Genomic DNA, 56,431 nt, shown 5'->3' with positions numbered 1-56,431 from the left:
CGGCATAATCGGCGTTCCGCAGCTTCTCACCCGTCACGTCGGAGGCGAACTTCACCACCTTGAAAGGCTCTCCCTCAGCGGTCAGCACCGGACTGTACGTCGCCCGGATCCACAGCTCACGCCCGTTCTTACCCACCCGCAGGTACTCTCCGGATTCGTGCTCGCCCCGGGACAGCTTGTCCCAGAACTTCTGGTACCCGGTGCTGCTCGCCTCCTCCGGCTTCACGAGCAACCGGTGGTGGCGCCCGACGATCTCTTCCCGCTGGTACCCGAGCAGGTTGCAGAAGATCGCGTTGGCGTCGAGCACCACACCCTCGAGGTCGAACTCGACGACGGCCTCGGACCGGCCGATCGCGTCGATCTTGCTCGCGGAGTCGGCATTGCGGGCGTTGGCCGCCGTGATGTCGACGGCAAACTTGACGATCTTCCAGGGCTTTCCGTCAAGGTCGAGGATCGGGCTGTACACGGCCTGCAGCCACACGTCCCGACCGCCCCGGGCCACCCGGTGGAACTCCCCGGAGCTGAACTCCCCCTCCCGCAGGTGCCGCCAGAAATTCTGGTACTCCTCAGACTTCTCCTTGCCCGGGAGAACGAACATGCTGTGGTGCCTGCCGACCACCTCACTGCGGTCGTAACCCATCGTCTGGAGAAAGTTGTCGTTCGCGACCCGGACGATGCCGTTCAGGTCGAACTCGATGACCGCCTGCGAGCGGTCGATCGCGGCCACCCTGCCCTCGAAGTCGGCGTTGCGGAGCTTGGCCTCGGTCACGTCAACAGCAAAAGAAACTACCTTGCAAGGTTTTCCGTCAATATCGAGAATCGGATTGTATACGGCCTGCAACCAGACCCCGCGACCGCCCTTGCCCACCCGGTGGAACTCCCCGGCGACGAACTCGCCCTCTCCGAGCCGCAGCCAGAACTGCCGGTAGGCAGCTGACCGCGCCTCGTCGGGCAGCACGAACAGACTGTGGTGCCGGCCTACCACCTCCTCGCGGGCGTAACCCATCACCTTGAGGAAGTTCTCGTTGACCGCGATCGCCACGCCACTCAGGTCGAACTCGATCACGGCCTGGGATCGACTGATCGCAGCGATCTTTCCCGCGGCATCGGCCGCAACCCGCTTGGCCGCGGTGATGTCGAGCGCGTACTCGATCACCTTGACCACCTCGCCGGCCGCATTGACCACCGGGGTCCAGGTCGACCGGATCCACAGGTCCCGCTTACCCTGCCAGACCCGGCGGAACTCACCGTAGGGGTTCCCACCGGCCCGCAGCTCTGCCCACAACTGCTCGTACTCCGGCGACGCCACCACTTCGGCCGGCACCAGTGAACTGTGGTGACGCCCGACCAGATCGCCCGCCGCATACCCGGCCAGTTCGGCGAACTGCTCGTTCACCGTGAGCACCATGCCGTCGAGGTCGTACTCGGCCCGGGCCTGCCCCCGCCCGAAGGCCTCCACCTGGCTCCGCAGTTCCGCGAGTTCCGCCAGTGCCTCCTGGTCGACCTCACTGGTGTTCGACACCGTGCCTCCTCCGTCGTGCCTGCCTGTGCCGGAACGGTCGACGTCAGGCGGACGGTGCTTGAGCCGGGTCGGTGATCATCTACCTTCCCGGCTCTTCACCTCAGGCCGGTCCGGCCCCATAGAGTTGGCCGGTGCTGCGCGGCCTCATTCCCCATTCGACCGGTTTCATGGCCCTGATCACGCTGATCGTCCTGGTCGCGGTCGCCTGCCTGCTCCGCCACTGGCACGTCACCCGCGCCGGCCGGGGCCCGGTGATCCTGCTGGCGCTCGTCGTGCTGGGCGACCTGGCCCTCACGGTGCCGGGCACCGATCCCCAGATCGCCCCTTACTGGGACCGGGCACCGTTCAGCACCTTCGGCGGGCATGCCCGCACCGATACCGAGATCCTGGGCAACCTGCTGATGTTCGTCCCGGTCGGGGCGCTGGTGTACCTGCTGTCACGCCGTCTGTTCCCGGCCCTCGCGCTCTCCGGCGGATTCTCCTTCGCCATCGAGCTCTATCAGTACGTCGATCGTCAGGGCCGGGTCGCGTCCACCGACGACGTCCTGCTCAATCTCGGCGGCGCGGTGATCGGTGTGCTCATGACGCTGTCAGCCACACGCTGGGCCGGGCCACCAGACGGTCGATGACGGTGTGGGCCGCCCCGGTCATGGCCGCGTAATCCCCGGCCCGGGCCCGGGTCACGGCGACCGGCACCCAGTCGCTGAACACCACCAACTCGGCCAGCGCCGCCTCGACCGGCCCGGCGACGGTGTCGAAGAGGGCTGCGAACGTGCCGCCCAGCACCGCCTCGTCGATGTCGGAGATGTGGGCCACGGCGGCCAGCGCGATACCGAGAGCCCGGCCCGCCTGCCGCACCGCGGCCACCGCCGCCGGGGAACCCTGCGCGACCGCCTCCAGCAGATCGCTGAAGGGCGCGTCTTCCGGCAGCTGTGCGTTCCGGATCAGGGCCCGCTGGCCGGCCACGTCTTCCAGACGGGTCAGCACGCTCGGTGCGGTCGGCGAGGAACCGACCACCACGTGCCCCACCTCACCGGCCCAGCCGTGGCTCCCGGCGCTCAGGGCACCGCCCAGCACCCGCGCCCCACCGATCCCGATCTCCCCGGAAACGTAGAAGAAGCTCGGCCTTCCGTCTTCCGACCGACGGGCCCGGATCTCCGCCCGGGCCGCCAGGTCGGCCTCGTTGGCCACAGTGAAACCGACTGCACCACCGACGAGTTCGGCGGGGAGCAGCCCGATCGCGTCCAGATCGCGCCAACCCAGGTTGGGCGCGGTCCGCAGCACCGACGAGGAGTCGAGCAGACCCGGCAGCGCGAGCGTCGAACCGGCGATCCGCGCCCCCAGAGCGACCGCCCGGGAGCGCACCTCCCCCGTCACCCGTCCCAGCCGGGCGGCGACCACGGCCGGCTCCGAGCCGCGCAGGTCGGCGTGCAGCACCTGCTCGGCGATCACCTCACCGGTCAGGTCGACGGCCCGCACCCCCAGGTAGTCGACGTTGACCTCGAGACCGAGCGCCGCGACGGTGCGGGCGACGGGCACCAGGGGAACCGACGGACGGCCACGCTGGAGCGCCACCGGTGCGAGTTCACGCACCAGGCCGGCCTCCACCAGACGGTCGACGAGGTTGGTCACCGCGGCCCGGGAGAGACCGGTGCGGGCGGCGACCTGGGCCCGCGACACCGGCTCGGAGGCATCCAGCACGGCGGAAAGGGTGAGAGAGAGGTTGTGCTCGCGCATCCAGTCTTGCCTGACCGGCGCAACCGGAGGTGACATGTCTTGACCCTACCGCCATCTATGGATAAATTCACGGCGTAGATTAAATGCTTCCGCGAAGCGAACTGGAGTGATCCGCGATGACGCGTACCCCTACCCCCGCAGACCGTTTCTCCTTCGGACTCTGGACCGTCGGATGGCGCGCGCAGGACCAGTTCGGCAGCGCCAGCCGCCCGTGGCTCGACCCGGTCGAGTCAGTGACGAAGCTGGCCGAACTCGGTGCCGCCCACGTCACGTTCCACGATGACGACGTGGTGCCGTTCGGCAGCAGCGCCTCCGACCGGGAGAAGATCCTGGAGCGTTTCAAGGGCGCCCTGGCCGACACCGGCATCACCGTCGAGATGGTCACCACCGACACCTTCAGCCACCCGATCTTCAAGGACGGCGCGTTCACGTCCAACGACCGCCGGGTGCGGCGTTACGGCCTGCGCAAGGTCGTGCGCAACGTTGACCTGGCCGCCGAGCTGGGCGCCACCACGTTCGTGATGTGGGGCGGCCGCGAGGGCGCCGAGTACGACAGCGCCAAGGACCTCAACGCGGCCCACGCCCGCTACGCCGAGGGCATCGACACGGTCGCCGCCTACATCAAGGAAAAGGGCTACGACCTCCGCATCGCGATCGAGCCCAAGCCGAACGAGCCGCGGGGCGACATCCTGCTGCCGACCCTGGGCCACGCGCTGGGTTTCATCGCCCAGCTGGAGCACGGCGACATCGTGGGCCTCAACCCCGAGGTCGGCCACGAGCAGATGGCCGGACTGAACTACACCACCGGCATCGCGCAGGCGCTGTGGGCGGGCAAGCTCTTCCACATCGACCTGAACGGCCAGCGCACCATCAAGTTCGACCAGGACCTGGTGTTCGGCCACGGTGACCTGTTCTCCGCGTTCGCCACGGTCGACCTGCTGGAGAACGGTTTTCCCGGTGGCGGCCCGACCTACGACGGCCCCCGGCACTTCGACTACAAGCCCTCACGCACCGAGGACAGGCAGGGCGTGTGGGACTCGGCCGCCGCGAACATGTCCAGCTACCTCCTGCTCGCCGAGCGGGCCAAGGCGTTCCGCGCCGACCCCGAGGTGCAGGAGGCCCTGGAGTACTCCGGCGTACTGGAGCTCTCGCAGCCGACCCTGTCGCCCGGTGAGACCTTGGCCGACCTGCTCGCCGACACCTCGGCCTACGAGGACGTCGACGTGGACGCGGTCGCCGAGCGCGGTTTCGGGTTCGTGCGGCTGAACCAGCTGGCGATGGAGCACGCGATCGGCGCCCGTTCCTAATCCTCCCGCGATCGCTGGGGTGGTGCGGTCTCGAAGGTCTCCAGGAACTCGCTGCCCTCGTCACTGATGCGGCGGCTGTTCCGGGCGTCTCGTCGGTACAGGCTGATCACGGTTCCCACGGCTACGGCCGTGACGAACAGGCACACGATGATGAAGATCACTGGCACCTCCTTCACGCGGATCCCCCGGTGAAGGCCCCAGGCTAGGAGAAGAGCTCCGGGCAAAGGCCACGTCAACGGATATGCCGGGCGCGGGTTCACCCCGCCCCGGTAATCCGTTCGGCGGCCCGGTCGCACCACCAGAAGGCTGCCTCACGACGAACGGCCGCACCCCGGACAGTGGGTGCGGCCGTTCGCGTGATGCTGGCGGTTTGCTGGTGGTTACGGAGTTCCGGTCGCCTCCGCCGGTTCCTCGGAGTCGGCCGCCGCGATCAGGGTCTGATACGTGCCCGCCGCTTTCGGGTTCTGCGTGGGCTGGAAGATGGCACCGGCGTAGTAACTGGCATTCTCGTTGAAGTACGCCTCGTAGGCCAGGTCCGAGCCCATGCTGGTGAAGAACTCCACCATCTTGTCGATGTAGAGCGCGTTGTCACCACCGTTGTGGCCGGCATGCGCCGAACCCGGGTACACACCCCACTCCGGAACCGTGAGCTTCTTGCCGTGCTTCTTGGCGAAGTCCGCCCAGAACTTCAGGCCGAAGTTGCCGTTGAGGTGTTCCTCCCACGTCTGGTCGTTGTTGGCACCCGGCCACATGTCGTAGGAGTCGACACCGACGTAGTCGACGTACTCGTCACCCGGGTAGGCCTGAGTGGCATCGGCCAGACCCGCACTGACACCGCGGTTCACGGTCCAGTCCCACTTCAGGTCAGGAGCCGTGGTGCGTGCCGAGGTGACGATCTGACGCCAGCACTCGGCGAACTGCCCCGGGTTGCTGGCGCTCCACTTGTACCAGTTGCCGTTGAACTCCCAGCCGAGCCGGATGATCGAATCACCCATGCCGTTGTCGGTGAAGTTCTTGCCGAACTGGACCCACTTGTCGTTGTACTGCCCGGCCGCACAGCCCGCCATGGTGGCGCTGCCGTCGCCCTCCGGGATCGGCGCGACGCCCAGCGCCTTCATGTACGGCGTGTCCTTCCAGGCGTCGAAGATCCAGGTCGGGTTGATGACGTCGTCCCAGGTCTGGCGTGCGGGCCAGTCCACGACCACGTCGACCGGAGCACCCCGCCAGGCCGCGAAGGCCTCGGCGTTGGCGGCACTGCTGCCCGCCATGTAGAGGCCACTGGCACCCCACGGCAGACCCGAGCGGTTCGTCGTCGAGCACGGGTTCATGGCGCTGCCGCCATCCGGGCCCGTGGTCTCGGTGCTGGTGGACGTCGTGGTCGCCTCGGTGGAACCCTCAGCCGATGCGGTGGTTTCGGTGGTCTCGGTGGCCGTCGGCTCGGTCGCCGTCGCGGTGGTGGTTCCGGTCGCGGTGGTGGTTCCGGTCGCGGTGGACGTCGAGCACGTCGCGGGAACGGATGCTGTCGCGCTCGAGGTCGGTGTCCCCGTGGTCGCCGTGCCCGTCGCCGTGCCCGTCGCCGTACCGGTGGCCGTACCCGTCGCGGTTCCGGCGGTGACCGTCACGATCGGGGCTGCGGTCGTCGGGGTAGTGCCCGTGGTGCTGGAGGTGGTGCCGGGCGAGGTCGAATTCCCTTCCGTATAGCCCGATCCCGTGGTGCTGGAGGCACCGCTCGGGGCGGGGGTGACCGACTCGGAGGTCGCGGTGCTGGGGCCGGTCTGCCCCGGCGCGATCTGTTCCGGATCGACCTCGTCCTGCCAGCGGCCGGGCCAGTTGCCTGTGCTGTGCCGGTGCTCCCGGCGCCACTTCTTGCTCTTGGGCATGTCCGAGTAGTCAGAGATGTAAGCGGCGCCGTCCGTACTCGTCCAGGAGACGGCCGGCCCGACCGCAGTTCTTTCCGGTTTCGGATCCTGGCCGGCGATCGCCGGCACGGTCCCGATTGCAGCAGCAACAACCACCAGTGCGGTCGCCGCCACAACCCGCTTCTTGGTCAGCACGCCTTGCCACTCCCCTGTCATATGGCTCGTCCGGACCGTCCACGCCTAGTTGGCGCAGGTAACAGGGTGCAGTCACGCAATTGTCTGAATCTTAAAGAGACGTCAAGTTCAAACAGTTTCACCACTCAGTGTCACTGTTCATGACGGATAGGGAGAGTCTGCTGTTCAGGGTGGGATTGAGGTGATGTCACCACCCCGTCACCGTGTCCTTTTTGTGACCCACCCTCCGGGGGTACATCGGTCCAGCACAGGGGGGTTTCAGCAGGTCAGGCGGGAGATTTGATGACCACGGAGCGTGTCCGGGCAGACAAAGTGCACCAAGAGGGCAGTCTCTGGCCACCACCCATCAATGATCAAGAATGTTAGGCCGGTGACGCAGGCAAATCCGCTCCGTGATCATGAGGCTCCCGCTCCCTGGCGATCAGGCATTCCCCCGACCTGCGACCGGACCAGATAGCGAACGATGTCGACCTGACCGGCTCCTCCGGCCCTGAGACCCGCAACACCGGCACTCTCGGCGAACGGGCGCACCCCGGAAGACCGTGTTAGACCTGCCCCATGGCCGGTGATCCACTGAACGACTCCCTTCCCGCCGGTGCTGACCAGGTACCCGAACCGGCGATCGTGCGCGCCCCGCTGGAACGCACCGGTGACGACGCCGGCAACGAGAGCACCCTCACCATCGCCATCGCCTTCACCGCGAATCTGGTGATCGCGGTGGCGAAATCCATCGCGGCGGTACTCACCGGATCGGCGTCGATGGTGGCCGAGGCGGCGCACTCCTGGGCCGACACCGGCAACGAGATCTTCCTGGTGATCGCGAACCGGCGGGCCGGGCGGGCCCCCGACGCGACGCATCCGCACGGTTTCGGCCGCGAGGCCTACGTCTGGTCGATGTTCGCGGCGCTGGGCCTCTTCGTCGCCGGGGCCGCCGTCTCCGTGACGCACGGCGTGCAGGAGCTCTTCACCCAGGAGGAGGCCGGTGACTTCGTCATCGGCTACATCGTGCTGGGCGTCTCGTTCCTGCTGGAGGGCACCTCGTTCCTGCAGTCGCTGCGCCAGGCCCGGCCAGAGGCCGCCTCGATGCAGCGCGACGTGTTCCAGCACGTACTGGAGACGTCCGACCCCACGCTGCGCGCCGTGTTCTTCGAGGACTCGGCCGCGCTGATCGGCATCGTCATCGCGGCCGGGGCGCTGGGCCTGCACCAGATCACCGGGTCACCGATCCCCGACGCGATCGGGTCGATCCTGGTCGGGCTGGTGCTGGGGGTGGTCGCGATCGTGCTGATCCAGCGCAACCGCAGTTTCCTCATCGGCCAGGAGGCCGATCCCCGGGTGCGCTCCCAGGTGATCGGCGCCCTGCTGGAACTGCCCGAGGTCAGCCGCATCACCTACCTGCGCATCGAGATCATCGGGCCGCGCATGGTCACCCTGGTCGGCGACGTGGACCTGGCCGGGAACGACGTGGAGTCGCACGTGGCGGTGCGGCTGCGGGCGCTGGAGGCGAAGATCGCCGCCTCTCCCGCCGTGGCCGGCGTGGTGCTCAGCCTCTCCTCCCCCGACGAGAAGTCGCTGGCGCCCTGACCTCCCCAGGGCACCAGCAGCACCCTCAGAGCTTCAGCAACGCGGCCGCGACCTCGTCGGGGTGGGTCAGCATCGACTGGTGCCCGCCGGAGAGCATCACCGGTGTGAGCCCCAGACGGGCCGCGAACTCGGTGCCCGGCCGGGCCAGCGCCTGATCGTTCTCACTGAGCAGATAGTGGACGTCGGTGCCCACCTCGGTCAGCAGCGGCGCCTCGAGAGCGTCGGTGAAGTAGGCACCCGGCTGAGGCGCGAGCAGATCGAAGAACAGGTCACTCAGATCCGGCGTGGCCTCGGGCAGGAACATCGGCACCTGCTCGGAGATGACCGAGATGGTGCCGTCGGGTGCGGCGTCGATCGCGGCCCGGATCATGTCCGCATAGGCCTGGTTCTCGTCGATCATGGCCGTCCCGGGTTCCGGCACCACGGCGTTGTAGTAGACGACCCGGTCGACCTTCTCCCGGCCGAGCCGGTGCGCGGCGCCGGTGACGACGTAGCCGCCCCAGCTGTGGCCGACCAGGGTGACCGGCCGACCCAATTCCGTCAGTTGCGACACGGTGCCGACCACGTGATCGATCGCGTCGACCAGTCGCAGCCCGGTGCGGTCGTCACCGTCGCCCAGCCCGGGCAGGGTCACCGTGACGGCTCGGGCACCGGCCGCCCGCAGCCGCCGGGCGACCGGGGTCCAGGCCCAGCCGCCCTGCCAGGCGCCGGGGATCAGAACGTACGTGGTGTCGCTGACTGACATCGCTGTGTAGCCTTCCGCATCTTCAGGAACGGGGGATCACCCACACGATGCGGAGAGCGCCGGAAAGTTCGCTCACCGGCCGAACTTTTTTCAGGCCGTCCTCGCGCGCGGCTCGTGGAACAGCCGGAGCTGATCGGCCCGCCCGTTCTCCAGACGCAGCAGCCACGCGACGCCCGGCGGACAGTGGTCCGGGTTCTCCGCCGGGTTCAGCGTCTGGGTCTCGCAGACCACGATGTCCCGGCCGGCCACCAGGTTGACCACACGCAGCCCGACCCCGGCACCGGCACTGCGGTCGAGCAGTCCCACCACCGGTTCCAGACCGACCGTGCGCCGGGTGGAGTCCCAGACCGTCTCCATCCGCGGGTGGAGTTCCTGATGCAGCCCGGCCATCGAGCGGGTGCCGCCGGCCAGGTCGGAGAACAGCTCCCGGTACCGCTGCCACATCTCCAGATCGGGCCCCGGATAACGCGACTCGCCCGTCGCCATCAGCAGCCCGGCCAGCGTCGCCCGGGCCTTGCTCAGCCGGCTGCGCACAGTACCGACCGGCACCCCGCACAACGCCGCAATCTGCTCGTAGCCGGTGGTGCGCGTGAAGTACCTCAGCAGCACCACCATTCTCAGCGGAGGGGAGAGCTGGTCCAGCGCGTGCCAGATCCAGTCCCGGGCCACGTGCCGCTCGATCAGCAGGGCCGGATCACTCTCGGGATCCGCCACCAGGTCAGGCATCCCGCCCACCGGAGGCCGGGCCCGCAGGCGCATGCGGCAGCCGTTGCGCACCATCATCTTCAGCCAGGGTCCGACGGCCCGGGGGTCCCGGAGGTCACCGATCCGGGTCAGCGCGACCAGGGCGGCATCCTGCACGGCGTCCTCGGCGTCGGCCGGCTCGGGCAGGAAGCTCAGCGCCACCGCCAGCATGGCCGGTCGGTGCTCGGCCAGCAGCGTGCCCAGCGCCGCCACGTCTCCGGCCTGAGCGGCCCGCACCAGCTCAGAGGTGTCCCGAACCACCGCCCCACCAGCCGGAACACTCATACCCAGCAGTTTCGCACGCCACTACGAACCCTCGTAGCGGCCGCCCCGTGAATCCCCGCCGGAAGCAGCCGGAAGCAGCCGGAAGCAGTCATACGCGGCCAGACGGCCCACCAGGCGCTTCCTCAGGAGACGACGGCCACGGGACGCGCCCCAGGACGGCGACCGCGAAAGGTTCGCCGGCTTCGAACAGACCGGTGATGCCCGACGCGCGAGGCAGCGGGTATCCGTTGTGTACACCTGGTACATCCGGTACCGCGTGTACCAGGTGTACACAACGCATCCGCCGTCCTGCCCTGGATCTTCGAGCAGAGCCCTGAGCCGCACCGGGTGAAACCACACCGAGCGAAGCCACACCGAGCGAAGCCACACCGAGCGAACCGGACCGCCTCTGAGTGCCCACCCGACTCCCGATCCCGTCCCTTTCGTCCCCACCGGCCACTCTGCGGTGGCGGATCCGTCACCGCGGGCTTACTACTGGTTCACGCGTCCCTAGAACTAAATTCTGAAACCCGGTCACGGGCGGGGGGACGCCGCGGAGGGCGCCCGGCCGCGCCCTGGCCCCGGCTGGAAGAGGTGCCCTGATGGCCCTGCCCCCACGCCTGACCGCTCTCGTCGACAGCACCCGGGCGCCCGTCGCCCACATGACCAGGCGCCGTTCCCTCGAGAATCTGGTCGCAGAAACGGAATCCGGTGACGGCCAGCTGAAACGGGCGGTCGGCGCCACCCAGCTGACCGCGCTCGGCATCGGCGGCACCATCGGCACCGGCATCTTCGTGGTGATCGGCGAGGGCGTCGGCAAGGCCGGCCCCGCGGTCGTGCTCTCGTTCGTGCTGGCCGCCGTGGCCTGCATGTTCTCCGCCCTGTCCTACGCCGAACTGGCCTCCAGCATCCCGGTCTCCGGCAGTGCCTACACCTACTCCTACGCCACCCTCGGCGAGCTGGTGGCGTGGATCATCGGGTGGGACCTGATCCTGGAGTACGGAGTCTCGGTCGCGGGTATCGCGGTCGGCTGGGGCGGGAACTGGAACGAGTTCCTGGACAGTACCTTCGGCTGGCAGATGCCCGACGCGATCGCTAAATCGCCCGAAGACGGCGGCATCCTGAACCTTCCCGCGGTCTTCATCGTGCTCGCCATCACCCTGGTGCTGGTGCTCGGCGTGCGCGAGAGCGCCCGGGTGAATCTGGTGATGGTGGGCATCAAGCTGGCGATCCTGGTCTTCTTCATCATCGTCGCCTTCGCCAACTTCACGTCCGGCAACCTGCACCCGTTCGCCCCCGAGGGCCGCGACGGGGTGGTCGGCGCCGCCTCGCTGATCTTCTTCGCCTTCATCGGGTTCGACGCGATCTCCACCGGCAGCGAGGAAGCACGGAACCCGAAGCGCGACCTGCCCATCGCCATCCTCGCCTCGCTGGCCATCGTCACGGTGTTCTACGTGCTGGTCTCGCTCGGCGCGGTCGGCCTGGCCAGTGCCGACCAGCTCAGCGGGAGCGACGCTCCGCTGGCCGCCGCCCTCGACGACGGCGCGGGCATCTCCTGGGCCGCGTCGCTGCTCTCGTTCGGGGCCCTGGTCGCCATCACCAGCGTCTGCCTGGTGATCCTGTTCGGCCAGACCCGCATCTTCTACTCGATGTGCCGCGACGGTCTGCTGCCGAAGAACCTGGCCCGGATCAGCCCGCGCTTCGGCACCCCGGCCCTCCTGACGGTCATGCTCGGTGTGCTGGTCGCCGTCCTGGCCGCGCTGGTGCCGTTGAGCGAGATCGTCAAGCTGGTCAACATTGGCACCCTATTTGCATTCGTCCTGGTCAACGCGGGGGTGATCATCCTGAAGTACAAGCAGCCCGACTTTCCCCGCGCCTACCGGGTGCCCCTCAACCCGTTGCTGCCGCTGCTCGGCATCGGCTTCGCGATCTACCTGATGACCACGCTGGAGGCCCAGACCTGGATCCGGTTCATCGTCTGGCTGCTCGTCGGCATCGTCATCTACGCCGTCTACGGATACCGGCACTCGCGCCTGCGCAGCGAGCCGGATCGCGCCGCGGGTCCGATCACTGAATAAGACCACCCCCCGAATTGAGGACGCGTGTGCGCACCGGTGCGCATACTCGTCCTCAATGTGCTGGTCACCGGTGTCGAGAACCCGGATACGGCTCCGACCAGGGGGTGAGAACGGCAAGATGGCCGTTCTCCGAACCTGGCGAAGGGGATCGACATGGCGAAGTACCTGTTGCTCAAGCACTACGGTCACGGGCCCGAGCGGATGCCCAGCCACGTCCCGATGACCGAGTGGTCGCCGGAAGACGTGGACGCGCACATCGCCTTCCAGATCCGGCTCGTCGACGAGCTGCGCGAGAGTGGCGAGTTCGTCGACGCGCAGGGCATCGGGCCGGAGGTCTCGTACGTGCGCTTCGGCGGCCCGGACCAGGCCCCGGTGGTCACCGACGGCCCGTACCCGGAGTCCGGTGAACTGGTGGCCGGCTGGTTCCTCGTCGATGTCGCGTCGCGGGAGCGGGCCGTCGAGATCGCCGCCCGCGCCTCCTCCGCCCCGGCCAAGGGCGGGGAGCCGTTGTTCGAGTGGATCGAGGTGCGGCAGATTCTCGAGATGGATCCGCCCTCGGCCGACGCCTGATCCGACGACCGATCCGACGACCGATCGTGGAACACCTGCTGCGGGACCTCTCCCCGCAGGTGCTGGCCGTGCTCGTCCGCCGTGGCACCCCGTTCGCGGCGGCCGAGGACGCCCTGCAGGAAGCGTTGCTACAGGCCTGGTCCCAGTGGCCGGACACCGGCACACCGGACAACCCCCGGGCCTGGCTCATCACCGTGGCCTCCCGGAGACTGGTCGACAGCACCCGCTCGGAGGTGTCGCGGCGGCAGCGTGAGGATCGCGTGGCCCTGGAACCCGAACCGGGTCCGACCGAGCAGAGCGACGACACCCTGCGCCTGCTGTTTCTCTGCTGCCACGAGTCGCTGAGCCCGCCCTCGGCCGTGGCCCTCACCCTGCGCGCCGTCGGCGGGCTCACCACCCAGCAGATCGCAACAGCCTTCTTGGTGCCCGAAGCCACTATGGCGCAGCGCATCTCACGGGCGAAGAAGACCCTGACCGGTGTGCGACTCGACGCGCCCGGCGACCTGACCCTGGTGCTGCGGGTGCTGTACCTGATCTTCAACGAGGGCCACCGCGGGTCGGTCGACCTGGCGGCCGAGGCCATTCGCCTGACCCGGATGCTGGTCCGCCCGTCACGTTCCGAACCGGAGGTGCTCGGGCTGCTGGCCCTGATGCTGCTGCACGACGCCCGGCGCCCGGCGCGGTATCTCGCGAACGGCTCGCTGGTACCCCTCGATCAGCAGGACCGTTCGCTCTGGAACACCGCCCGCATCGAAGAGGGCGTACTGGCCCTGCAGACCGCCCTGGCCGCCGACCGGCTGGGCGAGTACCAGGCACAGGCCGCGATCGCAGCTCTCCACGACGACGCCGCCACCCCGGAGGAGACCGACTGGCCGCAGATCCTCTCCTGGTACGACGAACTCCTGGCGATCCACGACACCCCGGCCGCCGCCCTGTCCCGGGCCGTGGCGGTGGGCGAGGTGGACGGACCCCGGGCCGGCCTGGCCGCGCTCTCGGCCGTGGAACCCCGCCTCCCTTCGTGGCACCACCGGCTCCACGCGGTACGGGGACACCTGCTGGAACGCGCCGGTGACCCGGCCGACGCCGCAACGGCCTACGCCCAGGCCGCAACTGGGGCCACGAACTTCGCCGAGCGGGACCACCTCACCCGGCAGGCGGCCCGCCTGCAAACACCAACCACCTTGCCGTGATCATGCAAATCCCCCAGCCTTCGGCCGGGAGGTGCCCCCACTCCCCGGTGTTCTAGAACTGTGGAGATGAGAGTTCTAGAACTCGGGGGAGGTTTTGCATGATCACGGAGAGGTTGGGATCTTTCCCCGTGAGAGGCTGGGCTGCGTGACCAGCGCCGCCGTTCCCGAACCCGCGTCACCGCGGCGGCGGGGGCGGCCCGGCTACGACCAGGCCACGATTCTGCGCACGGCCGTGGACCTGTTCAACCGCCGTGGCTACGACGCCACGAGCATGGGCGACCTGGCCAAGGAGCTCGGGCTGACCAAGGCCGCGATCTATCATCACGTCGACGGCAAGGAACAGCTGCTCTCGGCCGCCCTCGACGACGCGCTCGACGAACTCACCACCGCCGTCACCGAAGCCACACAACCCTCGTCCGACCTCAGCGCCTACGAGCGACTGCGGTCGGTGGTGCGGCGTAGCGTCGAGGTGCTGATGGCCCACCAGTCCAGCGTCACGTTGCTGCTGCGGGTGCGGGGGAACAGCGAGGTCGAGCTGGCCGCACTGCAACGCCGGCGGTGGCTCGACGACCAGCTCGCCGAACTGGTCGCCCAGGCCGCGCGGGAGGGCTCGCTACGCGCCGACATCCCGCCCCGCCTGGTCAGCCGCCTGCTCTTCGGCATGGTGAACTCGCTGGTCGAGTGGTACCACGCCGACGGTACCTACGAGCCGGGCACGGTGGCCGATGCCGTGACCGACCTGGCCTTCGACGGGCTCAGGGCCCACTGATCGGCTTGCCGAGAGACCGGCTGCGACCGCGGAACTCGGCGATGACGGCCTCAGGCTCGGCGGCGGTGGCCCGGCGCACCACCGTGACGTCGTAGACCCCGGACCGTCCCCGGCGGGCCCGCTCTTCCGCCCGGGCCTCGAGATCATCACCCAGACGCGCGGATTCAAGGAAGGTGATGTCGAATCCGGCCGCCACCGTCACATCCCCGTAGGTGTTGCAGGCGGCGGCGAACGCGGTGTCGGCGACCGCGGCGATCAGGCCGCCGTGACAGATCTGATAGCCGTTGGTCATGTCCGGGCGCACCAGCATGGACATCACCGCCCGCCCCGGCGCCACGGATTCCAGCCGCATCCCGAGCGCGGCACTGGCCCGGTCACCGGCGAGCATGGCAGCAACACTCCGCGCAGCCAGCGCCACATCCTCCTCCGTGATCATGCAAACCTTCCCGGTCAATCAGCAAGACTCAAGCGTCAAAGTCCACGGTCACCACATCACTCACCGGAAAGCTCTGACAGGTCAGCACAAACCCCGCGTCGACCTCAGCCGGTTCGAGAGCGTAATTGCGCCGCATGTCCACCTCCCCCTCCCGCACTACTGCCCGGCAGGTCCCGCACACCCCGCCCTTGCAGGCGAACGGCAGATCGGCGCGGGTCGCCTGAGCACCCTCCAGAATCGCGACGTCGCGCGAGACCGCGGTGGTGGAGCGCAGACCGTCGAGCACGGTGGTGAGTTCCGTGGTCACCCCCTCCAGAACCGCAGAGTCCCGAACTGGTTGCGGCGGTGGGGTATCCACGTAGAACAGCTCGACGTGGATCTTCCCGGCGGCCACCCCGAGAGAAGCCAGTACCTTACGGGACGACTCCACCAGGTCCAGCGGTCCGCACAGCCAGATCCGGTCGAAGGTCTCCACCGGCACGAGTTCGGTGAGCAGGCGGCGCACCCGGTCCGCGTCGAGACGTCCGGAGAACAATTCCACGTCGCGAGGCTCGCGGCTGAGTACATGAACGATCTGCACCTGAGGCCCGTGCGCATTCTTCAGGTCGGCCAGCTCTTCCGCGAACATCACCGTGTGACTCGTGCGGTTGCCGTAGAGCAGCGACACCTGCGCGCCGGGATGTTGCAGCGCCGTCGAGGCCACCGAAAGCATCGGTGTGATGCCCGATCCGGCGGCGATGCAGAGATGCCGCTCTCCCGGAGCGGGATCCGCGGGCCAGGAACCGGCCGGCGGCGACACCTCGATCTCGTCGCCGGGCCGCACCTGATGCACGAGCCAGGACGAGAACATGCCGTCCGGGATCTCCCGCACCCCGATCCGCGGCCGTTCACCCACCGCCGAGCAGATCGAGTACGAGCGGCGGTGGTCCACCCCGTCGATCACCCGTCGCAAGGTCAGGGACTGACCGGCCCGGAACGCGAAAACCTCTTCCAGAGCCTGAGGAACGTCGAACGTGACCGCCACGGCATCGTCACACAGCGGCTCCACATCCCGCACCCGCAGCCCGTGGAACCCGGCCATCAGATCTCCTTCACATGCTCGAAGGGCTCGAGGCACTCGTCGCAGCGGTACAGCGCCCTGCAGGCCGTGGCCCCGAACTCGGAGAGCAGCCGGGTCCGGGGCGATCCGCAGCGAGGGCAGTTCAGGTGCCGTCGGGTGGGACCCAGCGAAAGACCGACATAACGGCGGACTTTCCCGGGCTCCGAGAGCCCGTTCTCGGTGAGCGCCCGGCGGCCCCGGTCGGTGATCCAGTCGCTCGACCACGGCGGGTCGAGCCGCACCCGCACCTCGACCCGCTCGAAACCCGCATCGTTCAGCCGGTGGATCAGATCGTCCCGCATTGTCGCCATCGCCGGGCACCCCAGATAGGTGGGCGTGATCGATGCGACGACCACGTCGTCCTCCATCTCGACCGACCGCAACACGCCGAGATCCAGGAGCGTGAGCATGGGCATCTCCGGGTCGGTGACCCCGGCCGCCGCTTCCATCGCAACCTCCCTCAACCTGTTCGTGATCATGCAAAACCTCCCCGGGGAGGTTTTGCATGATCACGGGAGAAGAGCGCAGTCGCCTGCATCACCATCGCCCTCTCGGATGCGCCCGAGCGACCACCTGCATCTCGGCGAGCATCAGACTCAGCGCCTCGGTGTGCACCCCGTCCCGGCCGAAACGTCCATCGACACCGGCGAGCGGCCCTCGCGAGGGCCGCTCCACCCCACTGGCGGCGAGGACCTGGTCGAGCACCGCGTCCACCGCACCGGCGTACGCGGACGGATCAACGCCCACCCCCGCGTCGGCCATGGAGAGATCGACAGCGCCGCACTTCACCAATTCAGCCTGGTAGGGCCACAGTTCGTCGAGAGCGGCGATCAGCCGGCGCCGCGACCGCGTGGTGCCCCGGGCCAGCACCACGAACCACCGCGCCGACCAGTCCCGATGATAGGAAACCTCTTTCACTCCCCGCGCGGCCACGGCGGAGATTACCTGGTCCCGACTTCCGCGAAGCCGCTCCAGCAGTTCCCGCCGGGCCACCGAGAAGAGCAGCAAACGGACGATGATGTGGGCGAAGTCGCCTCCCGGCACCTCGACGAGGCGCACGTTGCGGAACTGGTCGGCGGAGCGGAAGAAGGCCAGGGCGTCTTCGGGCGGGACCGGGGACCCCTCGGGCAGAACCGGGACGACGGACGGGGAGGCCGCGGCGGCGCGGGCCAGCAGCAGCCGGGCCTGGCCGAGCAGGTCGAGCGCCAGATTGGCCAGCGCCACGTCGTCTTCCATCTCCGGCGCACGGCTGCACCATTCGGACAGGCGTTGCGACATGATCAGCGCATCATCGGCGAGACCCAGGCAGTAGAGCGCCAGATCGTCGGCGACCACGTCGTCCACCATCGTGGTGTCGACCCCGGCCAGCGGATCCTCGAAATCCGTGCCGAACGCCCACTGCGACGAATCCCCGCCGAACAGGCCCTCGTACGCGGTGTCGTCAGCCACGACGGCACTCCTCACAGGTGCGGGACATGGCCGGGGATCGTGTAGAAGGTCGGGTGCCGGTAGACCTTGTCGCCGCTCGGGTCGAACAGGGAATCCTTCTCGTCGGGGCTGGAGGCCGTGATCGCGTCGGACCGCACCACCCAGATGCTCACTCCCTCGTTGCGCCGGGTGTACACGTCGCGGGCGTTGCGCAGGGCCGCACCGTCGTCGGCGGCATGCAGCGAGCCGACGTGCACATGGTTCAGCCCTCGCTTGCTCCGCACGAAAACCTCGTACAGCGGCCATTCACCCACGTCCGGGCCCTTCCTGAGCGGCGAACGCGGAGGCCGCCTCCCGCACCCACGCGCCCTCCTCGTGCGCCCGGCGACGATGCGAGAGGCGCTGGGCGTTGCAGGGACCGTCACCACGGATCACGGCGAACAGCTCGTCCCAGTCAGGCTGCCCGAAGTCGTGCTGCCCGCGTTCGGCGTTCCAGGTCAGCGACGGGTCGGGCAGGCTCACCCCCAGCGCCTGCGCCTGCGGCACGGTCATGTCGACGAACTTCTGCCGCAGGTCGTCGTTGGAGTTCCGCTTGATACCCCACGCCATCGACCGCTCGGTGTTGGGCGAATGATCGTCCGGGGGCCCGAACATCATCAGGGAGGGCCACCAGAACCGATCGACCGACTCCTGCACCATCTCCCGCTGCTCCGGCGTACCGCGCATCATCGTCATCAGCAGCTCGTACCCCTGCCGCTGATGGAACGACTCCTCCTTACAGATCCGGATCATCGCGCGTCCGTACGGCCCGTACGAGGTGCGGCACAGCGGCACCTGGTTGCAGATCGCCGCGCCGTCGACCAGCCAGCCGATCGTGCCGACGTCCGCGTAACTCAACGTCGGGTAGTTGAAGATGGACGAGTACTTCTGCTTGCCACTGAGGAGCATCCCGACCAGCTCGTCGCGGGAGACCCCGAGCGTCTCGGCCGCGGAGTAGAGGTACAGCCCGTGACCGGCCTCGTCCTGCACCTTGGCCAGCAGGATCGCCTTGCGGCGCAACGAGGGCGCCCGGCTGATCCAGTTGCCCTCCGGCTGCATCCCGATGATCTCGGAGTGGGCGTGCTGGGCGATCTGCCGCACCAGAGTGCGCCGGTAGGCGTCGGGCATCCAGTCGCGGGGCTCGATGCGGTCGTGGCGGGCGATCACCTCATCGAAGTGCTTCTCCGGATCGGCCTGGCCGGGCATCGTTGCCTCCATCATTTACTTACCGATCGGTCTGTATTAACGTGACACGAGTTGGGCACAAGTGCAACGGCCTGGCGAAAAAGACATCTGGACAACGCTGTCGAGAGGATCTGGTGTGACCACGCTGCTGGAGAGCTACGTCGCGGGGCACTGGTTCCGGTCCCCGGACGAGGGCGAGCCCCTGCTCGACGCGTCCACCGGCGAGGAGGTTGCCCGCATCTCCGCCAGCGGGCTCGACTACGCGGCGATGGTGACCCACGCGCGCGAGGTCGGCGGACCGGCCGCGCGGGCCCTCACCTTCCACCAGCGGGCCAAGCTGCTGAAGCAGCTGGCGCAGCACCTGAACGAGCACAAGCCGGAGCTGTACGACCTGAGCCTGCACACGGGCGCCACCACCCGCGACACGGTGGTGGACGTCGACGGCGGCATCGGCACCCTGTTCAGCTACGCGAGCAAGGGCGTGCGGGAGCTGCCGAACGACACCATCGTGTTCGACGGCGCCCTGGAGACCCTGGGTAAGCAGGGTACTTTCGTCGGCCAGCACATCTACACCTCCCGGCCGGGCGTCACCGTCCAGATCAACGCCTTCAACTTCCCGGTCTGGGGCATGCTCGAGAAGCTGGCCCCGGCCTTCCTGGGCGGCCTGCCCACGATCGTGAAACCCGCCAGCCAGACGGCCTATCTGACCGAGCGCGCAGTGCGGCTGATCATCGCCTCGGGCATCCTGCCACCGGGTGCGCTGCAACTGGTCTCGGGCCGGGCGGGTTCACTGCTCGACGAGCTGGGCGTGCACGACTCGGTCGCCTTCACCGGCTCCGCCCACACCGCGGGCATCCTGCGCCGACACCCCACCGTGCTCGACGCGGGCGTGCACCTGGGGGTCGAGGCCGACTCGCTGAACTGCTCGGTGCTCGGGCCCGACGTGACCACCTCCGACCCGGAGTTCGATCTGTTCGTGCAGGGCGTCGTCACCGAGATGACGGTCAAGGCCGGGCAGAAGTGCACGGCCATTCGCCGGGTGATCGTGCCTTCCTCAGTGGCGCAGAGCGTTTCAGAAGCCATCGCGGAACGCCTGGCGAAGATCCGGGTGGGTGATCCCCGCGATCCGCAGGTCCGGATGGGTGCCCTGGCGAGCATCGGGCAGAGGGACGAGGTACTCAAGGCGGTGGAGGCCCTACGGGCCGGGGCGGAGTTGGTCTTCGGTGACCCTTCACAACCAATAGGGGACGCACGGGGCGCCTTTGTCCCGCCCCTCCTGTTGCGGGCCCACCCGGGAGCGACCCAGCCGCACGAGGTGGAGCCCTTCGGTCCGGTCAGCACGGTGCTCACCTACGAGTCGCTCGACGAGGCCGTGGCCCTGGCCGCGCGGGGCCGGGGCAGCCTGGCCGGGTCGGTGATCACGCACTCCCCGGAGGTCGCCCGCCACCTGGTGCTGGGCCTGGCCCCCTGGCACGGCCGCATCCTCGTGCTCGACCGTGACGACGCCGGGGAGTCCACGGGCCACGGTTCCCCGCTACCGATGCTCGTGCACGGCGGCCCGGGACGCGCGGGTGGTGGTGAAGAACTCGGCGGCGTCCGGGGTGTGCTGGGTCACCTCCAGCGCACGGCGATCCAGGCCTCGCCCGACCTGCTCACGGCGATCACCGGCCGCTGGGCCCCGGGCTCGACGCGGATCACCCCGCAACAGCATCCGTTCCGCTACTCGCTGGCCGAACTGGAGATCGGGCACAGCATCTCCACGGCGGCTCGCACCGTCACCCTCGCCGACATCGAGCACTTCGCCGAGTTCACCGGCGACACGTTCTACGCTCACACCGACGCGGCCGCCGCCACGAGGAACCCGCTCTTGCGCGGCATCGTGGCCCACGGCTACCTCGTGGTGTCGCTGGCCGCCGGCCTGTTCGTCGACCCGGCCCCGGGCCCGGTGCTGGCCAACTTCGGCGTCGACGGCCTGCGGTTCCTCACTCCGGTGAAGGCCGGCGACGCGATCTCCGTACAGCTCACGGTGAAGCAGCTCACGCCCCGCCACAGCGCCGGCTACGGCGAGGTGCGGTGGGACGCGCTGGTCACCAACCAGCACGGCGAACCGGTGGCCACCTACGACGTGCTGACGCTGGTGGCGAAGGAGGCCCGATGATCGTCGAACACGACGGTGCGGTGGCGGTTCTCACGATCGACCGGCCGAAACGCCGCAACGCCCTCGACGCGGGGGCGAAGAAGTCGCTGCGCACGGCCCTGGAAGCAGTGTCGGCCGACGACAGCATGCGTGCCGTGGTGCTGACCGGTGCCGGCGGATCCTTCTGCAGCGGCCAGGACCTGGCCGAGCACGCCGCCCTGCTGCAGGCCGACCCGGCGCACGCCACCGACACGGTGGAGGCCGATTACGCCCCGATCGTGACGGCCCTGGTCACCATGCCCAAGCCGGTGATCGCGGCGGTGGAGGGCACCTGCGTGGGAGCCGGGCTGGCCCTGGCCCTGGCCTGCGACCTGCGGGTGTTCGCCGACGACGCCCACCTGGCCACGGCCTTCACCGCCATCGGATTCACCTGCGACACCGGCCTCTCCCTCACCCTGCCGCGTTCGGTGGGCGAGGCCAGGGCGAAAGAACTACTCCTGCTGGGAGAACCGTTCACCCCGGCTCAGGCGGTGAGGTGGGGCATCGCCGGGCAGGTGGTGCCGGCACCAGAGGTCCAGGAAAGGGCCCAGGCCCTGGCCGCGAGGCTGGCGGCCGGCCCCACCCGGGCCTTCGCCGAGACCAAGCGCCTCCTGAGCACGGCCTCACTGTCGACGGTGCTGCGCCGTGAGGCCGAGGCTCAGGCCCGTCTGGCCCTGACCGCCGACCATACCGAGGCGGTCACGGCCTTCTTGTCCAAGAGCAAGCCGGACTTCAGGGGTAGCTGAACCGGGGGAGGTTTTGCCTGATCACGAACAAAGAATCCTTCGCGATCAGGCAAAATCTCCCCGTTCATCCAGCAAGCTCCATCGTCAATCGACCCCGCAGCGCACGGTCAGATCCTTCTGTTCCCGTCTCGCCGTATCGGCGACCCGACCGCTCAGCAGTTGTGGACGTCCACCATGAATTCTCGCCGGATGCCAGGAGGTCCCGACCACGCCCCGGCGATCGACCACCACGCCGTAAACACCGGTCCGGGCACCCGGACCACCGTTGGCGTAGAACACGAAATTCCCCAGGCCGTAATGCACCGCGGTACGGCCTCGATGCACAGCGGGTTCCAGCACGTGCGCGTGACTACCGACCACAACACTGGCACCCGCGTCCGTCAGGAGATCGGCCAGCTCGCGCTGCCTCGCCGTCGGGCACGACTGCCGCTCCACACCCCAGTGCAGCACGACCACCACCACGTCGGTGCGCGCGGCCTCACGCACGGCCTTCAGGAGCCGTTCCGGGTCTTTGGACGAGGCGAGCCCCGAGGTCTCGCCGGTCGCCTTCCAGGAGTTCACGGCGAAGCTGTCGAGCACGTCCGTGGCCCCGAAGACTGCCAGCCGGACACCGTGGATCGTGCGGCGGTACGGGGTGAAGGCCTCGTCGATGTTCCGGCCGGCGCCGATCATCGGCACCCCGGAACGCTTCCCGGCCTTGAGGGTGTCGTCGAGCCCGATACGGCCGTAGTCCATGCCGTGGTTGTTGGCCACGGTGACCACATCGACCCCGCTCCGGCGCAGCGCCCTCAGACCGGAGGCCGGGGCCCGGAAGGTGTACTGCTTGGGCTCGGCGCGGCCGCGGGTGGTGATCGCGGTCTCCAGGTTCACCACAGCCAGGTCGGCCCGGCGCAGGATCCGGCCGGCACTGCCGATGTCGCCGCCCAGCGCCTTCGCCGACGACCCCTGGAAGTGGACGTCGCCGGCGAAGGCCAGCCGCACGCGTCCACTGCCGGGCATCTTCTTCGTCACTTTTCCGGCCGACGCCGTCGGGACCGGTGTCACGGTCGTCACGGGCGTCCGGGGAATCAGCGGCTCGGGTGCCGCTCGGGCCCAGACGTAGTCGCTGGAGGTCGAACAGGCCGCGACCAGCAGGGCTGAGCAGAGCACCGCTCGGGCCCGACGACGTTTGCCCACGTTTGCACTCCCCCGACGACGGACCCACCTGATCAGTCCCTTCAGTGGGACTGCAGATGCATCGGTAGCGCCCTGATGCCGCTTGATCACGTGGGGTCCAGATTTCCCCCTGTCCGGACAACGCATCGACACGCGTACTAGATCTAGTTGTCGCGGGCACCCCCACCTACGGCATATGGTGCTGCCTGTTGTTGGTTCGCCCTTCCAGCCAGGGAGGGCGTCATCAGAGGGAAGCCGGTGAGAATCCGGGACTGCCCCGCAGCGGTGAGTGGGAACGACCACCGTCAGACAGCACTGGGCACGCGCTTGCGCGCCTGGGAAGCGACGGTCAGTAGGTGCGCTCACAGCGCATGCCTGCGAGTCCGAAGACCTGCCAGCAATGCGCGCGCCCTACGTGGCGCGTGCGTCCGAGGTGCCGCGAGGGACGGAACCGGATGACTTCAGGCTGCCCGTTGGGGCAGGTCTGTGTTCACCCGGGGCTCTCCACCGCGCACGAAGTTCTCGAAGATCGGGATGTGCGAGATGACTATCACCGTTTACAGCAAGCCTTCCTGCGTTCAATGCGACGCGACGTACAGGGCGCTGGCGAAGACCGACCTGGAGTACCAGGTCGTGGACATCACCGAGGACCCCGCGGCCCGCGACCACGTCATGTCGCTGGGGTACATGCAGGCTCCCGTGGTGATCGCCGGTGACGACCACTGGTCGGGCTACCGTCCCGACCGGATCAAGGCGCTGGTGGCGCAGACTGTCTGATCGGATGACCTCGCTGGTCTACTTCTCCAGCGCCTCCGACAACACGCACCGCTTCGTGCAGAAGCTGGACGTCGCCTCGGCACGGATCCCCCTCCGTCCCACCGACCCCTTCCTGCACGTGCGCGATCCGTACGTTCTGGTGGTTCCGACGTACGGTGGGGGCAACGAGGGCGGGGCCGTTCCCCGCCAGGTGGTCCGGTTCCTCAACGACGAGGGGAACCGTTCCCTCATCCGCGGTGTGATTGCCGCCGGCAACACGAATTTCGGTGAGGCCTACTGCATCGCGGGTGACATCATCGCGGCGAAGTGCCAGGTGCCCTACCTGTACGCCTTCGAACTCATGGGAACAGCAGAGGACGTCTTACGCGTCCGAGATGGATTGGAACGATTTTGGCAGCGACAGTCGGTATGACGGACGTTCTGGACGTGGGTATGGACTACCACTCCCTGAACGCGATGCTGAATCTCTACGGTCCGCAGGGCGAGATTCAGTTCGAGAAGGACCGGGAGGCGGCGCGGCAGTATTTCCTGCAGCACGTCAACCAGAACACGGTCTTCTTCCACGACCTGGACGAGAAGCTCGACTACCTGGTCGAGAACAAGTACTACGAAGGCGCGGTGCTCGACCAGTACGACCGGGCGTTCATCAAACGGCTGTACAAGCACGCTTATTCGAAGAAGTTCCGGTTCCCGACCTTCCTCGGGGCGTTCAAGTACTACACCTCGTACACGCTGAAGACGTTTGACGGCAAGCGCTACCTGGAGCGTTTCGAGGACCGGGTCTCGATGGTGGCGCTCACGCTGGCCTCCGGCGACGAGAACTTCGCCCTCCAGCTGGTGGACGAGATCATCACCGGCCGCTTCCAGCCGGCCACCCCGACCTTCCTCAACCTGGGTAAGGCCCAGCGTGGCGAGCCCGTCTCGTGTTTCCTCCTGCGCATCGAGGACAACATGGAGTCGATCGCCCGGGGCATCAACTCCTCGCTGCAGCTGAGCAAGCGCGGCGGCGGCGTGGCCCTGCTGCTGTCGAACGTGCGTGAGTACGGCGCACCGATCAAGCACATCGAGAACCAGTCGTCCGGTGTCATTCCCGTGATGAAGCTGCTCGAAGACTCCTTCTCCTACGCCAACCAGCTCGGGGCGCGTCAGGGCGCGGGTGCGGTGTACCTGCACGCCCACCACCCCGACATCATGCAGTTCCTCGACACCAAGCGGGAGAACGCGGACGAGAAGATCCGGATCAAGACGCTCTCGCTGGGCGTCGTGATCCCGGACATCACGTTCGAGCTGGCGAAGAAGAACGAGGACATGTACCTGTTCTCGCCCTACGACGTGGAGCGCGTCTACGGGGTGCCGTTCGCGGACATCAGCGTGAGCGAGAAGTACCGCGAGATGGTCGACAACGGCGCCATCCGCAAGAAGAAGATCAACGCGCGTGACTTCTTCCAGACGCTGGCCGAGCTGCAGTTCGAGTCGGGTTACCCGTATATCCTTTTCGAGGACACCGCGAACGCGGCCAACCCGATCAAGGGCCGCATCACCCACTCCAACCTGTGCTCCGAGATCCTGCAGGTCTCGACCCCGTCGACGTTCAACACCGACCTGTCGTACGACCACATCGGCCGCGACATCTCGTGCAACCTGGGCTCGATGAACATCGCCACGGCGATGGACTCCCCCGACTTCGGCCGCACCGTCGAGACGGCGATCCGGGCGCTGACCGCGGTCTCCGACCAGACGTCCATCGAGTCGGTGCCCTCGATCAAGCGCGCCAACGCCGGCGGTCACGCCATCGGCCTGGGCCAGATGAACCTGCACGGCTACCTGGCCCGTGAGCGCATCTTCTACGGCTCGGACGAGGGCCTGGATTTCACGAACATCTACTTCTACACGGTGGCCTACCACGCCATCCGGGCGTCGAACCTGCTCTCCAAGGAGCGCGGAACGCGTTTCATCGGCTTCGAGGACTCGAAGTACGCGGACGGTTCGTACTTCACGAAGTACGTCGAGAAGACCTGGCTGCCGCGCACGGCCCGGGTGAAGCAGTTGTTCGAGGACGCCGGTGTCGCCATCCCCACGCAGCAGGACTGGCAGGCCCTGTCCGACTCGGTGCGCGAGTTCGGCCTCTACAACCAGAACCTCCAGGCCGTGCCGCCGACCGGCTCGATCTCGTACATCAACAACTCCACCTCCTCGATCCACCCGATCGTCTCGAAGATCGAGATCCGCAAGGAGGGCAAGCTCGGCCGCGTGTACTACCCGGCGCCGTTCATGACGAACGACAACCTGGATTACTACCAGGACGCGTACGAGATCGGCTTCGAGAAGATCGTCGACACCTACGCCGAGGCCACCCAGCACGTCGACCAGGGCCTGTCGCTGACCCTGTTCTTCAAGGACACGGCCACCACGCGGGACATCAACCGGGCGCAGATCTACGCCTGGCGCAAGGGCATCAAGACGCTGTACTACATCCGCCTGCGTCAGCTGGCGCTCGAAGGCACCGAGGTCGAGGGCTGCGTCTCGTGCATGCTGTGACTTTTGAGGGGATTTCATCATGGTGAAGCTGATCAACCGTGTCCAGGCGATCAACTGGAACAAGCTGCAGGACGAGAAGGACCTCGAGGTCTGGGACCGGCTCACCGGCAACTTCTGGCTGCCGGAAAAGGTCCCGCTGAGCAACGACATCCAGTCGTGGGCCACCCTGACGGACGTCGAGAAGCAGATGACGACCAGGGTGTTCACCGGTCTGACGCTGCTGGACACGATCCAGGGCACGGTCGGCGCGGTCAGCCTGATCCCGGACTCGCTGACGCCGCACGAGGAAGCCGTCTACACGAACATCGCGTTCATGGAGTCGGTGCACGCGCGGTCGTACTCGTCGATCTTCTCCACGCTGATCTCCACCCCGGAGATCGACGAGGCGTTCCGCTGGTCGGAGGAGAACCCGAGCCTCCAGCGCAAGGCCGAGATCGTGCTGGGCTACTACAACGGTGACGACCCGCTGAAGCGCAAGGTCGCCTCGACCATGCTCGAGTCGTTCCTGTTCTACTCCGGCTTCTACGCGCCGATGTTCTGGTCGAGCCGGGCGAAGCTGACGAACACGGCCGACCTGATCCGCCTGATCATCCGGGACGAGGCCGTGCACGGGTACTACATCGGGTACAAGTTCCAGAAGGGCCTGGAGCTCGTCGGCGACGCCGAGCGCCAGGAGCTGAAGGACTACACGTTCTCGCTGCTGTTCGAGCTGTACGAGAACGAGGTCGAGTACACGCAGGACCTCTACGACCCCCTCGGCCTGACCGAGGACGTCAAGAAGTTCCTGCGGTACAACGCGAACAAGGCCCTGATGAACCTCGGTTACGAGGCGCTGTTCCCGAAGGACGAGACCGATGTGAACCCGGCGATCCTGTCGGCCCTCTCGCCCAACGCGGACGAGAACCACGACTTCTTCTCGGGTTCCGGCTCGTCGTACGTGATCGGCAAGGCGGTCAACACCGAGGACGAGGACTGGGACTTCTGAGCGCGCCCACCGTGACGAGGCCGGGTCTGAGGAGTGTTGCCGCACTCCTCGGCCCGGCCCTCGTGGCGTCTGCCGCCTACGTCGACCCCGGCAACGTGGCGACCAACACGGCGGCCGGGGCCACGTACGGATATCTCCTCGTCTGGGTGGTCGTCGGGGCCAACCTGATCGCCGCTCTGCTGCAGTTCCTCTCGGCCAAGCTCGGGATCGTCACCGGCCGGTCGCTGCCGGCCGTCCTGCGGGACCGCCTTTCGGGGCCCTGGCGTATCGCCTACTGGGTCCAGGCCGAAGTGGTGGCCATGGCCACCGACCTCGCCGAGATCGTCGGTGGCGCGCTGGCCCTGTCGTTGCTGTTCGGCGTGCCACTGCTGCCCGGAGCGCTGATCACCACGGCCGTGTCCCTGCTGATCCTCGGCTCCTCGCGCAGCTTCCACCGCATCGTGGTGGCCATGCTGTGCGTGGTGTTCATCGGTTTCACCGCAGGCCTGGTGTTCGCCCCGCCGTCGGCCCCCGGGATCTTCTCGGGCCTGGTGCCCCGGCTCGAGGGCACCGACAGTCTGCTGCTCGCGGTGGGCATGCTCGGCGCCACGGTGATGCCCCACGCGATCTACGCACACTCCGCCCTGGCCGCCGACCGGCACGGAAAGGTCTCTCCCGAGAGGCTTCCCACCCTGCTGACCGCCACCCGCACCGATGTCGGCGTGGCGCTCCTGGCGGCCGGCGCGGTGAACCTGGCGCTGCTGCTGCTCGGGGCGACCGCGCTCTCCGGAGCCGGCGACATGACCTCCATCGAGGGCGTGCACGCGGCGCTCGGCCACACCCTGGGCCCGCTGGCGGCCCTGTTCTTCGCCGTCGCCCTGCTGTTCTCCGGTCTGGCCTCCACCGCGGTGGGCGGTTACGCCGGTGGTGTGATCATGGGTGGGTTGCTCTCCTGGGACGTCCCGGTGATGGCCCGCCGTCTGATCACGGCCGTGCCCGCCGTGACCGTGCTGGCGCTGGGCGCCGACCCGACGACCGCCCTGATCTACTCGCAGGTGGTGCTGTCGTTCGGCATTCCCTTCGCCCTGATCCCCCTGCTCCTGCTCACCTCGAGCCGGTCGGTGATGGGGGCGAACCGCAACGGGCCCTGGACGACCCTCGCCGCCTCGGCCGCGTGCGTGCTCATCGTCGGGCTCAACCTGGTGCTACTGGCGCTGACCTTCGGCTAGCTGCTTGTGAAAGATCAGGTAGTCGCACGGGGTGGCCAGGCGCGGGGCCAGGGCCGGGTAGTCGGCGCCGAAATCACCCGTGCGCACCAGCTCGTAACCGCTGCGCAGGTACCAGGCCTTCAGGAAGGCCTTGACCGGGTGCTGCCACTCGGTCGGGAAGAGCAGTTCCAGCTGCATCGTGGTCAGGCCGCGGTCGCGGGCCCAGTTCTCGGCGAAGATGACCAGCTCTTTGCCCAGACCGGTGCCGCGGTGGGCCGGGTGCGCGGCGAGCATGCCGAACTCGCCCTCCCCACCCGGAAGCTGATGCACCCGCACGGACCCGAGCACGACACCGTCACGGCGGGCGACCGCGATCTCGCCGGCCCGCATGAACGAGCGGATCTCGGCCTCGTCGGTGCGGGACGTGCTGTCGGTCCAGATGCCCTTCTCACCGGCCTCGTACACCTCGTTGACGAGGACGGTGACATCGGCGACGACATCGTCCTGCGGGGCTACGAACTCGATGACCGACATGGTGACCTCCACAGATCGGGTCGGGACAGACGTCCACCCCGGAGATGTTCGCGGGCCCGTACGGTACAACCTACGGAATGCGCCAGGACTGGTTCTGATTGCCCTCGCAGTCCCAGAGCATCAGCACCGCACCGCTCTCCGGCACGTCGGTCGGCGTGGTCAGGCACCGGCCCGACGCCGCGTTCTGCAGCATGCTGTGCCCGTACCCGTCGTCCCCGTTGGCCTGGAAGATCTGGGCCGGCGTGCTGTTGCAGCCCCAGACCTGTACCTGGTGGCCGTTGCTCACGTCGCCCGCACCCACGTCGAGACACATGCCCTGCGCCGACAGGGCCCCCTCGGCCGTGTAGCTCCAGCGCTGCGCCTCCGAGCCGTCACAGGGCTGCATCGTGGGCAGATCACCGTTCGTCCGCGTACCGGGGACCGACACGCACACATCCCCCGGGCCGGTCAGGGTCTGCAGGGCCTTCTGCTTGGCCTCCTCCTTCGCCTTCAGCTCGGCGGCCCGCTTCTCCTTCGCCTTCTGCCGGGCGACCTTCCGCTTCTCCGCCTTCTCCTGCGCCGCCTTCTTCTGCGCGGCTTCCTCCGCCGCCGCGGTCGCCTCGGCCGCCGCCGTCTTCTCCGCCGCGGCCGCCTCCTCGTCCGCCTTCGCCTGGGCCGCCGCCGCGTCCGGCGTCGAGATCGCCACCGGAGTCAGGTCCGGCTCCTTGCCACCGCCCAGGTTCATCGCGGCGACCACTCCCACGATGACCAGCAGCACCGCGCCGACCGCCATCAGCGGACCGTTCCGGAACCGGCTGCTGGGCTCCTCGAACTCCACCGGCCGGGAACGGCTCTGCGGCCAGTCCTCGGAAGGGGAGGCGGCCCGGGTCCGGGGTGCCCGGTCGTACGGCATCGCCGCGGGAGCCATCACCTCGGTGCGGTCCGGCCCGTAATCCGGCCCGTAATCCGGCCCGTAATCCGGCCCATAATCCGGTGCGTCATCCGGGACGCGGGCGGGCACCGGGGTCGGTACCTGGGCGGGCGAAGAGGACGAGGACGGGATCGAGGCGAGAAGGCTCTGGTAGGAGGGATTCTCGATCAGCGAGGTCTCCGGCCGGCAATGCGCCACGATCTGCCCGGCGCCGGGTCGTGACCCGGGCTCGGCGGCGCTGCAGGCCTTGATCAGGGCGGCGAGGTCACCGGGCACCCCGTCCACGTCGACGTCACCGCTCATGCTGCGCTGACTGATCATGAAGCCGCTGCCCCGGCCGTAAGGAGCCCGGCCCGTCGCGGCCGCCGCCATCGTGGCGCCCAGCGCGAAGATGTCGGCCGCGGGTCCGGTCTCGTGACCGGTCAGGGCCTCCGGCGCGGTGTACCCAGGCGTGCCGATCGCCATGCCGACCTGCGTGACGCCCGGCTGGTCCGGATCCCGGGCGATCCCGAAGTCGATCAGCTGGGGACCGGTGACGGAGAGGATGATGTTCTGCGGCTTCAGATCCCGGTGACACACGCGATGGCCGTGGATGTCGGCCAGCCCTTCGGCCAAGGCGGCGAACAACCCCCGGACGACGTCGGGGTCCAGCGCCCCGTGTTCCTCGATCACCGCGGAAAGCGTCGGCCCCGGAACGTACTCCGTCGCCAGCCAGTACGGCGCCCGCTGCACACCGGAGTCGATCAGCGCGGCGGTGAAGGCGTTACGCACCGTGCCGAGGATCTCCACCTCGCGCCGGAAACGGGCCAGGCTCTCCGGGTGACGCTCGAACTCCCCGGCGATCACCTTGACCGCGACCGGCCGGCCACCTGCGGTACGCCCCAGGTAGACCCGCCCCATACCGCCCTGTCCCAACCGCCCGGCCAGACGGTACGGACCGACCGACTCGGGATCGGACGCTTCCAACGGGTACACGAACTCGCCCCTCGCCACAGACCGCACGGAACAAACGCACCATTCGTACCAGGTCCCGCGCACCCCTGGGGCCCGGGAACGGGCCTTGTGTCCCGGCAAAGCTCACTTTCTGTCCGGCGGTGCAGCGATCAGGTGCTTGCGGTAATCGCGTGGTGATTCCCTGTGCGCGACGCGGGTCCTCCCGTCCGGCGCTACGCCGAGAACTGTGCGCCTGTGGCCGGGCCCCGGCCGGTACCGGATGCAACCCTCAAAATCAGGCACGGGCCCGACAGTTGCGACGGAGGAACCCCGTGCTGGATCTCAGTCCCCGCACCGGCGATCTCGAGACGATCGAAACGGCCTCGGTGGACGAGCTCAGGGCCCTGCAACTCCAGCGCCTGCGGTGGAGCGTGCGCCATGCCTACGCGAACGTGACCCACTACCGGGCTGCCCTCGACGACGTGGACGTCCGCCCCGGCGACGTCCGCGAGCTCTCCGACCTGGCCAGACTGCCCTTCACCACGAAGGACGACCTGGGCATGTGGGCGGACGTGGTGGCCCGCTCGATCCGCGCCGCGGGCGGCCGACGCGGCATGGTGCTGCACAACGCCTACGGCTACGGCCTGTTCACCGGCGGCCTGGGGGCCCACGCCGGCGCCGAACGGCTGGGCTGCACCGTCGCTGACATCCCTGGTCAGAGACCTCCGGCCCCGGCCGCCGGAGGTCGATTCGGAGCATCGGGCCCGGCGGTGCTAGTCTCTTCTCTCGTTGGGGCTATAGCGCAGTCTGGTAGCGCACCTCGTTCGCATCGAGGGGGTCTAGGGTTCAAATCCCTATAGCTCCACCGCAGGTTAGGGGCGGTTTCCCACTCTCGGGAAACCGCCCCTAACGGCTTTGGTACAGCTCCGCACCCATGAAGGGCAGACACCATGTCAGCTCAGGTAACCCTCGGATTCGGCGCATTCTTCGCGGTGCTGGCGGTCATACGCCTCAGCGACCTCCTGAGCGGCAGCTCCGACTCCAACCTCTGGAGCTGGCTCGTGGTCGCCGTGACCGTCATCACCGCCGCGCTGGCCTTCTGGAGCGGCTACGAGTCGTGGAAGAAGGAGAAGCAGGAGAAGCGCCAGGCCCCCTGACCGGAAGCCGAGCGTCCTGCGACTCAGGCGTTGTCGCAGAAGATGTACGGGTTGAGAAATTCACGACCCCATAGACTCGTCCTCTCAGCACCGGTCAGTAGCGCCTCGTCGCACACCTCGTCCCAGGTCTTCTTGATCGTCGAGACGGTGTGATCGATGACGTCGTCCGCGTCGGAAGAGCTCAGGTGGAACTCCGGTGCGACCTGACGGCAGAGGCGCAGCTGGCTCGCCCTCTCTCCGTTCGAGGTGATCCCGATGGCATGTGTGGCGACCTGTGTGGAGCGGGGCTGTGGGGCGAGATCGTAAGCCGGCGTGAGTGTCGCGTTCACCCCGTCCCAGAAGACAGCGTGGTTGCGCAGATGGTCATCCGTATTGCCGACGCAGACGTTGAAAACGAGACGTAGGTACAGCTCTCGCAAGGCGTCATCGGGCGCCGTCCACGCACCGGCCCGCACCACGCGGGCGATCTCGGCGTAGCTACTGTGGCGTGACTCCATCTCGGACAGACCGAGAACCGTCAGCGCTGACAGGACCAGGCGCCGGGTGCCATTCCCGGGCCTGTCGAAGCGCTCGACGAGAAGCACATCCTTGCCATTGACCGTTCGCAGGCCGACCGGGGCGACATCGACACCGACCCGGGCCGCCATCAGCATGGAAACAGCCTCCGCCTTGACCACCGGTCGCGTGTCGGTGGTCGAGGGAAACTTGGCGATCAGATGTCGATCCCCGTCCGACAGCAAGGCTTTGGGACGGGCCCCGCCAATGGACGTGCCGTGCCCAGCCGCCGCGAGAAGTCCTTCAGGCAGACTCTGCCCAGCTTCGATCAGCTCAGCTGCCTCAATGAGCTGATCGAGTGTGGCCCCCTCTCCACGATGCTCGTACCGGGTCGGCGAATCCTGGAAGTCCAGGGCCCCGATCCGGTCGCTCCCGCTGCCGGCCAGGTAGGTCAACTCGGAGAGCTCAGCTTCCGGATTGCCTGCCAGCCTGAGGTTGATAACCCTTCGACCCCAAGCATCCGGCGCAGCGTCCCGCAGACAGCTATGCATAGGTAGAGGACTGCGGCGCCTCCCGAGCGCGCCAGCAGGAAGTCGGACACTGTCTGTGGGATCGAAAGTGCCCGATTCTAGGGGTAGTTCGGGGACGAACAGGGAGATCGCGCGCTCCCGCTCGCGATAGCTGCGCGCGTAGGTGAACAGCAGCACTTCCTGCCCTTGAAACGTCGCCCCGCTCCGGTTCACAGAGCCGGCGACGACCGGTTCAGTCGCACCCGGCAACCACACCCAGACGAAGAGCTGCTCCCGGGATCTAGAAGTCGTCACTGATCTGAACCCTTTCGCGACGGATCCGGGCGGGCAGAAGAGCAAGTCGCTGGCGTTCGCGAATGGCCAGGTCTTCCAGATCGGCCGGGTCGACGCTGAACAGCGGGACCCCGCAGAGCACGGCGGCCTCGAACACCGTGCCGATGGCGGTGCCAGGAACCCCGCGCTCGATATTGCTGACCAACGGAGCCCCTACCCCGAGTCGTTCGGCCAGGTCGGCAGCCGTCCAGCCACGCTGACGCCTGGCCATGGCAATCTGCGCACCGAACGCCACCAAAGCATGCTCAGTGGTCGGTAGATACGACCTGGCCTTCTTCACTCCAACCTCGCTTAAAACAACTTTTAGAGCTCTAACTGTTGTTTTAACAAAGGTACGCCCTTCGTGGTCAGATGCAAGACCCCAGGCCCTCAGCTCGACGAAGAGCTGGGTCAGCGGTTCGCGAGGTGAGCGAACTCGCCTCGACGGGGGGCACCCTCCAGCCATGTGGTGATCGCCCGCGGAGCCAGGATCAGGGTCGGCCGTTCACCGTGATCCTTGGTGTCACGGATCTCGGCACAGTTGCCATTCGGGTCGCTGGCGGACGCCTTGACCCAGCGACCGTCCCCGCTGATCAAGATCTTCGCTGCACCCGGCCCGGGAACGAGTATGGGAGCGAAAATTCTTATCGAAGAGGCAATCTCTTCCAGCGCAAGCATCGTGGTGAAGTCGTTCAGTTATCCGAGACTACGAATTTCCTGCTCGTACCAAGTCGGTCCGGCCCCGTCGTGTGCCCCGTTCCCATCCCTGCCAGGCCGATCAAGCGTAGGCGAAAATGTCGATTTCCTTCCATTGCGCCCAAGGGGCGCTGTATCGCGAAGGGTGTCCCGTGCGTAACGGGGATAGCGCCGGGCCGTCCGCCTCCGCAGTTCTTCTTCTGCGGGAAGGACGTTCCGCCATGCGTCAGATTCAGCACTCTCAGGGCCACCGCTGGACAACGACTTCCGTCGTCGATGAGGAGGCCATCGATCATGAGCGAATGATCGGTGTCGTCACCGGGGACGAGGTGTCGGTCCGCGTGGCCCAGCGCATCGATGTCGATCTCACGGCCGTGCCGGTCGGCATCCGGGCGAGCGCCCCTCGAATCACCCTGGGCGTGCTCTTCGAGATGACACCGCACCAGACCCGGGAGCTGGCCCACCATCTCTGGAAGGCCGCTTCCTTCGCCGAGGAGACCATGGACGTCCTTCGTCCGAAGCCCGTCATCGGGGCCTGAACCGTGAGCGCAGCGGTCCAGGGGGCCGCTGTCACTACTTCCTCCGCCACTTCCTCCGCCCAGCAGCCGCAGCTACACTCCGCCCCATGGCTAAGAGATTCCCTGTGGTCGCGCGCGGTTTCGACACCCGCCAGGTCGACGAGCTGTTCGACCGCGTGGAAGAGGCGATCGCGGGCGGCGACGCCGCCGCGAAGGCCGCTGTGCGCCAGGAACTCAGCGGCACCGTGTTCGAGTTCGCGGCGAAGGGGTACTCCCCCACCGATGTCGCCATGGGAGTGGATCAGCGGCTGTCCGCGCTGTCCTGAACGCAGCCCCAGCATGAGGGACGCCCCGCACACCGAGGTGTGCGGGGCGTCCCTCATTCGGTGGTTTCGGTGGGAGGCTCAGGCGGGAACCGACCGTACCCGGCCGCTGCCCAGCTCGTAGGTGGCCGCGACAATGCCGAGACCGTTCTTCTCCACGGCGTCGCGCACGATGCTGGAGCGGTTCTGCAGGAGCTCCGCGGTGGAGCGGGCGTGGTAGCGGGACAGGTCGTCGAGGTCGGTCAGGCCGGACTGCTGGCCGCTGGCGATGTCGCAGGACAGGCGCTCCACGATGTCGCGGATGTAACCGCCGGGCACCGTGCCCTGAGCGAGGGTCTTGGCGGTGGCCGCCACCGCGCCGCAGCTGTCGTGCCCGAGCACGACCACCAGGTCGACACCGAGCACGGCCACGGCGTACTCGACCGAGCCGAGCACGGCGTCGTCGACGGCGTGGCCGGCCGTGCGGACCACGAAGATGTCGCCCAGGCCCTGGTCGAACAGCAGTTCGGTGGGCAGCCGGGAGTCGGCGCAACCGAGCACCATGGCGAACGGGGCCTGGCCCTGCACGAGGCTCGCCCGGCGCTCCGGGGTCCGGGAGAGCGCCGCCCCGCTGAGACCACTGGCCCAGCGCTGGTTACCCTCCTCCAGACGCTGCCACGCCGTGTCGGCCCGCTGCTGGTCCGGGGCCTGCTGCTCGGGCGCCCGCCGCTGGCCGGGTACCGCCTTCAACCCCTTGGCCTTCGCCTTGGACTTGTCCGCCTTCTTGGCCGACTTTCCCTTGCCGGAGTCGATCTTCGCGCTTGCAGGGGTCATATCTCTTTTCGCCCTTCAGGGACAGGGGGTCGGGGACCAGAGCCGGCGGGTCGTCGGGCCTGGCAGCACAGGGACAGACGGGACAGATGGCGACGGGTCATTCGAGGATGGTGCGGGTCATGGTGGCCTGGTCGCTGAGAACGCCCTGGATCAGTTGCTGGGTCTGGTTGATCTCGTCGACGGCGTGGTGGATGTCGGAGAGCGAACTGATGACGGCCTGCACCCGGCTCTGGATGGTATTGACCCGCTCGCTGACGTTGGTCGTGGCCCGTTCGGTCTCGCCCGAGAGCTCCTTGACCTCCTCGGCGACGACCGCGAACCCCTTGCCCGACTGACCCGCCCGGGCTGCCTCGATGGTGGCGTTCAGCGCCAGCAGCTTGGTCTGCGCGGCGATGGTCTGGATGTCCTGCACCACCTTGCTGATCTCGGCGCTGGCCTGCCCGAGCGCGGCGACCTGGGTGTTGGCCTCCTCGGTGAGCCGACCACCCCGCGAGGCGACCTCGGAGGCGGAGACGACGTTGCGCTCCACCTCTCCGATCGACTCCATCAGCTTTTCACCGGCGCTCTTCAGCTGCCGGCTCGCGCCGAACCGTTCCATCGCCTGACCGATCAGGAAGGCGGTGTTGCGCAGGGCCATCTCCCGGCTCTTGGCCATGATCAGGGTGCGCGTGGCGAAGAAGTCGATGGTGCCGATGAATCGGCCGTTCACCGTGATCGGCAGGCAGACACCCGATTTCACGCCGGCCCGCTGTGCGGCCGGCCGCCGCACGCAGTCGGTCAGTTCACCGAGGTCCTCGACGAAGACGAAGTCGTTGCGGGCCCAGGCCCGGCCCGAGAGCCCGATGCCCTGGGCGAAGGACGCCGAGAGGGTCACGTCGCGGAATTCCGAGTTGACGTCACCCGATTCCTTGGCGAAGCGCAGTACCTGCGCCTCTTCGTCAAGACGCCAGAAAGAGCCGTACTGCCAGTCGAAGTCGCGCCGGATGGTCTCCATCGCCACCCGCAGGGCATCGTCGTCGCTGGTGGCGGTGGTCAGCTCCCGGATGACGGTCGAGACCAGGTCGACGTCCTGGGCGGCCTTCTCCTGGCGTACCGCCTCGTGCAGACGCTCGAGGGCCGAGGAGACCAGCACACCGATCGCCCGCAGCACCGCCAGGCGGTCCTGCGAGAGGCTGAGCACCTCGGTGGTGAAGAAGTCCATGGTGCCGACCACATCGCCCTGCTCGAACAGGGGAAAGCAGATACCGCTACGCACACCCTGTTTCATCGCGACCGGGGCGCGGACACAGTCGGTCATGGTGCCCAGGTCCTCGACGAAGACCAGGTCACGCTGCCGCCAGGCCCGGCCGGAGAGGCCGACGCCCTCGGCGAAGGAAGCCTCGAGCGTGACCGCCTTGAACTCCGGACCGACGTCACCGCTGTCCAGGGCGAACCGCAGCACCTCCGCCGTGGCGTCGCGCACCCAGTAGGACCCGTAGGCCCAGCCGAAGTGCTGCCGCACCACCTCGAGAGAGGTCTTCACCGCCTGCTCAGGAGTGGTTGCCTGGCCGAGCTTGGTCACCATGTCGGTGACAGCCACGACGTCCGCATGGGCTTCACGGGCCGACTGCTGGACCGACATGGCCGCATTGCTGGGCGATAGCTTGAACACTCACTGCTCCACTCGAAGAAGGCGGACCCCGGCCCGGATCTCCTGCATTCTTCGGCGTCACCCGGTCGGCCCTGAGCCAATTCGGCCCCTGTTTTTTGACCGGGCGGCGCGCGGGCACCCACGAACAGCCCTCGATCTACCCGTTCGGCCTCCGGGCATAACCCGGTGGTAGCCGTGGTTGAGTGCGTCAGTCACAATGTAGTTGATTACTCAATCATCAGGAGGACAGCGTCATGAGCGAACTCGTCATGGGTCTCGACACCTTCGGCGAGGTGCCGGTGGACGACTCCGGGGTCCTGGTCTCCCAGGCCGCGGCGATCCGGCAGGTACTCGACGAGGCCGTCATCGCCGACCAGACCGGCGTGGACGTCATCGCGCTCGGCGAGCACCACCGCTCCGAGTACGCGATCTCCAGCCCGGAGACGCTCCTGGCCGGCATCGCCACCCGCACCGAGCGGATCAAGCTGGCCACCGCCGTGACCGTGCTCAGCTCCGACGACCCGGTGCGCGTGTTCCAGCGGTTCGCCACCGTCGACGCCCTCAGCAACGGACGCGCCCAGGCGATCCTCGGGCGGGGCTCCTTCACCGAGTCCTTCCCCCTGTTCGGCTACGACCTCGCCGACTACGACGTGCTGTTCGAGGAGAAGCTCGACCTGTTCGTGAAGCTCCTCGACGAGAAGCCGGTCGACTGGACCGGCACCACGCGCCCTGCCCTGAAGAACGCCGACGTGTTCCCGAAGACCGAGGGCCGCCTGGACACCTGGGTCGGCGTCGGCGGTTCCCCGCAGTCGGTCGTGCGCACCGCCCAGTACGGCCTCAAGCTGATGCTCGCCATCATCGGCGGCCCGGCCGAGCGGTTCGCGCCCTATGTCGACCTGTACCAGAGGGCGGCGCAGGAGCTCGGAACCACCGCCCACCCCGTCGGCATGCACTCGCACGGCTTCATCGCCGACACCGACGAGCAGGCCAAGGAGCTGTACTACGGCCCGTACAAGGCCGGGCGCGACAAGATCGGCGCCGACCGCGGCTGGCCGCCCGTGACCCGGGCCCAGTTCGAGTCCGAGGTTGAGGGCGGCTCCCTCTACCTGGGCTCCCCCGAGACCGTCGCGCGCCGCATCGCCGCCTCCGTCAAGGCGCTCGGCGTGGGCCGTTTCGACCTGACCTACACCGGCGGCCCGCTGCCGGCCAGTGCCCGTTCCCGCACCGTGGAGCTCTACGGCACCAAGGTCGTCCCCCTGGTCCGCGACATGCTGGAAGGCTAGGAAAATGACCACCCCCAGCATCCCCGGCACTCTCGGCATCCTGGGCGCCGGGAAGGTCGGCACCGTCCTGGCCCGCCTGGCCGTCGCGGCCGGCTACGACGTCCTCATCTCCGGTTCGGGCGACCCGTCGAAGATCTCGCTCATCATCGGCGTTCTCGCTCCCGGAGCGCAGGCGCTCACCTCGGACGAAGTGGCGCAGCGCGCCGACATCGTTGTGCTGGCCATGCCTCTGGGCAAGTACCGCACCATCCCGGTGGACGCGCTGAGCGGCAAGCTGGTGGTGGACGCCATGAACTACTGGTGGGAGGTGGACGGGGTGCGTGACGACCTCACCGACCCGCGCACCACCTCCAGTGAGGTCGTGCAGGAGTACCTGCCCACGTCGAGGGTGGTGAAAGCTTTCAACCACATGGGTTATCACGACCTGGAGGGCGGTTCTCGGCCCGCCGGAAGCCCCGACCGCACGGCGATCGCGCTGGCGGGCGACCGGGAGGACGATGTGCGCACCGTCGCTTCCCTGGTGGACGACCTGGGTTTCGACCCGGTCGAGGTGAGCCCGCTCGCCGAGGGCGTGCGGCTGCAGCCGGGCACCTCCCTGTTCGGGGCCAACACCGATGCGGCCACGATCCGGGCCCTGCTGGCGGAACCCTTCGAGCGGACGACCCAGCCCACCGTGCCGGAAGACCTCCGCTGAGCCGCTCGGTGCCGAATCGTGCTTCAGGTGAGCACGATTCGGCACCGGTGGATCAGTGGAGCCAGGTGGAACAGGCTGGTCGAGCTGGTCAGACCGGTCAGGCGCTGAGCACCCGCAACACCAGGGCCGCGACGGCGATCAGCCCGATCACGACCGCCGGCTGCCACTCCGGGTCACGGCTGCGCAGGTGCGCGATCACGGCGCCGGCGAAGTAGAGCACGACGCCGATGGCGGCGGCGACCCCGATCGGCCACCAGAACAGGCCGATGACCAGGCCGACGGCACCGGCCACCTCGAGCAGGCCGAGCACCCAGAGCAGATTCTCCGGCCAGCCGACCGTGCGGGAGACCTTGAGTCCCATCTCGCCGCGGGTGAACTTGCCGTAGGAAGAGGCGATCAGGAGAACGGCGAGAAGCACCGAGACGACTGCGGTGGCGATGAACATCAGGAGGTTTCCTTCACGGACGAGGTGACGGCGATCTGGAGCGGCCACTCCAGTTGATGATGGCGAGCATAACTGGAGTGCCCTATCCAGATATTCCGGGTCCCGGTAATCTGTCTCCGTGACGAGGGCCGACGCAGTGCGCAACCGGGAGCGGATCATCTCCGCCGCCGCTGAGGCCTTCGCCGACCTGGGCCTGGATGCCTCGATGAACGAGGTCGCCCGGCGGGCCGGCGTGGGCATCGCCACCACGCTGCGCAACTTCGCCCATCGCGACGAGCTGATCGCCACGGTGTTCATCGACCGGATGCGCCGTTACGCCGACATCACCGAGACGGCCGCGGCCCTTCCCGATCCCTGGCAGGGCTTCCGGCAGTGCGTGACCGAGGTGTTCGAACTACAGGCCGGCGACCGGGGCTTCTCCCAGGTGCTGATCGGCAGCTTCCCCGCAGCTCCCGCGTTCGAGGCCGAACGGGCCCGCGCCTACCGAACTTTCGACGCACTCACCCGACGGGCCCAGGCCGCTGGACAGCTCCGCGCCGACTTCGTGCCCCACGACATGCCCCTGATGCTCATGGCCAATGCCGGGGTGATCAGCCGCACGATCGATCAGGCCCCGCACGCCTGGCGCCGCCTGACGGCCTACTTCCTGCAGTCGCTGTCGGCGGAGCACACCGAGCCGCTGCCCGCGCCGGTGACGACGCGCCAGCTCTATCTGGCCATGACGAGAACCTCAGACCTCGCGACGCCCCCGACCCGACCGGGATCGAGCGGTACCGGGGTAGCAGGCGGCGCCGCACCTCACCCAGCGCCCCGGTGACCCACCGGGGCGGCCATAAATCCCACCCTCACCATTTTTAGCACTCAGGGTGACGTGACAGTTACCCGTCATCTATGGTGTGCATGCTGGGCCAACAGCCACTCCGGGCCGAAAGCACCGGGAATTTCCCCGTGCCTCGGGCGCACTCGCCAATGCCGGGGACCCTTGAGTCACTGGTTCCGGAGAAGACATGTCCACCACCTTCCTTGGCCCGTTGCTGTCTCCACCCCGCGGCGAGATGGTCCTGGCCGGGTCTCCCGGACACCGGAATGACGATCCTCCGGAGCGACAGAAGCAGACCACCACGCAGGGCGCCCTGCTGGTGCTCGGACTCGTCAGGGCACCGGACGACACCCCTCTGGAGCACCCCCTCACCGAACTCCTGTTGCCCCATTACCGGAAACGACTCGCACGGGCCGTCCGCCGCGGAGATACCCTGTACCGGGTCGGCAGCACCCGGATCGGCGTGGTCTGTCTGGGGGTTTCCAACTGGTCACAGCTGAGCGAACTGCTGGCCCGCCTCCACCGAGCGGTGGGTCCGGCCGTTCCGCTCCCGGGTGCCGAAGGGTACGCCGCAGTTTCGATGACGGCCGTCCTCTCTGACGACGCCCTCCAGCGTCTGAGGTCTCTGCACCAGTCCGTGACGGAGTAGGGAGCAAGCCCGATGACCGCAGATTCCGAGGACGACCTCCAGGAAAGTCTGACCGCGCTGGCCGGGGCCCTGACCGGCGCCCAGCCACTGACAGTGACACTGCGGCACGTGGCCTCGCTCGCGGTCTCGGCGGTTCCGGGAGCCGATGGCGCCGGACTCACCCTGCTGGAACAGAGCGGTCCTGACACCATCGTCGCCAGTGCCGATTTCGTGGAAGAGGTAGACGCCGCGCAGTACGGCATCGGTGAGGGCCCCTGTCTGCTCGCCGTCGCGACGCGCACCACCCAGTGGTCCGGGTCGCTCGGCGGCGAGGAGGACCGCTGGCCACGCTTCGGGCCCCAGGCCGGGCGGATGGGCGTGCACAGTGCGCTCTCCGTGCCCCTCCTGCTCGGTGAGCGGGTGGTCGGAGCTCTCAACATCTATGCTCATGGGCGGGACGCGTTCGACCAGCACTCGATAGCGATCGGCGAGGAGTTCTCCGGGCCGGCCGCCGTCACCGCCTCGCACGCCCTTCTCCTGGAGGAGAGCCGTCGGATGACGGCGCACCTGCAAAAGGCTCTCACCAGCCGGGCGACCATCGACCAAGCCATCGGGATCGTTCTGAGCCGCACCGGCAAGACTCCGCACGAAGCCTTCGAGGTGCTGCGCCGGCAGAGCCAGCAGGACCACATCAAGCTCAGCGATGTCGCCGCCCAGGTGGTCGAACAAGCGCTGGCCCGGGCTCGGTCCGGCACCCGGAGCCGGCCGAGAATCCCGGGCCCGGTGATACGAGGTGACTGACACAGCTACGGTCTGCTTCTCGACCCTGATCCGACGGCTGGTCCCCGGAGCAAGGTCGAGCAGACCGCTAGGGAGCGAGACGACATGACAGCAGATCCCGAACGGGACCTGCGGGACAGCCTGGCCGGGCTGTCCCGGATCCTGACGGGAACCCAGCCGCTGGCGCAGACGCTGCTCCAGGTGGCCAGGTTCGCGGTGTCCGCGATCCCGGGCGCCGACGGCGCCGGACTCACGGTGCTCGAGCGGCAGGGCCCGGACACGATGGTGGCCAGCAACGATCTCGTGCGCGCGGTCGACGCCGTGCAGTACGGCATCGGTGAAGGTCCGTGTCTGCTCGCTGTGGAGTCCCGGTCCACCCAGCGCTCCGGGTCGCTCGACGGTGAAGTGAGATGGCCGAGCTTCGGGCCGCAGGCCGGCCGGCTGGGCGTGCACAGCGCCCTGTCACTGCCTCTGCTCGTCGCCGGCCGGCCGGTCGGGGCCCTGAACGTCTACGGTCGGGCCCACGATGCCTTCACCGAGCAATCTGCCGTCATCGGCGAGGCTTTCGCCGAGCCGGCGGCCATCACGGCGTCCCAGGCTCTCCTCCTGGAGGAGAGCCGCCGGGTGGCGGCCCAGCTGGAACAGGCCATGGCCGACCGGACGAGCATCGATCAGGCCATCGGCATTCTGATGAGCCGTACCGGCACGACGGCCGACGAGGCGTACGAAGCTCTTCGCCGGAGGAGTACCCAGGACAGCATCGACCTCAGTGAACTCGCGGCCCAGATCGTGGTTCAGGCTCACGCCCGGGCCCGCGCCCGGCCGAAGAACCCGGAATAGCCCTCCCGTACAGCATGAACACGGGCACCTCTCCTGCCCGTCGCCGCCAATGAACCGGCTCGGCGCGCTCCGCGGCGCAGGTCCGGTAACAGGCACCCACCGTGCCTCGGGAAGAGCAATTTATGGATCTGGCCGACGACACCGTGGCTCGGCTGACCGAACTCGCCGAGCTCAGCGGCGCAGACCTCGTGCTGCTGTTCCGCGACCTCGTACGCTCCGCCGTAGCCACGAGTTCGTCCTGTGTCGCGGTGATCATCAGTCTCGGTCAGGAAGCGCCGTTCTACGCGCTCGACGACCGGCTCCGCTCCCGTTCCGCCGTCGTGCGTTCGTCATTGCGCGCCCAGATCGCCACCACCGGCCCCGGCCGACACGTTCACCAGGTCATCTTTCTCGCCGAGGTCCCCTCCGAGTACAGCCACCTGACCGCCCTGCCGCTCGCCAGTTTCGCCTCGTCCACCGGCAAACTCGATCGGCTGATCATCGACGGCGACCTGGACGCCGCGAAACTCCTGCTCACCGACGACCCCTCGATCACAGGGCCCCGGAAGACACCCACCGAGCGGCTGCGCACGATCGATCAGGCCATCGGCTTCCTGCTCGACCGCGGCCTGACGCCCGACGAGGGACACCAGAAGCTGGCGGAACAGGCCCTGGCCGACGGCAACGACATCTACGACCAGGCCCTCGCGGTGCTGGGCCAGGCCGGCAACGACCCCTGAGAAGGGCTTCAGGACCCGATGTATTCGGCCAGGTGCCGTCCGGTCAGGGTGGACCGGGCGGCCACCAGGTCGGCCGGGGTGCCCTCGAACACGACGGCGCCCCCGTCGTGACCCGCGCCCGGGCCGAGGTCGATGATCCAGTCGGCGTGGGCCATCACGGCCTGGTGGTGCTCGATGACGATCACCGACTTACCCGCGTCGACCAGACGGTCGAGCAGGCCGAGAAGCTGCTCCACATCGGCCAGGTGCAGACCGGTGGTGGGCTCGTCGAGGATGTAGACGCCGCCCTTCTCCCCCATGTGCACGGCCAGTTTCAACCGCTGGCGCTCACCGCCCGACAGCGTGGTGAGGGGCTGCCCCAGTGTGAGATAGCCCAGACCGACGTCGACCATCCGGTCCAGGATCTTGTGTGCAGCGGGCAATTTCGCCTCACCGTCGGCGAAGAACCGCTCCGCCTCGGCGACCGGCAGGGTGAGCACCTCACTGATGTTGAGGCCGCCCAGCCGGTACTCGAGCACGGACGCCTGGAAGCGGCGGCCCTCGCACTCGTCGCACGGGGTGGAAACTCCGGCCATCATCGCCAGGTCGGTGTAGATCACCCCGTTGCCGTTGCAGACGGGGCAGGCACCCTCCGAGTTGGAACTGAAAAGCGCCGGTTTCACCCCGTTGGCCTTGGCGAAGGCCTTGCGGATCGGCTCCAGCACACCGCTGTACGTGGCCGGGTTGCTGCGCCGCGACCCGCGGATCGCGCTCTGGTCGATGGCGACCACGTCATCCAGCGGGGCGACCGAACCATGGATGAGTGAGCTCTTGCCCGACCCGGCCACCCCGGTGACCACCACCAGCACACCCAGGGGGACATCAACGTCCACCATTTTGAGGTTATTGGCATCGGCACCACGGATCTGGAGGACCTCGGAAGCCTCCCGCACGGTCTCCTTCAGGGTGGAACGGTCGTCGAGGTGCCGGCCGGTGAGCGTGTCGCTGCCTCGCAGACCCTCCACCGTGCCCTCGTAAACCACCTGCCCGCCGGCGGTTCCCGCGCGCGGGCCGAGGTCGACCACGTGGTCGGCGATCGCGATGGCCTCGGGCTTGTGTTCCACCACCAGCACCGTGTTGCCCTTGTCGCGCAGCTCGATCAGCAGCTTGTTCATCCGCTCGATGTCGTGCGGGTGCAGGCCGATCGTGGGCTCGTCGAACACGTAGGTGACGTCGGTGAGCGCCGAGCCGAGGTGCCGGATCATCTTGGTGCGCTGCGACTCCCCGCCCGAGAGGGTGCCGGACGGCCGGTCCAGGCTGAGGTAGCCCAGGCCGATCTCGACGAACGAGTCGAGTGTGTGGCGCAGCTTGCCGAGCAGCGGAGCCACGCTCGGCTCCTTCAGCTTGCTCACCCACTCCGCCAGATCGCTGATCTGCATGGTCGCCGCGTCCGCGATGCTGATGCCCTTGATCTTCACCGAGCGGGCGCCCTCGGCGAGCCGGGTGCCGTCGCACTCCGGGCAGGTGGTGAAGGTGACGGCGCGCTCGACGAACGCGCGGATGTGCGGCTGCATCGAGTCGACGTCTTTGGAGAGTATCGACTTCTGGAGCTTCGGGATCAGGCCCTCGTAGGTCAGGTTGATGCCCTCGACCTTGATCTTCGTCGGCTCCTTGTACAGCAGGTCGTGCAGCTCGCGCTTGTTGTACTTGCTGATCGGCTTGTCCAGGTCGAAATACCCGCACCCGGCGAAGATCCGGCCGAACCAGCCGTCCATGCTGTAACCGGGGATCGTGAAGGGGCTCTCGCTCAGCGACTTACTGCTGTCGTAGAGCTGGGTCAGATCGATGTCGTTGACCGAGCCCCGCCCCTCGCAGCGCGGGCACATCCCGCCGACACGGGTGAAGGTGGCTTTCGTGGCCCGGGTGGCGGCCCCCCGCTCGACCGTGACCGCCCCACTGCCCGACGCCGAGGCGACGTTGAACGAGAAGGCGCCCGGGCCGCCGATGTAGGGCTTGCCCAGACGGCTGAACAGGATGCGCAGCATGGCGTGCGCATCGGTGGCGGTGCCGACGGTGGAGCGCGGGTCGGCCCCCATCCGCTGCTGGTCGACGATGATCGCCGTGGTCAGGCCCTCGAGCACGTCCACGTCGGGCCGGGCCAGCGCCGGCATGAAGCCCTGCACGAAGCTGGAGTAGGTCTCGTTGATCAGGCGCTGTGACTCGGCGGCGATGGTGCCGAACACCAGGGAGCTCTTGCCCGATCCGGAAACGCCGGTGAAAACGGTCAGCCGCCGCTTGGGCAGCTCGACGCTGATGTCCTTGAGGTTGTTCACCCGGGCGCCGTGCACCCGGATGATCTCGTGGCTGTCGGCGACGTGCTCCTGCGGCGGCTGGGCTGCCTTGCTCATCGAGTCTCCAGATCGGTCGGCCTACCTCGGGGAGCATCGTTCCATGACAGCGTGCTGCTCCCCGATCACGCCACGACGCTAGTCGATGACCGCGACCCGGACTTCTCGATTCGTGAGCACGAGCAGGAGAAGGGGGCGTCCCCTCCCTCCCTTTGTTACCAGGGGGCGACGAGACGGGCTGGGCCGGGCAGGATCGGGGGGGTGCACAGGGATCAGATCGCGATGGACGCGGCCCAGGTCGCAGGGCTGGTGTCGGCGCAGTTTCCCCGGTGGGCCGGGTTGCCCGTGCGGCGGTTGTGGAGCAAGGGCACCGTGAATGCCGTCTTCCGGATCGGGGACGAGCTGGCGGCGCGGTTTCCGTTGCGGCCCGGTGACCCGCAGGAGACGGCGGACGGGTTCGCCCGTGAGGCCGAGGCGGCCCGGAAGCTGGCCGAGCACACCCGGTTCCGAGTTCCCCAGTCTCTCGCCCTCGGGGAGCCGGGGCTGGGGTATCCCCTGCCGTGGGCGGTACAGACCTGGCTCGACGGCCCCACCGGTAGCGAGGCCGATCCGTCCGGCAGCGCCGGATTCGCCGAAGACCTGGTCGAACTCGTCCGGGACCTGCGCGGCATCGGCACCGGTGGTCGCGCCTTCACCGGATCCGGGCGCGGTGGGAATCTTCCCGACCATGACGACTGGATGGAGAAATGTTTCGCGGAGAGCGGCGACATTCTCGATGTGCCTTCCTGGCGGCGTCGCTGGGAACACTGGCGGGAATTGCCGAGAACCGCTCCCGACACGATGAATCACGGCGACCTGATTCCCGGGAATGTTCTGGTCTCGCCGGAAGGCCGGCTCACCGGGGTCATCGACGTCGGTGGCTTCGGACCGGCCGATCCCGCACTTGACCTGATCTCCGCCTGGAGTCTGCTGGATGCGCAGACCCGGCCGATCCTGCGCGAAGGCCTGGACTGCGACGACCTGACCTGGGAACGCGGCCGGGCCTGGGCCTTCGAGCAGGCCATGGGCCTGGGCTGGTACTACGCGACGACCAACCCGGGGATGAGCCGGCTGGGCCTGCGCATGCTGGACCGGCTCGCCGAAACGTCTGACCTTTAGAGGTTCTCAATCGGAAGGCCATACCCCTCAAGATCACGGCACGTCACCAAATCAGGAAATCGGGGCCTGGCCATTACCCAGGGTTCCGATAAACCGACACCTGGAGCAGAATTCGGTTCGATGTCCGGCCGGAAAATCTGGGCCGATCCGCCGGAACGACTCAGGCCGCGTGGTAGCTTTCAGCGCCCATCCGCCGGACCGGTGTTTTTCGGTGCGGCCATTCTTCTTTCACCGCCGAAAGGACACGTGCGCCCGATGACCGCCCGCCGGGGTCTCCTCGCCTCCATCGTCACTGTGGCCGTGATCGCAGGCGGCCTCGTGGTCTGGCAGCAGGTCCGTTCGACGTGCCCGGACGCGTACAGCGCCGCCGTTACCTATCTGCCCGACGACGAAGTGGCGTTCAACGGCCGCGTCTGGCGCGCGACCCGCAGCACCATCAGCGAGAACCCGAGCAGTCGGGGTACGACCTGGGCCGACGCCGGCACCTGCTGAGCAGCCGCCGATCCGGGTCTGTCCGGTTCGGCGGCCGGTCACGTCACAGCAGGTTGAGCATGTGCTGCACCTGGGCCGACCGGGACTCGTGGATCCGCCCGGCCAGTTCGAGCACCCCACCGTTCTTTCCGTGGTCCGTCGCGTACTGGGCGATCTCGGCCCCGTTGCTCTGCTGGGCGAGCAGCAGGTTCAGGAACGTGGTCTGGAACCGGCTGCCCGAGGCTGACTTCAGGGCCTTGATATCGGCCTTGGTCAGCGTGCTGACGCCACCGTGCTCGGCGTGCATATCGGCGTCGGCCTCGGCCGGCTCGCCCCAGGCCTTGAGCCAGCCCGTCATCTCCGCCCGCTCATCGTTCTCCGTGCTGCTGATGGCCCCGATCAGCGCCGTGACCTCCTTCGACAGGGTGCCCCCGTCGGCCAGGGCCGCCAGCTTCGCCGTCTCCACCTCCCGCGCGATCATCATCTGCAGGAACATGACGTCGGCGGCGTTGTGCCCGGTCTCCCCTCCGTCACCGGGCTCCCCCTCGGTGGCCGACGCGGTGGCGTGCGACGAGTGCCCACCCGACGAGATCGACGCCGTGCCCTCGTCCGTGCTGCCGGTACTGATCGTGAGGCCGCCCGGCACGCTGCATCCCCCGAGCAGCAGCGCGGCCCCGGCCACCAGCGTGGCCATCGTCAAACTCCGCCCGAGAAGCCTCACTTCGGCAGCCACAGCGCGAGCACCGCGGAGGGCTCCCAGCCCGGCAGCGTGGTGTGCGACTGACGGCACTCGTAGGTCACACCCTCGTAGGTCACCGTGTCGCCGCGGTCGTACCAGGTCCAGTCCTTCCACTCCGCCCCGTCGGCCGGGGCCCCGGTCTCAGCGGGCTCGGTCGTAGCGGTGGCGGTGGGGGCCGAGGAAGCCGTCGGGGCCGGCGCCTGCGTCCCGCCGCCGGAGGGCGCGGTGGTGGTCTCGTCCGGCGTCGGGGTGGGCCCGTTCGAACCACCGCCCGAACCGCCGATGTTCACATCGACGCAGTTGTAGAAGGCGTTGACCGTGTCGGCGATGTTCCAGACCGCGAGAACCGTGTGCTCGCCGGAGTAGTCACTGAGGTCGACATCGTGCGAGACCGTCGCGTTGGGCTTGGCCCCCTGGTCGTCGAACGAGGCCACCTGCTGCCCGTCGACGTAGTACACCCAGGTGCTGGTCGAGTGCCGCGCGGTGAGGGTCCAGTTGAAGGTGACGTCGCCACCCACGTCGGTGGCCGGCCAGTCGCGCGACTCATCGTCCAGCACAGTGAAGTTCGCGTTACCCCCGCTGCACTTCTTCGACCCCTTGGGGGCCTCCACACTCTGTGGTTCGTACTGGATCGGGCCGCAGCCGGTGACGGCACCACTGGCGCACAGCGCCTGCCGGCTGGGTGGCGACGAGATGTAGCCGTGGGCACTGGCCGGACCGGCGAGAGCCACGCCGGCCAGGGCCGTGACCGTCGTCGCCAACGGCAGGACAATCTTTGGGCGCATGGTGGAGCACTCCTGTCAGGGATGGAGTGACCGGCGGATCGGGCCGGACAGACACCATCGTTCTCAGTCCGGGTCACCGATCTCAAGCCGACAACGATCATTTAAAGGGGCCTTGACCAGGCAATGAGCCTGGCGTACCCCTGGTAACACTTCGTGGTCGAAATTCTGCAACAACCGGTACTTTGCCCGGCACGCGACGTGACGGTGCGCAGATCAGAGACCGATTCGGGTCCGCGGCTCCGGACCGGGCCGGGGCAATCGGCCTGGCTAGGGCGCGAGCGGTCGAAAGGTTGCCCGCACCGCTGTGAAATCTTCCCCGCAATTTACGTTATGCACGCACCGGGATCATCGCCACCAACGCATTCTTGACACTCCCCGGACCTGCCCATGACCTGTTCCCGGGCAACCTTTTCGATGGTTGACAGGCCATATCAAGCTGACGAGGATTCACGACGCCACCCCACGGAATCGACCTGTTCTCCCCGGCAGCATCACTGCCCGGGGTAATTCCGTACGTCCGCCCTCGGGTGGCAACCGATGATCGGTGAGAGAAGGAATTCCGTGAGCCAACGTCGTCACCCCAACCGGCGCCGCACCGTCGCGATCGCCGCCGGGATCGCTGTGACCGGCAGCCTCGCAGCGGCCGGTACCAGCTTCGCCGTCGGTCGCTCCCAGAGCACGACCGCCGCGACCTCGTCCTCCGTCTCGGCCGCCGCCACCAAGGTGACCGTCGCCGGGCACCAGCTGGAGACGCTGGGCCGAGGCGCGATCAGTGTCCACTCCAGCACCGGGAACCTGGTGAGCTGGCGGCTCCTGGCCACCGACTCCAAGACCGCGTCGTTCGACGTCTACCGCAACGGCACACTGGTCAAGTCGGGTATCACCGGTTCCACGAACTACCTCGACAAGGGCGCCGCGGCCACCGCCACCTACACGGTGAAAACGGGGTCGACGACGGCGACGGTGCGCAACCTGTCGGACGGGTCGCTGCGTGTTCCGCTGAAGAAGCCCGCCGGCGGTACCGCCAAGGACGGCGTCGCGTACACCTACACCGCCAACGATGCCTCGGTGGCCGACCTCGACGGTGACGGCGAGTTCGAGATCGTGCTCAAGTGGGAACCGACCAACTCCAAGGACAACTCCCAGTCCGGCTACACGGGCAATGTCTACGTGGATGCCTACGAGCTCGACGGCACCCAGCTCTGGCGGATCGACCTGGGCAAGAACATCCGGGCCGGCGCGCACTACACGCAGTTCCAGGCCTACGACTACGACGGTGACGGCAAGGCCGAGGTCGCGATGAAGACGGCCGACGGCACCAAGGACGGCAAGGGCACGGTGATCGGCAGCTCGAGCGCCGACTACCGCAACAGCAGCGGCTACGTCCTCACCGGGCCCGAGTACCTGACCATGTTCAACGGCCAGACCGGCGCCGCCGCCTCGACCGTCAACTACATGCCCGCCCGCGGCACGGTCTCCAGCTGGGGCGACAGCTACGGCAACCGCGTCGACCGCTTCCTGGCCGGCACCGCCTACCTCAGCGGCAGCACGCCCAGCCTGATCGAGGCGCGCGGCTACTACACCCGCTCGGTCGTCACGGCCTGGGACTACAAGGGCGGAAAGCTCACCCAGCGCTGGCAGTTCGACTCCAGCAAGCAGACCACACCGGCCAACTGGGCCGGCCAGGGCAACCACCAGCTCTCCGTGGCCGACGTGGACAGCGACGGTAAAGACGAGATCATCTACGGCTCGATGGCTCTCGACGACACCGGCAAGGGCCTGTGGACGACGAAGCTGGGTCACGGCGACACCCTGCACGTGGGTGACCTGATCCCGACCCGCGCCGGCCTCGAGGTGTTCAAGGTCCGCGAGGAGAAGAACAGCGGCCCGGCCGACTTCATCGCCGACGCGGCCACCGGCGCGATCATCAGCAAGGCGGCCAGCTGCGGCTGCGACACCGGTCGCGGCGTCGCGGAAGACATCTACGCGGGCAGCGCGGGTGCCGAGCAGTGGTCGTCCAGCGTCGACGGCGTGCGCAACACCAGCGGCACCAAGATCGGCTCCAAGCCCAGTTCCACCAACTTCCTGGTGTGGTGGGACGGCGATCTCTCCCGCGAGCTGCTCGACAGCAACAAGATCAGCAAGTGGACGCCGACGGGCGAGACCCGTCTGCTGACCGCCTCGGGCGTTCACTCCAACAACAGCACCAAGGCCACGCCCTCGCTCTCGGGCGACATCCTCGGTGACTGGCGTGAAGAAGTGATCCTGCCGGAGTCGGACGACACCGCGCTGCGCATCTTCAGCACGCCGATCGAGACCTCCACCCGCCTGGTCACTCTCACCCAGGACTCGATGTACCGGGTGGCACTGGCCTGGCAGAACACCGCCTACAACCAGCCGCCGCACCTGAGCTACGCCCTCCAGAAGTAAGCCTCACAAGGGAAACAACCATGCAAGAGGACGAACCGGGTCTGGTGCGCGACGCCCAGGCCGGTGATCACGACGCCCTTCGGGAGCTCCTGGCCCGGTACGTTCCTCTGGTCTACAACCTCGTCGGCCGGTCGGTGAGCCGGCCGGCCGACGTGGACGACGTGACGCAGGAAGTGCTGCTGCGCGTCGTGCGGGACCTGTCCGGTCTGGAGAGCCCCGCCAGCTTCCGGTCGTGGCTCGTGACCATCACCGTGCACCAGATCGGTGATCACTTCCGTCGTCCCGTCACCGAGGTGCCCGCTCCGGTGAGCGACGACTGGCTTGCGGACGTCGGTGGGCGCGGCGAGATCTCGCTGGAGTTCGAGGATCTCGCCGTGCTCTGGCTGGATCTCAAGGGTCAGCACCGTGACCTGGTGCGGGCCGGTCAGTGGCTCGACGAGGAACACCGCGCCCTGCTCGCCCTCTGGTGGGAGGAATGCGCCGGGCGGATCACCCGCACCGAGATCGCCGCCGCGCTGGACCTGGGAGAGGCCCACACCGCGGTGCGCCTGCAACGCATGCGGGAACAGCTGGAGCAGTGCCGGGTCGCGGTGGTGGCATTGGAACGCCGGCCGCTCTGCGACGGCCTGGCCGCGGTCGTGACCGACTGGGACGGCGACCCGAACACGCTGTGGCGCAAGCGCATCACCAAGCATGTGCGCACCTGCGTGGTGTGCCTGCGGGAGGCCGAGCACCAGGTCCCGACCTCCCGGCTGATCGCCGGGCTGCAACTGCTGCCGCTGCCCGCCGCGCTCATCGCCGCGCTGGTGGAGAAGGGCCTGCTGACGGCGGAACAGTGGGAGGACGCCGAACTGGTGGCCGCCTCCACCGCCGGGCCCGACGACCCCGACGACCCCCGGCACGACCTGCCCGAGGATCACACCGCCTGGAGCACCGTGCGCTGGGCGGGTCGGGTCGCCACCGTGACCACCGCCGCCACCCTGCTGCTCTTCGTCGGTGGCTTCCTCTACGACGTGAGCCAGACCCCTCCGGTGCGGCAGGAGGTGCCCCGCGACACCTCGGCCGTGAGCGCCGCGCTGTCGACGATCTCCCCCACCCCGGCACCGGTCGCCACCTCGGCCGCCACCTCGGTGGGTCCGACACCCGAACCGACCAGGACGTCCCCTCGTAAGAAAGCCGTGGCCACCGACCGCTGCGCCCGCACGGGCGTCCCCGATGCGGTGTGGGCCGGCTGGACCATGCCGAACTCCGGTGAAGGTCTGCCGAACCAGCACCGCTACACGGTGCGCCAGGACGGCACGGTGGTGGACGAGGTGACCTGTCTGGTCTGGCAGCGCTCGAGCGCAGCGAACTCCTACACCTATGCGGGTGCCCAGAGTTACTGCAAGAACCTGAAGCTCGCAGGCGGCAACTGGAGCGTGCCGACCCGGGTCGAGCTGACCTCGCTGATCGACACCACCCGCTCCGGTCCGGCCATCGACACCAAGGCCTTCCCCGACACCCCCGTGGCCTTCTTCTGGACGTCGTCCCCGTGGGCCACGGAGCACGATCCGGCCTTCGCCTGGATCGTGAACTTCTTCGAGGGACTGACCAGCAACGCGGCCGACCAGTCGGGCAAGTTCGCGGTGCGCTGCGTGCAGTCCCCAGCCGGCTCCGGGGCGGTGAAATACACGATCGCCGACGGTCAGGTCAAAGACCCGATGACCGGCCTGGTCTGGCAGCGCGCCAGCTCGAGCTCGATGGCCGCACCGAAGGCCTCCGCCTACTGCTCGAACCTTGCCCTGGGTGGCAAGAAGTGGCGACTGCCGGGCGTCCAGGAACTCGCCACCCTGGTCGACGAATCGCTCGTCGGGCCGGCGATCAACCGGAAGGCCTTCCCCGACACCCCGGCTCGCGGCTGGTACTGGGCCGCGAACCGGGCTGCCCCGGAGAAGGATTCACACTGGGCACTGAACTACGACGACGGGTACTCGAACTACCGGGACCTGACGTCGGGTGTGGTGCGCTGCGTCAGATCTTCGTGAGCCGTACCGGCAGGGTGGACGAGCTGTTCGAGAACAGCGACGGGATCGGCACCAGGTCGTTCTCGTCCACGGCCAGTTCGATGTCCGGGAACCGCTCGAAAACAGCCGGGATCGCGAGGTTTCCCTCCATCCGGCCGAGGGCCGCGCCCACGCAGACATGCGCGCCCCCGCCGAAGGCCAGGTTCTTGCGCTGTTCCCGGGTGATGTCGAACTCGCCGGCGTCGGCACCGTGCTGCTTCTCGTCGCGGCCGACGGCGCTGTAGGGCGCCATGACGGCCTCGCCCTTCGGGATCGTGACCCCGGCGATCTCGACGTCTTCCAGCGGATAGCGGAACGGGAAGTTGCCGATCGGCGCGTCCCACCGCAGTGTCTCCTCGACCACCCCGGCCCATTCCCGAGGCCCTCCGGCGACCGCGATCTTCCGCTGGTCGGGGTGGGTGCACAGGGCCCGCACGGCGTTGGTGATCAGGGCCACCGTGGTCTCCTGGCCGGCGCCGAGCATGATCAGCAGGGTGCCGACCAGCTCCTCGTCGCTCACGGCCTGCGGGTCTTCGGCCTGCGTCGCGATCAGGGCGCTGGTCAGGTCGGGGCCCGGGTGCTCACGCCGGTACTGCACCTGGTTCGCCAGCAGCTGGTACAGGCCCATCTGGTTGGCCAGCACCTGCTCGGGGGTCAGGTCAGACCGGAAGACGTTGTCCATGAACGCCTTCAGATCAGGCCGGGACTCCTCGGGCAGGCCCATCAGCTCGGAGATGACCAGCACCGGCACCACGTCGGAGTAGTACTTGCGCAGGTCGACCACCCCGTCCTCGTCGACGTGGCCGGGCAGCTCGTCGAGCAGACGGGTGACGATCTCCTCGACGCGCGGGCGCAGCGCCTCGACCCGGCGCGGCGTCAGCGTGCCGGTGACCAGCTTGCGCAGGCGGCGGTGCTCAGACCCGTCGGCGGTGAGCATGTTCGTCACCTTGACCATGCCGATCAGCGGCCAGTCGTCGCCCACGTGACCGGATTGGATGTCGTTCCAGTTCTGCCAGTTCTTGCTGAACCGGGGGTCGTTGATCACCTCGGTGAGCAGCGCGTGATCGGCGATGCTCCAGGCGATCACGTCACCGGGGAGCTTGACCCGCACCACCGGGCCGAGTTCCCGCAACCGGGCCGCCTCGCCCTGGTGGTCACGGCCGACCGGGTCGAGTTCTACAAGGGGGATCGTACTTTCGGACAAAGTGGCCTCCTGGCAAGGTGATTTTGTCTGAGCCCCGGTCTCTTCCGTGAGCCGGGTCAGCTACGGGCCAGTGGTGCGTTCAGGGCCACCGTGGAGAACTCGACCGGCAGGGCCGTGGGAACCCGGGTCCAGGGTGAGGGGAACCAGGTGAGTTCTTCCGCGGGGATACTCAACCGCATGTCGGGTAGCAGATTCAGCACGGTGCCGACCGCCGTGCGCACGATCACCCGGGCCGGCACCCGGGCCGGGCAGGAGTGCGGACCGGCGGCGAAGGCCAGGTGGGCGCGGTTGCCCGGCTCGGCCACCGGGCCGTGGCCGGTCTGCATCATCGGGTCGTCGACGACAGCACCCAGCCCGAGCACCACCACGTCGCCCTCGAGGATCTTCTGACCGCCGAGTTCGGTGTCCTGCAGGGCATAACGAGCGGGCATGACGTTCATCGGGGGTTCCCGCCAGAGCGCCTCGTCCAGGGCGTCGTCCACCCCCAGGCTGCCGCCGCGCAACTGGGCCGAGAACCGCGGGTCGGTGAGCAGCAGGCGCAGCGTGTGCGCGATCCACGAGGTCATCGTCTCGTTGCCGGCCCCGATCAGCGGGACCAGCGACTGCACGCGCTCCTCGAGACTCGTCATCGACTCGTGCCGCACGATCACGCTGGTGACGTCGTGGCGGGCCGGGCCGTCCTGGCGGCTCTGCACCAGGTCGACGAGGATCTGGTCGAACGCACGGTCACCGAGTTGCGAGTCGGTCTGGCTGCCGAACAACGCGATCAGGGCGCGGCGCAGCTCCTGGCCGCCCTCCCGGTCGAGCCCGAACAGGCTGGCCAGGGCCAGGGTGGGGATCACCTGGGCGTACTCGGAGATCAGGTCGGCCGCACCGCGTTCGGAGAACCCGGCGATCAGGTCGGCGCACATCTCCTCGACCTCGCGGCGGATCGCCCGCTGGTCGATGCCCGCGATCGCCTCGTCGACGGGTCGGCGCAGCCGGCGGTGTTCCTCGCCGTCGGCCTGGAAGAGGTTGGGCCGCCAGCCCATCATCGGCAGCAGACCCGAGTCCGGAGCCACCACACCGTCGTTCAGGTCACGCCAGTGACGGGCGTCGTGGCTGAACAGGCGTTCGTCGCGGGTGACCGTGAGCAGCTCGCGGTAGCCCATCACCAGCCAGGCTGCCACGCCCGGCTCCAGCTCGACCTTCACCACCGGGCCGTGCTCGTCGCGCAGGCGGCGGAAGACGACGCGGTGGTCAGGCGCACCGGTCGCCTCGATCAGGGGCAGGAGAGGCGGGTGCGCGTGAGCCGGGCAGCCGGGAGGCGGTGAAGTGGTCACGTGGCGTACTCCTGGGCGGAACGCGGGTCGTGGGTGGCGACGTACTCGACCAGGGCGAGCAGGGCGCCGGCCGAGGACTTGCGGTCACGGGCGTCACAGTCGACGACCGGGGTGTCGGGCAGGAGATCGAGCGCCGACGCGACCTCGTCCAGCGTGACGTCAGGGCTGTCGGGGAAGCGGTTGACCGCGACCGCGAACGGCAGGTCGCGCTCCTCCAGCTGCTCCAGGACATCGAAACTCTGTTCCAGACGCCGCACATCGACTATCACCAGCACCCCGATGGCGCCCACGGCGAGGTCGGTCCACAGATCCCAGAACCGCCGCTGGCCGGGCGCCCCGAACAGGTAGAGCACCAGTTCAGAGTTGATGGTGATGCGGCCGAAGTCCATGGCGACGGTGGTGGTGCGCTTGTCGCTGTTCACGGCGAGATGGTCCACCCCGACGCTGGCCTCGGTCATCACCTCCTCGGTGCGCAGCGGGGTGATCTCACTGACGGAACCGACGAGGGTCGTCTTGCCGACGGCGAACGCGCCGACGACGAGGATCTTCGCGGAGCGGATGACGGTGTCGGGCAGATA

55 protein-coding genes, 1 tRNA gene, 1 pseudogene and 1 riboswitch (2 of these 58 only partly in view) are annotated in these 56,431 nt (G+C 68.1%); of the genes and pseudogenes, 30 read left to right on the top strand and 27 right to left on the bottom strand.

The window, feature by feature from the left end; genetic code table 11:
- Positions 1-1,522: part of a PAS domain-containing protein coding region (locus QSK05_RS32535; protein ID WP_285601237.1), annotated on the bottom strand (this coding region is incomplete at its 3' end). 381 nt of the annotated region lie to the left of the window's left edge; the window shows 1,522 of its 1,903 annotated nt.
- A 131-nt stretch (positions 1,523-1,653) separates the two neighbouring features.
- Here QSK05_RS32535 and QSK05_RS32530 point away from each other — a divergent pair.
- Positions 1,654-2,151: a VanZ family protein gene (locus tag QSK05_RS32530; protein WP_285601236.1), complete on the top strand. Its 498-nt coding sequence runs from the start codon at positions 1,654-1,656 to the stop codon at positions 2,149-2,151.
- On the opposite strand, the gene QSK05_RS32525 is transcribed toward QSK05_RS32530, so the two are convergent.
- Positions 2,102-3,295, bottom strand: coding sequence for an ROK family transcriptional regulator (locus QSK05_RS32525; RefSeq protein WP_285601235.1), 1,194 nt, complete (start codon positions 3,293-3,295; stop codon positions 2,102-2,104). The genes QSK05_RS32530 and QSK05_RS32525 overlap by 50 nt on opposite strands.
- An 80-nt stretch (positions 3,296-3,375) precedes the next feature.
- On the opposite strand from QSK05_RS32525, the gene xylA reads away from it, so the two are divergent.
- Complete coding sequence (xylA, locus tag QSK05_RS32520) at positions 3,376-4,566, top strand: xylose isomerase (RefSeq protein WP_285601234.1); 1,191 nt, start codon at positions 3,376-3,378, stop codon at positions 4,564-4,566.
- On the opposite strand, the gene QSK05_RS32515 is transcribed toward xylA, so the two are convergent.
- Together QSK05_RS32515 and QSK05_RS32510 are read right to left on the bottom strand one after the other, a co-directional pair.
- Positions 4,563-4,727, bottom strand: a complete 165-nt coding sequence (locus tag QSK05_RS32515) for a hypothetical protein (RefSeq protein WP_285601233.1) — start codon at positions 4,725-4,727, stop codon at positions 4,563-4,565. The genes xylA and QSK05_RS32515 overlap by 4 nt on opposite strands.
- Positions 4,728-4,946: 219 nt before the next feature.
- Positions 4,947-6,620, bottom strand: a complete 1,674-nt coding sequence (locus tag QSK05_RS32510; RefSeq protein ID WP_285601232.1) for a glycoside hydrolase family 26 protein — start codon at positions 6,618-6,620, stop codon at positions 4,947-4,949.
- Positions 6,621-7,178: 558 nt separating this feature from the next.
- On the opposite strand from QSK05_RS32510, the gene QSK05_RS32505 reads away from it, so the two are divergent.
- Positions 7,179-8,204, top strand: coding sequence for a cation diffusion facilitator family transporter (locus tag QSK05_RS32505; protein ID WP_285601231.1), 1,026 nt, complete (start codon positions 7,179-7,181; stop codon positions 8,202-8,204).
- Between the two features lie 25 nt (positions 8,205-8,229).
- On the opposite strand, the gene QSK05_RS32500 is transcribed toward QSK05_RS32505, so the two are convergent.
- Together QSK05_RS32500 and QSK05_RS32495 are read right to left on the bottom strand one after the other, a co-directional pair.
- The gene (locus QSK05_RS32500; protein WP_285601230.1) at positions 8,230-8,949 is read right to left on the bottom strand and encodes an alpha/beta hydrolase; all 720 of its coding nucleotides are present in this window, start codon (positions 8,947-8,949) and stop codon (positions 8,230-8,232) included.
- A gap of 90 nt (positions 8,950-9,039) precedes the next feature.
- Positions 9,040-9,978 carry an RNA polymerase sigma factor gene (locus tag QSK05_RS32495; RefSeq protein WP_285601229.1) on the bottom strand — a complete coding sequence of 313 codons (939 nt, stop codon included), beginning with the start codon at positions 9,976-9,978 and terminating at the stop codon, positions 9,040-9,042.
- Positions 9,979-10,619: 641 nt separating this feature from the next.
- Between QSK05_RS32495 and QSK05_RS32490 the strand changes: the two genes are divergently transcribed.
- The 4 genes from QSK05_RS32490 to QSK05_RS32475 all read left to right on the top strand — a co-directional run bounded on the left by QSK05_RS32490 (position 10,620) and on the right by QSK05_RS32475 (position 14,564).
- Entirely contained in the window at positions 10,620-12,035 is a 1,416-nt protein-coding gene (locus QSK05_RS32490) for an amino acid permease (protein ID WP_352303425.1), read from the top strand.
- 153 nt (positions 12,036-12,188) lie between these two features.
- Positions 12,189-12,605 carry a YciI family protein gene (locus QSK05_RS32485; RefSeq protein ID WP_285601227.1) on the top strand — a complete coding sequence of 139 codons (417 nt, stop codon included), beginning with the start codon at positions 12,189-12,191 and terminating at the stop codon, positions 12,603-12,605.
- Between the two features lie 23 nt (positions 12,606-12,628).
- Positions 12,629-13,795 carry an RNA polymerase sigma factor gene (locus tag QSK05_RS32480; protein ID WP_352303422.1) on the top strand — a complete coding sequence of 389 codons (1,167 nt, stop codon included), beginning with the start codon at positions 12,629-12,631 and terminating at the stop codon, positions 13,793-13,795.
- A gap of 145 nt (positions 13,796-13,940) precedes the next feature.
- Positions 13,941-14,564, top strand: a complete 624-nt coding sequence (locus tag QSK05_RS32475; RefSeq protein ID WP_285601225.1) for a TetR/AcrR family transcriptional regulator — start codon at positions 13,941-13,943, stop codon at positions 14,562-14,564.
- On the opposite strand, the gene paaI is transcribed toward QSK05_RS32475, so the two are convergent.
- The 6 genes from paaI to paaA all read right to left on the bottom strand — a co-directional run bounded on the left by paaI (position 14,551) and on the right by paaA (position 18,772).
- The gene (gene paaI, locus QSK05_RS32470) at positions 14,551-15,000 is read right to left on the bottom strand and encodes a hydroxyphenylacetyl-CoA thioesterase PaaI (protein WP_285601224.1); all 450 of its coding nucleotides are present in this window, start codon (positions 14,998-15,000) and stop codon (positions 14,551-14,553) included. The two genes, QSK05_RS32475 and paaI, sit on opposite strands and share 14 nt — an antisense overlap.
- 28 nt (positions 15,001-15,028) lie before the next feature.
- A complete protein-coding gene (gene paaE, locus QSK05_RS32465; RefSeq protein ID WP_285601223.1) occupies positions 15,029-16,081 on the bottom strand; it encodes a 1,2-phenylacetyl-CoA epoxidase subunit PaaE in 1,053 nt (350 codons plus the stop codon).
- A complete protein-coding gene (paaD, locus tag QSK05_RS32460; RefSeq protein ID WP_502879852.1) occupies positions 16,081-16,575 on the bottom strand; it encodes a 1,2-phenylacetyl-CoA epoxidase subunit PaaD in 495 nt (164 codons plus the stop codon). The genes paaE and paaD overlap by 1 nt, the downstream gene beginning before the upstream one ends.
- A gap of 61 nt (positions 16,576-16,636) precedes the next feature.
- A complete protein-coding gene (gene paaC, locus QSK05_RS32455; RefSeq protein WP_502879850.1) occupies positions 16,637-17,563 on the bottom strand; it encodes a 1,2-phenylacetyl-CoA epoxidase subunit PaaC in 927 nt (308 codons plus the stop codon).
- Positions 17,560-17,841 (bottom strand): 1,2-phenylacetyl-CoA epoxidase subunit PaaB, encoded by a 282-nt coding sequence (gene paaB / locus QSK05_RS32450; protein ID WP_285601220.1) that lies wholly within the window; start codon positions 17,839-17,841, stop codon positions 17,560-17,562. Before paaB ends, paaC begins: the two co-directional genes overlap by 4 nt.
- Positions 17,834-18,772 (bottom strand): 1,2-phenylacetyl-CoA epoxidase subunit PaaA, encoded by a 939-nt coding sequence (paaA, locus tag QSK05_RS32445; protein WP_285601219.1) that lies wholly within the window; start codon positions 18,770-18,772, stop codon positions 17,834-17,836. Before paaA ends, paaB begins: the two co-directional genes overlap by 8 nt.
- Positions 18,773-18,887: 115 nt before the next feature.
- Here paaA and paaZ point away from each other — a divergent pair, with 115 nt between their 5' ends.
- Both paaZ and QSK05_RS32435 read left to right on the top strand, forming a co-directional pair.
- Entirely contained in the window at positions 18,888-20,909 is a 2,022-nt protein-coding gene (gene paaZ / locus QSK05_RS32440; protein WP_285601218.1) for a phenylacetic acid degradation bifunctional protein PaaZ, read from the top strand.
- Complete coding sequence (locus QSK05_RS32435; RefSeq protein WP_285601217.1) at positions 20,906-21,673, top strand: enoyl-CoA hydratase/isomerase family protein; 768 nt, start codon at positions 20,906-20,908, stop codon at positions 21,671-21,673. The genes paaZ and QSK05_RS32435 overlap by 4 nt, the downstream gene beginning before the upstream one ends.
- Before the next feature lie 84 nt (positions 21,674-21,757).
- Here QSK05_RS32435 and QSK05_RS32430 read toward each other — a convergent pair whose 3' ends face one another.
- Positions 21,758-22,849: a CapA family protein gene (locus QSK05_RS32430; protein ID WP_285601216.1), complete on the bottom strand. Its 1,092-nt coding sequence runs from the start codon at positions 22,847-22,849 to the stop codon at positions 21,758-21,760.
- Positions 22,850-23,024: 175 nt separating this feature from the next.
- A riboswitch (cobalamin riboswitch) is annotated at positions 23,025-23,241 on the top strand.
- Positions 23,242-23,371: 130 nt separating this feature from the next.
- On the opposite strand from QSK05_RS32430, the gene nrdH reads away from it, so the two are divergent.
- The 5 genes from nrdH to QSK05_RS32405 are packed head-to-tail and all read left to right on the top strand — an operon-like array spanning position 23,372 to position 28,336.
- A complete protein-coding gene (gene nrdH, locus QSK05_RS32425) occupies positions 23,372-23,605 on the top strand; it encodes a glutaredoxin-like protein NrdH (RefSeq protein WP_285601215.1) in 234 nt (77 codons plus the stop codon).
- Positions 23,606-23,609: 4 nt separating this feature from the next.
- Complete coding sequence (nrdI, locus tag QSK05_RS32420; RefSeq protein WP_285601214.1) at positions 23,610-24,017, top strand: class Ib ribonucleoside-diphosphate reductase assembly flavoprotein NrdI; 408 nt, start codon at positions 23,610-23,612, stop codon at positions 24,015-24,017.
- Entirely contained in the window at positions 24,014-26,143 is a 2,130-nt protein-coding gene (nrdE, locus tag QSK05_RS32415) for a class 1b ribonucleoside-diphosphate reductase subunit alpha (RefSeq protein ID WP_285601213.1), read from the top strand. Before nrdI ends, nrdE begins: the two co-directional genes overlap by 4 nt.
- Positions 26,144-26,162: 19 nt before the next feature.
- Positions 26,163-27,128, top strand: coding sequence for a class 1b ribonucleoside-diphosphate reductase subunit beta (gene nrdF / locus QSK05_RS32410; RefSeq protein ID WP_285601212.1), 966 nt, complete (start codon positions 26,163-26,165; stop codon positions 27,126-27,128).
- 11 nt (positions 27,129-27,139) lie between these two features.
- Positions 27,140-28,336 (top strand): Nramp family divalent metal transporter, encoded by a 1,197-nt coding sequence (locus QSK05_RS32405; protein ID WP_285601211.1) that lies wholly within the window; start codon positions 27,140-27,142, stop codon positions 28,334-28,336.
- Here the strand turns inward: QSK05_RS32405 and QSK05_RS32400 are convergent.
- Both QSK05_RS32400 and QSK05_RS32395 read right to left on the bottom strand, forming a co-directional pair.
- The gene (locus QSK05_RS32400) at positions 28,313-28,849 is read right to left on the bottom strand and encodes a GNAT family N-acetyltransferase (protein WP_285601210.1); all 537 of its coding nucleotides are present in this window, start codon (positions 28,847-28,849) and stop codon (positions 28,313-28,315) included. The two genes, QSK05_RS32405 and QSK05_RS32400, sit on opposite strands and share 24 nt — an antisense overlap.
- 70 nt (positions 28,850-28,919) lie before the next feature.
- Positions 28,920-30,734 carry a serine/threonine protein kinase gene (locus QSK05_RS32395; RefSeq protein WP_285601209.1) on the bottom strand — a complete coding sequence of 605 codons (1,815 nt, stop codon included), beginning with the start codon at positions 30,732-30,734 and terminating at the stop codon, positions 28,920-28,922.
- 290 nt (positions 30,735-31,024) lie between these two features.
- Here QSK05_RS32395 and QSK05_RS36555 point away from each other — a divergent pair.
- The 3 genes and pseudogenes from QSK05_RS36555 to QSK05_RS32385 form a co-directional block, all read left to right on the top strand.
- Positions 31,025-31,408: pseudogene (locus tag QSK05_RS36555) on the top strand (phenylacetate--CoA ligase); the annotation flags it as partial.
- Positions 31,409-31,483: 75 nt separating this feature from the next.
- Positions 31,484-31,557 (top strand) — tRNA-Ala (locus tag QSK05_RS32390).
- 85 nt (positions 31,558-31,642) lie between these two features.
- Complete coding sequence (locus QSK05_RS32385; protein WP_285601208.1) at positions 31,643-31,849, top strand: hypothetical protein; 207 nt, start codon at positions 31,643-31,645, stop codon at positions 31,847-31,849.
- 23 nt (positions 31,850-31,872) lie between these two features.
- Here the strand turns inward: QSK05_RS32385 and QSK05_RS32380 are convergent, their stop codons facing one another.
- From QSK05_RS32380 to QSK05_RS36550, 3 genes are all read right to left on the bottom strand, one after another.
- Positions 31,873-33,168 carry a type II toxin-antitoxin system HipA family toxin gene (locus QSK05_RS32380; RefSeq protein WP_285601207.1) on the bottom strand — a complete coding sequence of 432 codons (1,296 nt, stop codon included), beginning with the start codon at positions 33,166-33,168 and terminating at the stop codon, positions 31,873-31,875.
- Positions 33,155-33,442 carry a helix-turn-helix domain-containing protein gene (locus tag QSK05_RS32375; RefSeq protein WP_285601206.1) on the bottom strand — a complete coding sequence of 96 codons (288 nt, stop codon included), beginning with the start codon at positions 33,440-33,442 and terminating at the stop codon, positions 33,155-33,157. The genes QSK05_RS32380 and QSK05_RS32375 overlap by 14 nt, the downstream gene beginning before the upstream one ends.
- Before the next feature lie 155 nt (positions 33,443-33,597).
- A complete protein-coding gene (locus QSK05_RS36550) occupies positions 33,598-33,864 on the bottom strand; it encodes a DUF397 domain-containing protein (protein WP_352303403.1) in 267 nt (88 codons plus the stop codon).
- A gap of 320 nt (positions 33,865-34,184) precedes the next feature.
- Here QSK05_RS36550 and QSK05_RS32370 point away from each other — a divergent pair, with 320 nt between their 5' ends.
- Together QSK05_RS32370 and QSK05_RS32365 are read left to right on the top strand one after the other, a co-directional pair.
- The gene (locus QSK05_RS32370; protein WP_285601205.1) at positions 34,185-34,421 is read left to right on the top strand and encodes a hypothetical protein; all 237 of its coding nucleotides are present in this window, start codon (positions 34,185-34,187) and stop codon (positions 34,419-34,421) included.
- Positions 34,422-34,507: 86 nt separating this feature from the next.
- Positions 34,508-34,726, top strand: a complete 219-nt coding sequence (locus tag QSK05_RS32365; RefSeq protein WP_285601204.1) for a DivIVA domain-containing protein — start codon at positions 34,508-34,510, stop codon at positions 34,724-34,726.
- Between the two features lie 78 nt (positions 34,727-34,804).
- Here QSK05_RS32365 and QSK05_RS32360 read toward each other — a convergent pair whose 3' ends face one another.
- Positions 34,805-35,536, bottom strand: coding sequence for a carbonic anhydrase (locus QSK05_RS32360; RefSeq protein ID WP_285601203.1), 732 nt, complete (start codon positions 35,534-35,536; stop codon positions 34,805-34,807).
- Positions 35,537-35,633: 97 nt separating this feature from the next.
- On the bottom strand, positions 35,634-37,157 hold the full coding sequence (locus QSK05_RS32355) for a GAF domain-containing protein (protein ID WP_502879851.1): 1,524 nt from the start codon (positions 37,155-37,157) through the stop codon (positions 35,634-35,636).
- A gap of 263 nt (positions 37,158-37,420) precedes the next feature.
- On the opposite strand from QSK05_RS32355, the gene QSK05_RS32350 reads away from it, so the two are divergent.
- Together QSK05_RS32350 and QSK05_RS32345 are read left to right on the top strand one after the other, a co-directional pair.
- The gene (locus QSK05_RS32350; protein WP_285601201.1) at positions 37,421-38,449 is read left to right on the top strand and encodes an LLM class flavin-dependent oxidoreductase; all 1,029 of its coding nucleotides are present in this window, start codon (positions 37,421-37,423) and stop codon (positions 38,447-38,449) included.
- Positions 38,450-38,453: 4 nt separating this feature from the next.
- Positions 38,454-39,143 carry an NADPH-dependent F420 reductase gene (locus QSK05_RS32345; protein WP_285601200.1) on the top strand — a complete coding sequence of 230 codons (690 nt, stop codon included), beginning with the start codon at positions 38,454-38,456 and terminating at the stop codon, positions 39,141-39,143.
- A 97-nt stretch (positions 39,144-39,240) separates the two neighbouring features.
- Here QSK05_RS32345 and QSK05_RS32340 read toward each other — a convergent pair whose 3' ends face one another.
- A complete protein-coding gene (locus tag QSK05_RS32340) occupies positions 39,241-39,588 on the bottom strand; it encodes a DoxX family protein (RefSeq protein WP_285601199.1) in 348 nt (115 codons plus the stop codon).
- A gap of 118 nt (positions 39,589-39,706) precedes the next feature.
- On the opposite strand from QSK05_RS32340, the gene QSK05_RS32335 reads away from it, so the two are divergent.
- From QSK05_RS32335 to QSK05_RS32315, 5 genes are all read left to right on the top strand, one after another.
- Complete coding sequence (locus QSK05_RS32335; protein ID WP_285601198.1) at positions 39,707-40,405, top strand: TetR/AcrR family transcriptional regulator; 699 nt, start codon at positions 39,707-39,709, stop codon at positions 40,403-40,405.
- Positions 40,406-40,595: 190 nt separating this feature from the next.
- Positions 40,596-41,057, top strand: a complete 462-nt coding sequence (locus QSK05_RS32330) for a nucleotidyl cyclase domain-containing protein (protein ID WP_285601197.1) — start codon at positions 40,596-40,598, stop codon at positions 41,055-41,057.
- A 12-nt stretch (positions 41,058-41,069) separates the two neighbouring features.
- Positions 41,070-41,837, top strand: a complete 768-nt coding sequence (locus tag QSK05_RS32325) for a GAF and ANTAR domain-containing protein (RefSeq protein WP_285601196.1) — start codon at positions 41,070-41,072, stop codon at positions 41,835-41,837.
- Positions 41,838-41,921: 84 nt separating this feature from the next.
- The gene (locus QSK05_RS32320; RefSeq protein WP_285601195.1) at positions 41,922-42,656 is read left to right on the top strand and encodes a GAF and ANTAR domain-containing protein; all 735 of its coding nucleotides are present in this window, start codon (positions 41,922-41,924) and stop codon (positions 42,654-42,656) included.
- A 122-nt stretch (positions 42,657-42,778) separates the two neighbouring features.
- Positions 42,779-43,375 carry a hypothetical protein gene (locus QSK05_RS32315; RefSeq protein WP_285601194.1) on the top strand — a complete coding sequence of 199 codons (597 nt, stop codon included), beginning with the start codon at positions 42,779-42,781 and terminating at the stop codon, positions 43,373-43,375.
- A gap of 8 nt (positions 43,376-43,383) precedes the next feature.
- Here the strand turns inward: QSK05_RS32315 and QSK05_RS32310 are convergent, their stop codons facing one another.
- Positions 43,384-45,762 (bottom strand): ATP-binding cassette domain-containing protein, encoded by a 2,379-nt coding sequence (locus QSK05_RS32310; protein ID WP_285601193.1) that lies wholly within the window; start codon positions 45,760-45,762, stop codon positions 43,384-43,386.
- A gap of 201 nt (positions 45,763-45,963) precedes the next feature.
- Between QSK05_RS32310 and QSK05_RS32305 the strand changes: the two genes are divergently transcribed.
- Together QSK05_RS32305 and QSK05_RS32300 are read left to right on the top strand one after the other, a co-directional pair.
- Positions 45,964-46,860, top strand: coding sequence for an aminoglycoside phosphotransferase family protein (locus tag QSK05_RS32305; RefSeq protein ID WP_285601192.1), 897 nt, complete (start codon positions 45,964-45,966; stop codon positions 46,858-46,860).
- Positions 46,861-47,115: 255 nt separating this feature from the next.
- Positions 47,116-47,352 (top strand): hypothetical protein, encoded by a 237-nt coding sequence (locus tag QSK05_RS32300; RefSeq protein WP_285601191.1) that lies wholly within the window; start codon positions 47,116-47,118, stop codon positions 47,350-47,352.
- A gap of 43 nt (positions 47,353-47,395) precedes the next feature.
- Here QSK05_RS32300 and QSK05_RS32295 read toward each other — a convergent pair whose 3' ends face one another.
- Positions 47,396-48,025 carry a DUF305 domain-containing protein gene (locus tag QSK05_RS32295; protein WP_285601190.1) on the bottom strand — a complete coding sequence of 210 codons (630 nt, stop codon included), beginning with the start codon at positions 48,023-48,025 and terminating at the stop codon, positions 47,396-47,398.
- Between the two features lie 23 nt (positions 48,026-48,048).
- Positions 48,049-48,855 (bottom strand): lytic polysaccharide monooxygenase, encoded by an 807-nt coding sequence (locus QSK05_RS32290; protein WP_285601189.1) that lies wholly within the window; start codon positions 48,853-48,855, stop codon positions 48,049-48,051.
- A gap of 537 nt (positions 48,856-49,392) precedes the next feature.
- On the opposite strand from QSK05_RS32290, the gene QSK05_RS32285 reads away from it, so the two are divergent.
- Entirely contained in the window at positions 49,393-51,285 is a 1,893-nt protein-coding gene (locus tag QSK05_RS32285) for a rhamnogalacturonan lyase (protein WP_502879848.1), read from the top strand.
- Between the two features lie 20 nt (positions 51,286-51,305).
- On the top strand, positions 51,306-53,309 hold the full coding sequence (locus QSK05_RS32280) for a sigma-70 family RNA polymerase sigma factor (protein ID WP_285601187.1): 2,004 nt from the start codon (positions 51,306-51,308) through the stop codon (positions 53,307-53,309).
- Here the strand turns inward: QSK05_RS32280 and QSK05_RS32275 are convergent.
- The 3 genes in view from QSK05_RS32275 to QSK05_RS32265 are tightly spaced (at most 56 nt apart) and all read right to left on the bottom strand, a layout consistent with a single transcriptional unit that may run on beyond the window.
- Positions 53,296-54,531, bottom strand: coding sequence for a cytochrome P450 family protein (locus QSK05_RS32275; protein WP_285601186.1), 1,236 nt, complete (start codon positions 54,529-54,531; stop codon positions 53,296-53,298). The two genes, QSK05_RS32280 and QSK05_RS32275, sit on opposite strands and share 14 nt — an antisense overlap.
- A gap of 56 nt (positions 54,532-54,587) precedes the next feature.
- Positions 54,588-55,853, bottom strand: coding sequence for a cytochrome P450 family protein (locus tag QSK05_RS32270; RefSeq protein ID WP_285601185.1), 1,266 nt, complete (start codon positions 55,851-55,853; stop codon positions 54,588-54,590).
- Positions 55,850-56,431, bottom strand: the 3' portion of a protein-coding gene (locus QSK05_RS32265) for a GTP-binding protein (protein ID WP_285601184.1). It continues 27 nt past the right edge of the window; 582 of the gene's 609 nt are visible here — the last part of the coding sequence; its start codon lies off the right edge, out of view; it ends in the stop codon at positions 55,850-55,852. Before QSK05_RS32265 ends, QSK05_RS32270 begins: the two co-directional genes overlap by 4 nt.

The organism is Kineosporia sp. NBRC 101731 (assembly GCF_030269305.1).
Lineage (GTDB): Bacteria > Actinomycetota > Actinomycetes > Actinomycetales > Kineosporiaceae > Kineosporia.
Note: the sequence above shows the minus strand (reverse complement) of the source record. Positions and strands in the feature narration are given on the sequence as shown.

Coding starts and splice junctions, on each gene's coding strand:
- paaE (WP_285601223.1), bottom strand. CDS start 16,081: ATGGCCGGGTTCCACGGGCTGCGGGTGCGGGATGTGGAGCCGCTGTGT.
- QSK05_RS32400 (WP_285601210.1), bottom strand. CDS start 28,849: ATGTCGGTCATCGAGTTCGTAGCCCCGCAGGACGATGTCGTCGCCGAT.
- QSK05_RS32330 (WP_285601197.1), top strand. CDS start 40,596: ATGTCCACCACCTTCCTTGGCCCGTTGCTGTCTCCACCCCGCGGCGAG.
- QSK05_RS32285 (WP_502879848.1), top strand. CDS start 49,393: ATGATCGGTGAGAGAAGGAATTCCGTGAGCCAACGTCGTCACCCCAAC.
- QSK05_RS32345 (WP_285601200.1), top strand. CDS start 38,454: ATGACCACCCCCAGCATCCCCGGCACTCTCGGCATCCTGGGCGCCGGG.
- QSK05_RS32295 (WP_285601190.1), bottom strand. CDS start 48,025: ATGGCCACGCTGGTGGCCGGGGCCGCGCTGCTGCTCGGGGGATGCAGC.
- QSK05_RS32280 (WP_285601187.1), top strand. CDS start 51,306: ATGCAAGAGGACGAACCGGGTCTGGTGCGCGACGCCCAGGCCGGTGAT.
- QSK05_RS32360 (WP_285601203.1), bottom strand. CDS start 35,536: ATGACCCCTGCAAGCGCGAAGATCGACTCCGGCAAGGGAAAGTCGGCC.
- QSK05_RS32485 (WP_285601227.1), top strand. CDS start 12,189: ATGGCGAAGTACCTGTTGCTCAAGCACTACGGTCACGGGCCCGAGCGG.
- QSK05_RS32320 (WP_285601195.1), top strand. CDS start 41,922: ATGACAGCAGATCCCGAACGGGACCTGCGGGACAGCCTGGCCGGGCTG.
- nrdH (WP_285601215.1), top strand. CDS start 23,372: ATGACTATCACCGTTTACAGCAAGCCTTCCTGCGTTCAATGCGACGCG.
- QSK05_RS32385 (WP_285601208.1), top strand. CDS start 31,643: ATGTCAGCTCAGGTAACCCTCGGATTCGGCGCATTCTTCGCGGTGCTG.
- QSK05_RS32370 (WP_285601205.1), top strand. CDS start 34,185: ATGATCGGTGTCGTCACCGGGGACGAGGTGTCGGTCCGCGTGGCCCAG.
- nrdE (WP_285601213.1), top strand. CDS start 24,014: ATGACGGACGTTCTGGACGTGGGTATGGACTACCACTCCCTGAACGCG.
- QSK05_RS32355 (WP_502879851.1), bottom strand. CDS start 37,157: ATGTCGGTCCAGCAGTCGGCCCGTGAAGCCCATGCGGACGTCGTGGCT.
- QSK05_RS32310 (WP_285601193.1), bottom strand. CDS start 45,762: ATGAGCAAGGCAGCCCAGCCGCCGCAGGAGCACGTCGCCGACAGCCAC.
- QSK05_RS32505 (WP_285601231.1), top strand. CDS start 7,179: ATGGCCGGTGATCCACTGAACGACTCCCTTCCCGCCGGTGCTGACCAG.
- QSK05_RS36550 (WP_352303403.1), bottom strand. CDS start 33,864: ATGCTTGCGCTGGAAGAGATTGCCTCTTCGATAAGAATTTTCGCTCCC.
- QSK05_RS32490 (WP_352303425.1), top strand. CDS start 10,620: ATGACCAGGCGCCGTTCCCTCGAGAATCTGGTCGCAGAAACGGAATCC.
- paaA (WP_285601219.1), bottom strand. CDS start 18,772: ATGCCCGGCCAGGCCGATCCGGAGAAGCACTTCGATGAGGTGATCGCC.
- nrdI (WP_285601214.1), top strand. CDS start 23,610: ATGACCTCGCTGGTCTACTTCTCCAGCGCCTCCGACAACACGCACCGC.
- QSK05_RS32495 (WP_285601229.1), bottom strand. CDS start 9,978: ATGAGTGTTCCGGCTGGTGGGGCGGTGGTTCGGGACACCTCTGAGCTG.
- QSK05_RS32500 (WP_285601230.1), bottom strand. CDS start 8,949: ATGTCAGTCAGCGACACCACGTACGTTCTGATCCCCGGCGCCTGGCAG.
- QSK05_RS32300 (WP_285601191.1), top strand. CDS start 47,116: ATGACCGCCCGCCGGGGTCTCCTCGCCTCCATCGTCACTGTGGCCGTG.
- xylA (WP_285601234.1), top strand. CDS start 3,376: ATGACGCGTACCCCTACCCCCGCAGACCGTTTCTCCTTCGGACTCTGG.
- QSK05_RS32525 (WP_285601235.1), bottom strand. CDS start 3,295: ATGTCACCTCCGGTTGCGCCGGTCAGGCAAGACTGGATGCGCGAGCAC.
- QSK05_RS32290 (WP_285601189.1), bottom strand. CDS start 48,855: ATGCGCCCAAAGATTGTCCTGCCGTTGGCGACGACGGTCACGGCCCTG.
- QSK05_RS32315 (WP_285601194.1), top strand. CDS start 42,779: ATGGATCTGGCCGACGACACCGTGGCTCGGCTGACCGAACTCGCCGAG.
- paaI (WP_285601224.1), bottom strand. CDS start 15,000: ATGATCACGGAGGAGGATGTGGCGCTGGCTGCGCGGAGTGTTGCTGCC.
- QSK05_RS32340 (WP_285601199.1), bottom strand. CDS start 39,588: ATGTTCATCGCCACCGCAGTCGTCTCGGTGCTTCTCGCCGTTCTCCTG.
- QSK05_RS32325 (WP_285601196.1), top strand. CDS start 41,070: ATGACCGCAGATTCCGAGGACGACCTCCAGGAAAGTCTGACCGCGCTG.
- QSK05_RS32365 (WP_285601204.1), top strand. CDS start 34,508: ATGGCTAAGAGATTCCCTGTGGTCGCGCGCGGTTTCGACACCCGCCAG.
- nrdF (WP_285601212.1), top strand. CDS start 26,163: ATGGTGAAGCTGATCAACCGTGTCCAGGCGATCAACTGGAACAAGCTG.
- QSK05_RS32435 (WP_285601217.1), top strand. CDS start 20,906: ATGATCGTCGAACACGACGGTGCGGTGGCGGTTCTCACGATCGACCGG.
- QSK05_RS32350 (WP_285601201.1), top strand. CDS start 37,421: ATGAGCGAACTCGTCATGGGTCTCGACACCTTCGGCGAGGTGCCGGTG.